The sequence below is a fragment of the Thermoactinomyces sp. CICC 10521 genome, from assembly GCF_016055135.1.
GTDB lineage: Bacteria > Bacillota > Bacilli > Thermoactinomycetales > Thermoactinomycetaceae > Thermoactinomyces_A > Thermoactinomyces_A daqus.
This window is the reverse complement of record NZ_JAECVZ010000021.1, coordinates 1-57671: the sequence shown is the minus strand read 5'-3', so window position 1 is coordinate 57671 and position 57671 is coordinate 1. Positions and strand designations below refer to the sequence as shown.

Here is a 57671-nt window from a genome sequence, read left to right as displayed (position 1 = left end):
TGGCAGTGCGAGTTGTTAAAGATTTGACTTAATGGCGACTTTGGCTTTTAATATAGCTGACAATCGCCTTTTTTAACGGTGGGAAGATTCTTTCCGGTTTTCATTTTCTTGATCTTTTTCTAACGGATGATCATTTTAGGAATGCCGGTTGGAGGCTTTCATGTAGACGGATCTTTTATGATCAGACTGTTTGTTACGTGAATTTGTGAAATAAAATAATATGACCATCCATTATTTGATAGCCATTTACACACTTTGAAGCTTAAAATGGAGGTATGGATTTGAGAACAGATGCACCTGAAATCGAAAAAATGGATCATCAGAAACTGACAACAACCAAATTACTGAAGCGCGGAATTCTAATATTACTTGGCGCAGTGCTTGTAGCGGTTGGTTTGGAAATTTTTTTGGTTCCCAATCAGGTTATTGACGGAGGAATCACTGGGATTTCAATTATATTATCCCACTTTACCGGACTGAGTTTGGGGGTTTTTTTATTCGTTTTAAACATGCCTTTTTTCTTTCTCGGTTATAAACAGATCGGGAAGACTTTTGCGATCTCTACTTTGTTCGGTGTCGTTGTGATGTCAATTGGAACAGCTTTGTTGCATTCGGTTAAACCTTTGACCGATGATCCTTTATTGGCTGCCGTATTTGGCGGAATTATTATTGGAATTGGGATCGGCTTGGTGATCAGATATGGCGGATCATTGGATGGAACCGAAATATTGGCCGTCATGTTTAACAAAAAACTCCCGTTCTCTGTGGGACAAACGGTGATGTTCTTTAATATTTTCATTCTCGGAAGCGCAGGATTTGTGTTTGGCTGGGACCGTGCAATGTACTCGTTGATTGCATACTTCATCGCTTTCAAAATGATTGATACGACGATCGAAGGATTTGACGAAACAAAATCGGTTTGGATCATCAGTGAAAAATGGGAAAAATTGGGGCAATGTATCTTAAACCGTTTGGGCCGCGGAGTCACTTATATGAGTGGGGAAGGGGCATATACAGGGGACGATAAAAAAGTAATCTTTTGTGTGGTTACACGCTTGGAGGAAGCTAAATTGAAAGCGATTGTTGACGACATCGACCCTGAGGCATTTTTGGCTATCGGGAACATTCATGAAGTAAGTGGGGGACGGTTTAAAAAGCGGGATATTCATTAACATTTCTTGGTTGAGAGAAAAAAAGGGGCCAAATCCGGCCCCTGATCTATTGCCTAAATTGAAATCGCTTTATATGATATCTTTGAAGGAGGGGATATTAATGGAGGAAAGAGCAGAGAAGATCAGAAGGCAGGCTGATATCGAGGAATATAAATTGAGAAAGGTGATAGCAACAGACCCGCATCCGGTCTACACGGATATGGATGATTTTTGTGATGTCTGTTGCCTGCGTATGAACCGAATATATATCCGGATTGTTGACGACTTCAAAGACATGGATGACAACGGGATCAGAGCATGTTTAGATTGCATTGAAAAGTATGATCTTAAGGTGCTGAGTAATCAAAAAGCCATTGAATATGAAGCCATGACAGAAGCAAAGATCAGAATCAAAAAAGGAACGCAAATAAAATTCTGAATAGAGCAGGAATTTTAAAAAATGTGTCTAAAAAAGATGTCAAGATAGGAGGTGAAAATGATGAGACGCTTTTTCATCGGAGAACCGCCTGCCGGGATGATCGGTGGCGAGCCGCCGCAATGTTAATCCTTTTTCTTGGTCAAATTCCCAGTCAACCTAGGGGCCTCGATCTCGGGGCCTTTTTTCTTTAAAATTTACGCTGAAACACATCACGGAAGTAAGCGGTTTGGGATGCAGGAAGGGATTGATTCTCTTTTTTGCAGGCGAAGGAGCTGGAAGCAAAGAGGCGCATCAAGACATGACGGATTCCTGTTTCGGGCTTTGTTAACAAACTTCAGGGACATACAGAAACGTATGCCCCTATTCGTTCGTATTCTGTTGTTTCCGAAACAGTGAAATGAGTGAAAGAAGCAAAGCCAGTCCCGCCAACCCGAGTGAAAGGAAGTTGAGTTTGGAAACACTGGCAGAAGCGGCGTTTGTTTTCGGCGTTACAGTTGAAGCGGGATGTTGCGCACTTTCATTGGTTGGCCGGGCCGATGCAGTGATGCTTGTCACTGATGCAGGAGTATCCGAGTCAGGAGCACCTGTCCAGTAAACAACGGAACCATCGGCGTAGCTCTGTTCTGCTCTCCAGGCAATGGCACCGGCTTGTTTGGGATTTTCTGCGACAAAGGAGAACTCGGCGAATTCATTTGGCTTTATTCCACCGTTGGTTGCTTTCCAAGACAAGGCGGTGGTTTTGCCGTCTTTTCCTTTTTCGAATTCATATTCCCAACCCGGAACCGGCATCACTGAATGAACTTCCACTCCTTTCGGAAACTCCACCCGCACTTTGGTGGTATTTACATTTTTTTCAACGGGTACGCGAACCGTGTATTTTTCCCAAGTGCCGGCGGTCGATTGCTTGGGCCAGACCGTAACATGCGCCTCAGCCACAACCACATTCGTGAGAACCGAGAATGCAAATAGAAGGGCTGCGATCCATTTGGCATATTTTCTCATGATCTTTCTCCTCCTTGAACTTCCACTTCATCTTTCCATTCTCCGTAAGTTCCATCCGGATATTCTGCTTCAATATAAATTCTCCATTTGCCGTTAAAGGTAAAAGAGACAGTACCCGAATATTCATTTGAACCTTTTTTCTGCAAAAGGACCGGAGCGAATTTCACTTGCCTGTCCGTGACGGAAACCTGGACGGTTACGCGTTCGGGTTCAGGACTGTTCGGGGGCAGCTTGACCGCAATCGGCTGCCGCCCGGTTTGCAGCCGGGCAATGGTCACCTGTGCTTTTTGCTCCTGGCTGAGCAAAATTTTGTCATACCGCTGGATCGGAGCGGGATAAGCAGAATGGCTCAACCAGACTCCGAGAAAGAGGACGGTGACACCGGCCAGCCACTCCAGCCAAAGCAGTGAGCGCCGATAAGTTCCTTTTTTGCGGCCGTTGATGGTTTGAACGAGGCCGATCAGCAACATCAGGCCGAACAGTGTCAGCTTGCTCCAGAGCAGAGCACTCCACAATCCACCGTGAGGAACCAGCCGCCAATCGCTTTGTACGGTTACCATCCACACACCAGTGATCAAAATGGACAGCGCGGAAGTGGATGCCAAGTGAAAAACCTCGGAATGGAGCACTCTTTCATTCAAAGTGATGTTTTCGGTTCGCTTCAGGCGGTACAAAAGAATCAGATAGGCAAGAATCCCCAACCAGAGAGCGATGGCACCCGTATGAATGATGCGCAGGAATAAAGCCGGCCAAAAATCGGGAACGCTCCAGACATGACCGCCAAAGGCGAAGGAACAAATGAGGAGCAGCCAAACTGCCAGATACCATCCTTCCACCATGTTTGGCAGGGCAAGCAGCAGAAGGAGCAAGAGCTGGCCTGCGATCATCTGTATGTAGTGGGATTTTAGAAGCGTGAGCCAGGCGACTTCGGTTCCGACTCCGGCAGCCAACGTTTGCATGTAAAGAATCCCGTCCGCCAGGATGACCAGGAACAAGAGCAAGAGCCAGCTCTTCTTTTTGCCAAGTCGATTTTTTACGGAGGGAGTATGCAGAGAAAACAGGAAGACGGCCCAATTGAGCCCGCCCAACAGAAGCACGGCGGTTTCAGAAATAAAATGCCAACCGGTGGATAACCAGTTTACTGAAGCAGATTTCTGTGTGGGCAAGGGGGCACTTTGGTCCGGGGAAGGATGTCCAACCGAAAAAGTAAGGGCACCCGCCACAGAATGGCCGTCTCCGGAAACTACGTTCCAACTGACAGTGTAGGTTCCTTTCGGCAAGGAAGGGAGCGGTGTGATGATCCGGGAGGCATCGCGCCGATCCGTCCGCGGTGATAAAGGGATTTGTTTTCCCTGGGCATCTAAGAGGCGGACTTGATACAATCCTTCCTGCAAAGGTTCACTGAAGTGCAACCGGAGAAAGGAAGGGGAACGGGAGAGAATCTGGTGGTCTCCCGGACTGGAATCTAATAACGAGGCATGTGCCAGAACCGTATTTCCCGGCAGAAGGGACAGGGCAAAGAGCAAGATTGCCACAATCCCAAAGGTGATCTTGTGCTGTTGTTGTCTTTTCATGGTTATCATCCGTTATCTGTGAATTTGGTGTATTGGCTGCTCTTCTATGATAGCGAATCGTACGTGGGGAACCTATAGCCCGATCGGGCTATTTGTCATAAGAAGCAGTCAAAATAAAACAACCCGTCCAGTATCTGTGCAGGACGGGTTGTCTCATCAGCTATTGCAAGGCAGCCGCCTTTTCTTTTAATACATGTTTCAGCACTTTGCCCGTACCGCTTTTCGGAAGTGAACGGGCAAACGAGATCTGCGGCACTTTATAGGCGGCCAGCTTTTCCTTGCAGACCCGGGTAAGTGCTTCTTCAGTAAGCGGGCTGTCCGGGCTTTTGACTACAAAGGCACGTGGCACTTCGCCCCAAAATGGATCGGGAATGCCGACAACGGCTGCTTCCAGGACACCGTCAACCGCTTGCAGCACTTTTTCGATTTCCGCAGGATAAATGTTGTCACCGCCGTAAACAATGACATCTTTGTAACGGCCGATCACATACAAAAAGCCGTCTGCATCGAGATAGCCGGCATCGCCCATGTGAAACCAGCCATCCCTTAATACTTCATCGGTCGCCTGTGGATTTTGCCAGTATCCCTTGAACAGATAAGGGCTTTTGACGACGATCTCCCCCACTTCTCCGGTGGGGAGGGGGTTACCGGTTTCCGGATCGACGATCTTCACTTCTACATTGGGATAAAGCTTTCCGACAGATTCAGCTTTATCGAGCCCCATCTCCGGTGACCAACGGCTGACAGTCCATGCTTCCGTGCTGCCGTAGCCTTGACTCATCGGAATTCCAATCTCCATATATTGTTTGATCAGACTGACCGGGACTTTTACACCACCGGCGGAAACGCCTTTGAGGGAATCGATTTTCCGTGGATGCCGTTTCAGTTCCTCCAGCATGTAGGTGTAAAGGGAAGGGAAGCCAAACATATAGTTGATTTTTTCCTGTTCAATCATCTCCCAAATTTTTGCCGGAGTATCGTCAGACAGAAAAACGGTTGCCCCGCCAAAATAGATTGAACGAATGCAGGCAAGAGTACTGCTCATGTGAAATAACGGGTGAACAGCCAGGGAGCGGTATCCTGGTGCACTCTGTGCTTTATCTGCTTTGAGATAGGCATAAAATCCTCCGTGCGAAATCACACATCCTTTTGGTGTGCCGGTGCTGCCGGAGGTAAACAAAATGTAAGCCGGATCATCTTTGCTGATCTCGACAACCGGCTCGTCCACAGGGCGGTTTTCAAAAATCGATTCAAAAAACGGGATTGTTTCCATCCCCGTCCCGACCGGGATGAACTCACCGACGATCCCCGCCTCTTTCGCCAGAGTGAGAGATGGGGCAAATTCTTCATCATAGAACAAAGCTTTGGGTCTGCAGTTTTTAATAATCTCTTCGATTTCATAGGCAGTTAAACGCCAGTTTAAAGGAACCGCGATTCCTCCTGATTTGATGGCGGCCAATGCAATGGTGGGAAAGGGATGATTGTTTTTGCAGAGGATGGCTACGCGATCCCCTTTTTGCAACCCAATTTCCCGCAAGTAATGAGCCAATTGGTTTACCCGCTCGTTAAACTCTCGAAAGGTAAATCGCCTTCCGCCCCCGACCAATGCTTCGAGGTCAGGAGTGTCGGCAGCGCGTTGTTTAAGGAAAAGATCAATCGTACCCACAGTTCATTTCCTCCAATAATCAGAGTCAGCTATTATTTCGTAATACGAAATACTTTAGGTCAAATATTATAGCACGATTTGTCTAAAAAATCATTAATAAATGTTGTCGTTTTAGGTTTCACGGCAGCAGGCGGTTTTAATCGCAGGCGGTATGTGACGAACCCAGGGTTGAAAGATTCTGTTTTAAAATGAATACTAAGAGGTGAGCAAATCAGTTGGAGGAATCGGGATGAACAGCAGATATATAGAAATTTACGAAGAAATTAAAAAGGAGATTTTGGAACAAAAGATTCGTGCGGGTGAGAAATTGCCTTCGGAAAATACATACTGCAAAATTTACGGGGCGAGCCGGGGTACGATCCGCAAAGCGTTGGATCTTTTGGTTGAAGAGGGATTCGTTCATCGCCAACACGGAAAAGGCATGTATGTGTTGGACCATCATCTGATTTCCTTTTCATTCGGCGGGCTCGCCAGCTTTAAAGAAGCAGCCGAAAGCAGCGGACAGTTTTTTACCACCTTGGTTCCTCTGTTTGAAAAAATCCGGATTGATGATTCTTTGCATGAAAAAACCAAACTCCCCGTTGATAAAGAGGCATATAAAATTTATCGGATCCGCAAGCTGGACCAAGAACGAGTCATCCTGGACATCAACTATTTTCTGACAGAGATTGTATCCGGTTTAACCATCAATCAGGCTGAAGGGTCGATTTATGAATATATCGAGGAAAAGTTGGGATTGAAAATCGGGTTTGCGCAGCGGGTGATTCAGGTAGAACCTGTCACGGCAAAGGATCGGCACTTTCTCGATGTCAAATCGCACCCCGTTGTCGCCGTTGTAAAAAATTTTGTCCACTTGCAAGACGGAACGCAATTTGAATACACCGAATCCCGCCATCGGCCGGACCGGTTTGTGTTTACCGACTTTGTACGCCGCCGCTGACGGGAGTGATTCTTTTTTTCACCGTCATTATTCCCCGCCGGTATTCCGCTTCATATCTCCTCTTTTATTCAAAGTGATTTCAAAAAGCACGCAGCGCATTTGGTTGCCACATGAGAGATGCGACGGAGACGGTTGAAAGAAGAAACTTCTTTGTGATCACAAAAGGAGTGGATCGGAAACCGTCTCCGGAAGAGGTACGAAGGGCAGAAAAATGCATGGAAATCGATTGCGCGATATTTGCAGCGGCGCAGGGGCGCGATTCCCTTGTTTTTCGCGTTTTTATAAAAACAATATCGTACTTTTTGTTTGAAATCTTTATATCAGTTTGTCTAGTAAAATACTACTTTTCAAGAATATTGGCATGCCCAACTTGTATAAACAAGCGTTGACTAACTTGTATAAACAAGTTATATTTCTAATGTAAGCGATTACGAGGGGAGATTGCCAGTGAATAAACAATCTGTCGAGCGAATTATTCAAGCAGTCGGCGGAAAAGAAAATATCGCAGCAGCCACGCATTGCGTCACACGGTTGCGCTTGGCGTTGAAAGACGAAAGCAAGGTGGACGAAAAAAATTTGGAGAAAATCGATGTTGTCAAAGGCTTTTTCTCAGTGAACGGTCAATTCCAGATTGTGATCGGGCCAGGCCTGGTTAATAAGGTATATGACCAATTGGTGGAAATGACCGGCATAAAGCGTGCTACCAAGCAGGATATCAAGGATGCGGCGGAAAAGAAACTGAACCCGTTGCAGCGAGCGGTGAAAACCTTGGCGGATATTTTCATCCCCCTGTTGCCGGCGATTGTGACCGCGGGTTTATTGATGGGGATCAACAATGTCCTGACCGGAAAAGGCATTTTCTTTCCCGACCGCGCGTTTGTCGATGTCTATACCAATTGGAAAGATTTTGCCGATGTGATTAATTTGATTGCCAATACCGCTTTTACCTTTCTGCCCGGTCTGATCGGCTGGTCGGCGGTCCGCAGATTTGGCGGCAGCGAGCTGCTGGGGATCGTGCTCGGACTGATGTTGATTCATCCAGCTTTGTTAAATGCATGGGATTATGGTAAGGCGGTCAGCAGCGGCACGGTTCCGTATTGGGATCTGTTCGGTCTTCATATTGCCAAAATCGGTTATCAAGGACAGGTTTTGCCTGTTTTGCTTTCTTCCTATGTATTGGCCAAAATCGAGATTTTCCTGAGCAAACGCATTCCCGATGCTTTTAAACTTTTATTGGTTGCACCCATTACCCTTTTGGTTACCGGTTTCCTGTCTTTTGTCATCATCGGGCCGTTAACGTTTTCAATCGGGAAAGCGATTACAGCCGCCTTTGTGGCGATCTTTGACCATTTTCCGGCGCTGGGAGGGCTCATTTACGGCGGGCTGTACGCGTTGCTTGTGGTTACGGGAATGCACCACACCTTCCTGGCCGTCGACTTGCAGCTGATTGCCAGCACGGGTGCCACCTTCCTGTGGCCGATCCTCGCGTTGTCCAATATTTCCCAGGGATCGGCCGCCTTGGCGATGACTCTCGTTTCCAAGGATGAAAAACTCAAAGGGATGTCCGTTACTTCGGCGATTTCAGCTTACCTGGGAATTACCGAACCGGCGATGTTCGGGGTAAATCTCCGTTTTCGCTATCCCTTTATTTCAGCGATGATTGGTTCGGCAATCGCCGGGGTGTTTATCACCATCAACAAAGTGAAAGCGTCTTCAATCGGAGTCGGGGGCATTCCCGGTTTTCTCTCCATCCTTCCGCAGAATTGGGGGGCATTTTTCATCGGAATGGGGGTTGCGCTCGTCATCCCATTTGTGCTCACTCTAGTATGGGGAAAATTGAAAAGAGCATAGTGAAGGAGAGACTCTGCAATGAAACAACCTTGGTGGAAACAAGCAGTGGTTTACCAGATTTACCCCAAAAGCTTTTATGATTCAAACGGGGATGGAATCGGCGATTTGCAGGGAATTATTGAAAAACTGGATTATTTGCACACGCTGGGGGTTGACGTCATCTGGCTGACCCCCATCTATGAATCGCCGCAGCGGGATAACGGATATGATATCAGCGATTATTTCAAGATCAACCCGGCGTACGGAACCATGGAGACTTTTGAGAGATTGTTGCGTTTGGCCCATGAAAAAGGAATGAAAGTGATTTTGGATATGGTTGTGAATCACACTTCCACGGAGCATCCCTGGTTTAAAGAAGCAGTCCGCTCCAAGGATAATGCCTGCCGTCATTTTTATATCTGGAAAGATGGAAAAGACGGCGGCGCGCCGAACAACTGGAGATCGAAATTCGGGGGAAGCGCTTGGCAATTCTCCGAAGAGACGGGACAGTACTATCTGCATCTGTATGATGTCACCCAAGCTGACTTGAACTGGGAAAATGAAGAGTTGCGCCGAAGGATTTACGAGATGATGCGCTTTTGGGTAAATAAGGGCGTTGACGGGTTTCGGCTCGATGTGATCAATTTGATATCCAAAGACCAGAGTTTCCGGGATGACACCCTGGAGACACCCATGGATGACGGGCGCCGCTTTTATACGGATGGCCCGCGGGTGCATGAATTTCTCAAAGAGATGAACCGGGAAGTGTTTGCTGACAATCCGGAGATGATGACAGTGGGGGAGATGTCTTCCACCACGATCGAAAATTGCGTGCGGTATACCAATCCGCAGGAAAAAGAGCTCAATATGACTTTTAACTTTCATCATCTCAAAGTAGATTATCCGGGCGGGGAGAAATGGGCTCTGGGGGAGTTTGATTTTCTCTGTTTGAAAAAGATTTTCCGCGATTGGCAAATCGGAATGCACAAGGGAGGAGGATGGAATGCGCTTTTTTGGTGTAACCACGATCAGCCCCGGGTGGTTTCCCGCTTTGGAGATGATGGAAAATACCGGAAAGAATCCGCCAAAATGCTGGCAACAGCCATTCATTTGATGCAGGGAACGCCGTATATTTATCAGGGTGAAGAGATTGGCATGACCAATCCCGGTTTTTCCCGGATTGAGGAGTATCGGGACGTCGAATCATTAAATGCTTACAGGGCGCTTCGGGCGCAAGGGAAAACGGATCAAGAGGCGATTGCTGTTCTGAAGCAAAAATCGCGGGATAATTCACGAACGCCGATGCAGTGGAACAGCGGGAAACATGCCGGTTTCAGCACGGGGACTCCTTGGATCGGCGTTGCGCCCAATTATGAGCAGATTAACGTGGAAGAGGCCCTTCAGGATCCCGATTCCGTGTTTTATCACTACCAAAAACTGATTCGTCTGCGCAAGGAAGTCGATCTGATCGTGACGGGCGATTTTACCCTGCTGCTTGAGGATCATCCGCAAATTTTTGCTTATGTACGTCGGGATGGAGACCGGGCCCTGTTGGTCGTAAACAATTTTTCGGCGCAAGAGACGACTTTCTCTCTGCCGGAGGGGGTTCACTTGCCCGGTCAATCTTCCGTTTTAATCGCCAATTATCCTGATCCGCCGCAAGAGGTTTACGCATTTGCTTTGCGTCCCTATGAATCAGTTGCCTTTTATCTGCATTGACTTGCATGTCCGGGCGGAGATGGGGAGAAGCTATCCTTGAACGGATTTCGAGGATAGCTTCTTTTCTGTGAAAAGAGTTTTGCCGGTTGGGGGGCGAGAGATGCGGCTGTTTTCGTATTTAAAATTAATTATTGTGACAAGAAATAACTATCATATTAAAATGAGTAATGATAGAATGTTTTAAAACTAGTATTCTTATTAGATGCCGCAAGTGTTCAGAAGTACATGATGTTTGAATTGTCGGAGGGATTTTCGATGAGCGATGCAGAGAAAGAGAAGACAACAGGAGAAGTCGTTCACCTTCAGGAAGTTCACATGGAAAAGGAACGTCAAAAAATTGAAGAGGGCATGAAATGGCTAAAAATGGCTGCCGAGGCCGGGGATATCTGGTCCATGTCTGAATTGGCCTATCAATTATTGACGGGCAAGAAAGTTCCGGCTGATCTGGCTGAAGGAGAAAAGTGGCTGAGAAGAGCGGCGGAAGCTGGAGACAGCTGGGCCTTGACCGAGCTGGGCTACCGTTTGATCGTGGGAGAGGGGTTGCCCAAAGACCCGGTGGAAGGGGAAAAATGGTTGAGAAAGGCCGCAGAAACCCAGGATCCTGTTGCCATGCGGGTTCTCGGCTATCGTTTGCTGGAAGGGGAAGGACTGTCGCAAGACGTGGAAGAAGGAGAGCTGTGGCTGAGAAAAGCAGCCCAGGCCGGCGAACGAATTGCCATGCGGATTATGGGAATGCAATTGCTGACCGGTCAAAAGCTGCAGCAAAACGTGGAAGAAGGGGAAAAATGGCTGAAGAAAGCAGCGGAAGCCGGAGAAACGATTGCCATGCGAGAATGGGGCAACTACTTGGTTAATGGTTTGAAACGAAATAGTTAGCATGCTGAAAGCCGATAAGCCGCTCATCGTTGGTTATCGGCTTTTTAATTGGGATTAGCGCACCGGCCAGGGAACTTGGCCTTTTTTTATTTTTGATGGAGTGCAAATGCCGTTGCCTTTTGCTGAAAAGAGAGTAATGTGATTGTAATCGAACAGGAAAGTGGGGGTTGAGAACATGAGCAAGCTGAAACGCGGCCGGCGCAAGCGATTGCGCCAGAACGGGGGCAAGGCGGCCAAAAGACGAAAAAAAAGGGAGAACCATTTGCTTATGAAAAATCATTCAGCTGAAGATGACCACGATACCGAAACAGCAGCCAAGCCGAGTGAAGGAAATGGCACAGTAAACATTTTGAATGACTAAAGGAACGAAAAAGCAAGCCCGCTTCGCATATGAGCGGGCTTTACGTATGGGGGATGGGTTGTTTCATTTTCGGGATTTCTTTGAGGGGCTGTCCGTTTTTGTAATATAAGGAAGGGGTCAGCAGGATAAAAAAGATATGGGTGTTTTCATAACCGGCTTCGCTTAAACATTGATAGAGAGAGCGGGCGATGGCATCATGCTTTTCCTTTTCCCTTTCAAACATCATAATTTCCAGCGAAGGCGGGGAGTTTTGGATCGAGTCAATTTGAAGCAGTTCAATTTTAACGATTTCTTCCGGAATTTCGGCGATCCGGGCAAAGTTTTTGACCACGGCAGGGGAAATTTTCTGCACCAATTGTTTATCAAAACCTTTAAAACGCAGAAATGGCATAATCCGATATCCTTTCTATCATCAAAATCATTGAGCGGGCAGTCGAACGAAGTCGGGAAAGCAATTTTAGTTTAACATGATTGGTTAAACTAAAACACGTTGGTAGTTCTCCACTCATCATTATTTGGAGTTACGAAATATTTTCTTGTCTATCCTAACAAAAAGTGGTGGAAAAAGATAGAGTTTGTTAATTTAATCCGGTCTTTTTCCCGAAGACCAGAAATTTTTCACACGCATGGGCAAAGATCTGATAGAATATGCATAATAAGGAGGGTAGTTGGATGGATCAAAGAGAGTTGGCAGCACAATTGGCCGAGGCGGTACGGGAGAGCTTAAAACCGGATCTTTTGGAACTGAAAAGCGAGTTGGCCAATGTTGCAAGCCGGATGGACAGTCTCGAATCCCGGATGGACAATCTCGAATCCCGGATGGATCAATTGGAAGATGAAGTGAAGGAGCTTCGTCAGGACGTGAACCGGTTGACCGACAAAATGGATGAAGTGGCAACAACCAATGCTTTTCTCGTCAAGGATGTCTATATGTTAAAGAACAGGGCGAGATAAACAGCAGAGGCGCAGTTTGTCCGGAACAGACTGCGGAGTATGGCAGTTGATCACAGGTGTGGAGGAGGCAACGAGATGCATGTTCCCAGTCTGGCAGGATGGATTTTTATCCTGGTCATAGCGTTGCTTTTATTCGGGCCCAAAAAATTGCCGGAACTCGGGCAAGCGGTGGGAAAAACACTGCGTGAATTCAAGCGGGGGATGAACGCGGACCAAGTGGAGCGGAAAGAGGAAAAGCAGGAAAAATAAAGGGGAAGCGTGATCAGCAGGTGTGGGGCCTTCGCTGGCAGTGCGTTGGGAAGAGCAGTGGAGAAGAAGGCCACTCCTGCACACCCGGATGGTGCAGGCAGTCATTTATTCGGAACTTTCTCTCTTATCAAAATCGATGTCAGCGAAAAAAGGGGTTGCCGGTTTGGTCAGTCTGGATTATTATTTAATTAAATTAATTAATAAAAGGGGATTTCTTGCATCGTTTAATTGAAAGCGTTTAGAATCGGACAGCAGGAGGTTTTGATATGTCGGAACTTCGTTTTAACCCTTTGCTGAGAGATTGGACGATCGTTGCCTCCAACCGGCAGCATCGTCCGCACCTGCCAAAAGATTACTGTCCGTTTTGTCCGGGTTCAGGAAAAGTGCCGGATCATTACACCGTTTGGAAGTATGATAACGATTTCCCGGCGTTAAGCCCCAATCCGTCTGAACCTGATCCGGTTGAGACATCGCTGTACAAAGCGAAAAAAGCATATGGTAAATGTGAAGTGATCCTGTATTCACCGGATCATTACCAAACCTTGCCCCAGTTGTCCGTTGACCATATCACCGAACTCGTCCGGCTGTGGACGGATCGCTTTCGCGAGTTGGCGGAAGATCCACGGCATGAGTATGTGATGATCTTTGAAAATCGCGGGGAAGAGTGCGGGGTGACGATGCCGCATCCGCACGGGCAAATTTACGCCTACTCTTATTTGCCGTTGAAGATCAAGACGGAATTGGACAGTTGCAAGCTGCATTACAAGGAGACCGGGCACTGTCTCATTTGTGATATGAACGAAGAAGAGAAAGCATTTGCCCGGAGAATTGTGACGGAAAATGAGCATTTTCTCGCTTACATCCCTTATTTTACGGATTATCCTTATGGTGTGTTTATCGTGAGCAAATCCCACAAGACCGCATTGACTGATTTTTCTTCAGAAGAAAAGAGGAGCCTGGCTGCAATTCTCAAAGAAGTGACCGGTGCGATGGATTTTCTGTACGATCGCTTATTCCCTTATATGATGGTGGTTCACCAGCGTCCGGTTAATGGCGAGGATGTGGAGGACTATTATCACTTCCATATCGAGTTTTATCCCCCGCTTCGTGCCCGGGACAAGATCAAGTATTATGCTTCATCGGAAATGGGCGCTTGGGCTGCGGCGAATCCGAGGGCAGTCGAAGAAACGGCGCCGGAGCTGAGAGAGGCCTTAAAACGTTTTTTGGCGAAAGAAGGGAGATCATGAGACAAAACCAGCTGCTGCTGCGATTTCAGGAGGAGTTCGGCTACAGTCAGGGTGTCCGCTTTTTCTTTGCCCCCGGGCGTGTCAACTTGATCGGGGAGCATACCGATTATAACGGCGGTTATGTATTCCCGGCAGCGCTGACCCTCGGCACATGGGCCGCAGCAGCGCCGCGCACGGACGGAAAGATCCGGCTTCGCTCGACTCAATTCACTTTAAAGGTTGATCTGGATCAGAGAGATATTCAGTATCGGAAAGAAGATGATTGGGCCAATTATCCAAAAGGGATGTTATCTGCATTGCTCCAGGCCTTTCCTTCGCTGGCCGGTACATTGAAAGGGGTTGACCTTTTATTTCACGGAAACATTCCCAATGGAGCGGGGCTTTCCTCCTCCGCTTCAATTCTCCTGGTGTCCGCTCTGGCTTTCACAAGACTTGCGCAAACGGAGATCCCGATGCTTGAGTTGGTGAAATTGGCGCAAAAAGCGGAGAATGAATTTTTGGGCGTCAACTGCGGGATCATGGATCAATTTGCGATCGGTATGGGGAAAAGCGGCCATGCGATCAAATTGAAATGCGATACCTTACAATACGAGTATTTTCCCATCCGGATGGATGGATATAGGTTGGTGATCACCAATTCCAACAAGAGGAGAGGGCTGGCCGATTCCAAATATAATGAGCGGCGCCGGGAATGCGAGGAGGGATTGCGCTTCATTCAACGGGTGAAACCCGATGTTCAGACTTTGGGAGATCTGGATTATGACGATTGGAGCCGGCTGCGTTCATCGATCGCTGACCCGGTTATCCGCAATCGTGTTGAACATGTGGTCAGTGAAAACGAACGTGTGATTTTAGCGACAAAGTGCCTGGAGAAAAAAGATTTGCCGGAGTTTGGCGAATGGATGAAAAAATCACATGAATCGCTCAGAGACTTGTACGAAGTGACCGGAAAAGAGCTGGACATCTTGTTTGAAGCGGCATGCCAGGTGCCGGGATGTATAGGCAGCCGCATGACCGGAGCCGGTTTTGGCGGGTGCAGCATCAGTCTGGTTGCCGAAGGGGAAGTGGAGGATTTTAAAGAAACGGTTACCCGTATTTATGCGGAGAAAACCGGTTTGACACCGACTTTCTACGTCTGTGAGATCGGCGACGGGGCACGAGAGGTGAAAGGAGAGGAGATTGCATGGCCATTTTGGTGACGGGAGGAGCCGGCTATATCGGCAGCCATACTGTGGCAGAATTGCTCGCGCATCAGGAAGAAGTGGTCGTCGTTGACAATTTAACGACCGGACATCGAAAATCGGTTCTCGGCGGAACTTTTTATCAGGGAGATATTCGGGATCGGGATTTTTTGGACGATCTTTTCCGTAAGCATCAGATTGAAGCGGTGATCCATTTTGCAGCCAGCTCCCTGGTCGGCGAAAGTGTGCAGATTCCGCTCTCTTATTATGAAAATAATTTGGTGTCTTCCCATGTACTCATTTCGGCGATGCTTGACCATGGAGTGAAAAAAATCGTATTTTCCTCGACGGCAGCAGTTTACGGGGAGCCGGAGCGGGTGCCGATCCGGGAAGAGGACCGGGCAGAACCGGCCAATCCATATGGGGAAACCAAACTGGCCATGGAAAAAATGTTTCGCTGGGCTGACGAAGCTCACGGGCTAAAATCGATTTCCCTGCGTTATTTCAATGCAGCCGGTGCCCATCCGGACGGGCTGATCGGCGAAGATCACCATCCGGAAACCCACTTGATTCCGATTATTTTGCAGGTTGCCCTGGGACAGAGAGAAGAGATACGCATTTTCGGGGATGATTACCCGACGGAGGACGGCACCTGCATCCGAGACTACATTCACGTAATGGACCTGGCGAGCGCCCACTTCCTCGCGTTGGAACATTTGCGCCAACACGGACAAAGCGATGTGTTCAACCTGGGGAATGGAACCGGTTTTTCCGTCAGAGAGGTGATTGAAACAGCCCGTCGCGTGACCGGGCAGCGGATTCCAGAGCGAGTCGTCTCCAAACGCGCCGGCGATCCGGCCGTTTTAATCGCCTCATCAGATAAGGCGAAGCGGATTCTGAACTGGAAGCCGCGCTATCATCAGTTGGAAACAATTATGGAAAGCGCCTGGAATTGGCATAAAAATCACCCCGACGGCTATGGTGACCGCTGATCTGTGAGGAGGGGAAATGATGGGCGATATTTCGGTCAATACAGCGTTGGAGCGGGTCAGAACGTTTATGGATGATAAAAAGCTGGACGGCGTTTTGTTTCGCAGACGCGATTTTTTCTCGTGGCTTACAGGGGGGAAGGATAATCACATTGTCAATACGACCGAGCTCGGTGTAGCCCCTTTGCTCATCCTGCGCGATCGAAAAATATGCCTGGCATCAAAAATGGAAGCGGCCCGCATTCGTGAGGAGGAGCTGTACGGTCAGGGATATGACTGGATCACCCCGGAATGGTATGAAGGAGAGATTGAGACGATTCAGCGGATTTGTGCAGGAAAAAGGATTGGCAGTGACACTCCAATTGACGGGCTTTTGTACGTGGAAGAAGAGTTGAGGGCGCTGCGGTATGTGTTGACGGAAAGTGAAATCGAGGATTACCGTTCCTTGTCGCAACTGGCGGCGCGCGCAGTGGAATCGGCCTGCCGTGAATTGGTTCCGGGGCAGAGCGAGCATGAGATCGCCGCCAACCTCGCTTATAAAGTGTTAAAGGAGGGAATGAATCCGCAGGTCATCCTGGTGGCGACAGATGAGCGAATCTTTCGTTACCGTCATCCCATTCCTACGGATAAAAAGCTGGAACGGTATGCGATGCTCGTCCTCTGCGCGGAAAAGGGAGGACTGGTGAGCAATGTGACACGTTTTGTCCACTTTGGTCCTCTCTCGCCGGAATTGGAGGAAAACAAACGAAAACTGGCGCAAATCGATGCGGCCATGAACGCAGCCACCAGACCGGGCACGCCGATTTGCAAAGTGATCGAGACGGGCATTGAAATGTATGTCCGGATGGGATTCCCCGAAGACTGGAAGCTGTTGCATCAGGGTGGACCAACGGGATATGCGTCCCGGGAGTTTCTCGCCACTCCGGATGCCAAAGGACGGGTTCTCCTCCATCAGGCATTTGCATGGAATCCAGCCATTCGCGGGATAAAATCGGAAGACACAATCCTGGTAAAAGAGCATGAAAATGAATTTTTAACCCATACCGGAGAATGGGTCTATCTTGAAGTGAAACATGATGGAAAAACCTATTTGCGTCCTGATATTCTGGTGCGCAGTTGATAAAAGAAAAATGGTGTGAGCTGGCCATCGGGATCATGTCTGATGCCAATTTTTGAAACGTAAAACAAGTGCAGTTTCAACTTATGCGGCCGGTTGACAGATTGAAGCAAGATTTATGGCCGCAGCCGGTATTTGAAGCGGGGCACGCGAAGAAGATCAGGTGTCGGCGGGATTTAACTGGGCCGGAAAACATTAAAAGGTGTTATCCATCATGGGGGTTTCCAAACGGTGGAGTGCTTTATGTCCGCGATTCTCTTCCTGTTTTGAAGAGACTGCGGACTTTTTGATTCAGTTGAACACAATACTCTTCCTCATTATGAAAGCGTTGACAAAAAGGTTGACTTCATTTAATATTATCTTAACAATTATTAATTATTTTAATTAAGTTATTTTGCTGCTTCACAAATCTTATTCACTCAATGATCAGGGTGGGGTTCATCATGGGACATTCGTTATTACATGCCGGATTGATTGATTATGTGATGATTGCCATTTATTTTGTCGTGGTTCTTGGAATCGGTTTCTTATTGAAAAACAAGATGAAAACCGGAGACGATTTCTTCTTGTCCGGCCGTTCGATTCCCAGCTGGATCACCAGTTTGGCTTTTCTGTCAGCTAATCTGGGAGCGCTCGAAGTGCTGGGCATGGCGGCAAACGGAGCCGAATACGGTTTGTTGACCACCCACTTCTATTGGATTGGTGCCATTCCGGCCATGTTGTTTCTCGGCTTGTACATGATGCCATTTTATTATGCCTCAAAGGTGCGTTCGGTTCCGGAATACCTGAAATTCCGCTTCAATGAAGCGACCCGTGCGGTCAATGCCATCTCATTCGCCGTGATGACCGTATTGGTCTACGGAATCAGTTTGTATTCGATGGCGCTCATTTTTCAGGTTCTGATCGGCTGGTCTTTCAATACCAGTATCCTGATCTCGGCTGTGGTTGTGTTGATCTATGTCGCTTTGGGCGGCTTAACGTCTTCGATCTATACTGAAGTGATCCAATTCTTCCTCATCTGGCTTGGACTTTTCCTCATTCCCGTATTTGGCCTGCATGAGTTGGGTGGATGGCAGGCGATGATGGACCGGTTGCCGGAAGCGTTCGGCCACATGTGGTCCAATCTGGGCCATTCCTCCGATAATGCGATGGGAATCAGCTGGCTTGGGGTTGTGCTGGGACTTGGATTTGTCTTGTCATTTGGCTACTGGACCACCGACTTTTTGGTGGTGCAGCGCGCGTTTGCGGCTCGAGACATGCGTTCGGCGCAAAACACCCCAATCTATGCTTCGTTCTTTAAAATGGTCGTACCGTTCCTGGTCATTATCCCCGGTTTGATCGCGGCCGTTCTTTATCCGAAAATCGGCCATCCCGGAGGCCCCAGTTACAACCTGGCCTTGCCGCTTCTGATTCAGCGTTATTTCCCACCTGGGCTGATGGGGCTCGGTTTGACCGCGATGCTGGCCAGCTTCATGAGCGGAATGGCCGGAAATGTAACCGCTTTTACCACGATTTGGACCTATGACATTTACCAGGCTTATTTCAAAAAGGATGCTCCTGACCGGCACTACGTGAGAGTTGGACGTTGGACCGTTGTCATCGGGATTTTGATCAGTATCGGCACTGCCTATATCGCCGCCGATTTCCCCAGTGTGATGGACTATATGCAAACCTTGTTCTCCTTCTTTAACGCACCGTTGTTTGCCACGTTTTTGCTGGGCATGTTCTGGAAGCGGGCCACCCCTTGGGGCGGATTCTGGGGACTGATCTCCGGGACAGTTGGTGCCTTCCTGCTGTACTATCTGATCCCGGCCGATTATTTTGCCAGCGCACAGGCCGGCAATTTCTGGCGGGCCTGGTGGGCGTGGGTGATCGCTGCTGCTGTGACCGTGCTGGTCAGCTTTGTCACCAAGCCGAAAGATGAAGCGGAGTTGAAAGGGCTGGTATACGGGTTCTTGCAATTGCCGTCTTATCGTGGAGAACGATGGTATAAACGGCCGGGAGTAATGGCAGTTGTTGTTTTGGTTATCCTGATCGGTTTAAATATAGTATTCTTGTAAAAGGAGGACCGATGACCATGGCTAAACTGTGGTTAGACCTGCGTTGGCTGACAGGCTTGATGTTCATCGTTTACGGGGCGATTCTCATCGTCTACGGATTGGCTGTAAACCCCCAGACTCCTTATTTGCACGGCTTGAATATAGATCTGTGGTGGGGGGTTGTCACTCTGGTCATCGGTGTTCTCTTTGCCCAGGGTCCTTTGCGCGGTGTGAAAAAGAATTCTTAGCAGAATCAAGGAACCCTTTTTCTCTCCTCCGTTTGTGAGAAAAAGGGTCTTTCTGTAGGGGACATTGCAGGTCGGAACAGGTGTCCCCCTGACCTGCCGGATTTTCCGATGGCCGGTTAGAGGGGCTTTCCCTTAAGTTCCCATCCCTGGGTTATGCTCAAGAGAGATGATGTTTTATGTAAGAAAGGAGACGGAGGATGGATTATCGCCAAGCGGTTGACCGATGGTTGAAATTTCAGGATTTGGATCGGGATTTAAGGAGGGAATTGGAAGAGATCACGGATGAAAAAGAATTGGAAGACCGCTTTTACACCTCGCTCACCTTTGGTACCGCAGGAATGCGCGGAATCATCGGCGCCGGCACCAATCGAATGAATCGCTATACCGTGCGTAAAGCGACGCAGGGATTGGCCAGGTTTATTCTTAATCAGGGAGAAGAGGCGAAGAAAAAAGGGGTGGTCATCGCTTATGATTGCCGCCATCAGTCGCCGGAGTTTGCCCGGGAAGCAGGGCTGGTGCTGGCGCAAAACGGCATAAAAGCCTATGTCTTCGCTGAATTGCGGCCGACACCGGAGTTATCCTTTGCCGTCCGTCATTTGGGTACTGCAGCCGGCATTATGATTACGGCGAGTCATAATCCCCCGGAATATAACGGATATAAGGTATATGGCTCGGACGGGGCGCAGATCGCCACCGATTTGGCGAACGCTGTGTTGGAGGAGATCGGGCGCGTTCCCGATGAATTGACCGTTCCGATTATGCCGCTGGAAGAGGCCCGGGCTGCGGGACTGTTTGAAGTGATCGGGGAGGAGATTGACGATGCTTATCAAGAGCGGCTGCGGAGTTTGGCGATGCAGCCGGTGCAAAACAACCGCGATCTCAAAATTGTCTACACGCCGCTGCACGGAACGGGAAACAAGCCGGTGCGTCGTATATTGCGGGATTTAGGATTCGGGCAGGTACAGGTGGTTGAACAGCAGGAAAAGCCCGACCCCGATTTCTCCACGGTTCGTTCTCCCAATCCGGAGGAGCATGAAGCGTTTGCGCAGGCGATTGAAATTGCGGAACGGACGGGAGCCGACATCATCATGGGAACCGACCCGGATGCCGATCGTGTCGGGGTTGTTGCCCGGGATGAGACGGGGGAATTTTCCGTTTTGACTGGGAATCAACTGGGAGCGCTTTTGTTGGATTACCTTTTGGCCCGGCGTAAAGAACGGGGGAACCTGCCGGAAAACGGAGTGATGATCAAAACGATTGTCACCTCGGAGCTGGGAGCGAAGATTGCGGCCCGCTACGGAGTGGAAACGATCAACACGCTGACCGGTTTCAAGTTCATAGCGGATCGGATCAAGCAATATGCCGAAAGCGGGGAAAAAACATTCCTGTTTGGCTATGAAGAAAGTTACGGTTACCTGATCGGCGATTTTTGCCGGGATAAGGATGCTGTTCAGGCATGCATGGTTGCCGCGGAAATGGCCGCATATTACAAACGGCAGGGGTTGACGCTCTACCAGGCCTTACGGCGACTGTTTGACCGGTACGGAACCCATCAGGAGGAGTTGGTTTCCCTCACGTTAAAAGGTGTTGACGGAATCAAGCGGATGCGGGCGATCATGGAGCGTCTGCGCAGGTTTCCGCTTCGGGAAGCAGGAGGCATCACCGTGCGGGAGCAAAAAGATTACAGCCGGGGCATTGAAGGGTTGCCGAAAGCAGATGTGTTAAAATATCTGTTTGAGGACGGTTCTTGGTTTGCCATCCGGCCTTCGGGAACCGAGCCGAAGATCAAGTTTTACTTTGCTTCCGTCGGAGAGAATGGTGAAGAAGCGCGAACCCGGCTGGAAAATTTGAAACGCGATGTGATGAAAATCGTCCAATCGGAGGAAATCGCTTAGCAAAAGGGGGCTGACCTGCCCCTTTTCTTCATTGAAGGAGGTGAGACAATGCGCGTACGGAAAGCGGTGATTCCGGCAGCGGGGATGGGACGGAGATTTTTGCCCATTACCAGGGCGATTCCCAAGCCGATGCTGCCGATCGTCGATCGTCCGGCATTGCACTATCTCGTCGATGAGGCCAAACGGTCGGGAATCGAACAAATTGCGATCATTGTGGGATATGGCCGCCAAGTGATTCAAACGTACTTCGCCGGAGATCCCCAGGTGACGCTGATTGACCAGCCTGAACCAAAAGGATCCGGGCATGCGGTCTTCATGGCCCGTTCCTTTGTGGGGGATGAGCCTTTCGCCGTCTTGTTGGGCGACATCGTGATTGACAGTGACCCGCCTTGCACCGGACAATTGATCGATGCTTTTCAGCGGCATAAATCTCCCGTGCTGGCGGTTGAAACGCTGAAATATGAATTATTGTCCCAACATAATGCCATCGAGTATCAACCGATCGATGAGAACGAGGTGCTCATACGTCATATTGTGGAAAAACCGCAAGAGAATGTCCCCTCAGCTGTGACCGCAATTGGAAGATATATTTTTCCGCCCGGAATTTTCCCTGTTCTTTCGAAGACACGGCCGGGTTTCGACGGGGAGATTCAATTGACGGATGCGATCAATACCCTGTTGCAAAGGGAGCGGGGAATTGGCCTGTTTTACAAGGGAAAGCGCTTTGATATAGGGGACAAACGGGATTATGTCATGGCCAATTTGGAATTTGCCCTGAAAAGGGAGCAATACAGTGAAGATTTGTGGTCAGCGCTGGAAAAGCTGGCGAATCCCGTTGGGGAATAAGTTTCATTCCTTGATTTATGAAAAGAATTAGTGTATTTTTGACACGAAAATGAATGTAGAAAGTGTGAGTGAAATTAAGGTTGGATCACGCGAAGTGAATTTGGACAAGATTGAAGAGCGCAGCAAAAATCCAATGGTCAAAAAATATGGAATTACCTGGACGCTCTACAAATGTGAGACATGCAAATTTCTCGTGCAAACGGAAAAGAGTTTTCGTTGTCAACATCACAACGGGCGTCATTATCCGTCATGGGATGCATGCGGGCTGTATCGCCCTGCGGATCAGGGGGAAAGTTAACCCTTCCGCCATGCCACACAGCAAAACGGTCTGTCTTTTTCTCTGGACAGACCGTTTTGCATTGAATGGGACTAATGAAGATGATCAGCTATAATTTCGGCTCCGTGAAAGGAGGAGTACGGCTTGCCGATGGAGGATGCTTGTTTGCGCATCAAAGCCAGCTGCTGAGGTTGTTGCAGCAGCCCGGAAAGATCTTCGGGCAGCCGTTTTGGCTTATCCTGACGAATGGCGGCCCCGCGGTTCAACAGAAAATCGCTGTTGTTCTCTTCCTGGCCGGGAATCGGTTTGCAGATCACCATTGGCAAACCGGTCGCCATTGCTTCGGAGCAAGTCATTCCGCCCGGTTTCGTAATGATGAAGTCGGAAGCGCACATGAAATCAACCATGTTATGGACGAAAGGGAATGTGTAAATATGCGGATCCGTACGGGTTTCCATATGCAGGGATTCGTACAGGGCCTGATTGTTTCCTGTGATGATCAAAAGCTGGAAAGGCTGATGGCAAAAGGATTTTCGAAAGGAATCAAGACTTTTCTTGATTGGTCCCATTCCTCCTCCTCCACCCATGAGCAAAATGGTGAAGCGGTCCAGATCAATTCCGAGTTGCTGGCGGGCCCTGCGCGCATCTTTTTGATTCAGGGAAAAAGACGGATCGATCGGGATGCCGGTCGGATAAAGACGAGGGAGCGGGGTTTTCATTCTTATTTTGTTTCCTATTTCTTCATGGGCGATGATGTAAAAATCGACATCAGGGTGAATCCAAAAACTGTGCGCGTCAAAATCGGTAACCACTGCCCCGAGTCGAAAGCTTCCTGCTTTTTTTTGCTTTAAGTGGGTGCAAGCGCTCAAACAAAATGCATGCGTGCAGACAATCAGCTTTGGAGAGAGGCTGTCAATGATTTCTTTCAATTTACCGGAAACAAGTTTGCCGAGCGGCTCGCGAAAGAAACGATCCCATTCGCGGTCCTGGGAATAGGCCGCTCCCCAGAGAGAGGGAGCGAAGCGCAGCGTCTGAGTATAAAATTTGCCGATCAGAGTCTCCAATGGTTTGCTGATTAACGGGAGCATGCAGACGATATGAACCTCAAGCGAGGGATAACGCATGCGGATTGCCTTTTTTAACGAGTTTGCCGCGCTGTAATGTCCGTAACCGGCAACCGTCTCCGTTAAGATCAAGATTTTGTCCATTTTCAACTCCCCGATCCGTAAAATTGATTTAATCGTTTCTTCGAGATAAATACCCGCTTCGGAATAAGATCATTTTTTCTGCCGGACATTTCCCGGAGGCCGTTGGGATGGCACAGGAGAAAAATACACTTTGCGGTAAGTGATTTGATCCATCGCGTTTTTGGATTGGAAATGTCGGACACCTCAAAACCGAGCCGGTTGGCATTGCGATACAGAAGAGTTGTGCCGAGGATCACCTGAATCTCATTATGTTGAGGGTGATGGTTGATAAACCGGATCAATGCCGGCAACGAGGAGGAGATTAAGCGGCGCAACATAATGGCCCATCCGAATTCGCGCGCTGACGATTGAAGCAGCAACCGGGCGAGAAGCACATTATGTAAATGCAATTGTACATACCAATCGCCGCGTTCGAGGATGGCCCCGTCTGCCGTTTGAATGAGTTCCCCCCGGTATTTCTTGACTGACACGCGAAAAATGTTCTTCCCCTTATCGACATAGTTCAGGCGAGTAAATAAAAAATAGATGATATCCCACAATTGCCACAGGTTGATTATCGTCTGACGGAACATCGGTGCCTCCTCTTTCCGTTTTTTGTATTGTTGCCTGCGGAGAGGCGGATTATTTTGTTCCAAACGGATGAATGATTGGTAATGGTTGGTGGTGAAACGCTGAACATTTTTTGCCGATCCTATTTTTCTTTTCTTTTGATGCCGCTATAATAAAGTCTTGATGTAATTCAGACGGAAAGTGAGCGTTGAGAATGTCCTGGGAATGGTTGAATTTTGTCGGAATCGTCGCTTTTGCGGTCAGCGGGGCGCTGGTGGCGATTGAAGAAAGATATGATATATTCGGTCTCTATGTATTGGGGCTGGTTACCGCTTTCGGCGGAGGAATCATTCGCAATGCCTGTATCGGATTGCCGGTTGGGGATTTGTGGAAACAGGAGATGTTGATTTATGCAGCGCTGATCGCGATTACCTTCGTTTCGATGAGTCCGTCCCTCTGGCTTAAGTTTTGCCGCAAATGGCTGAACTTTTTCGACGCGATCGGTCTGTCGGCTTTCTCCATTCAGGGAGCTCTCTTTGCGACGGGCAAACACCTTCCTTTGGTGGCCGTCATTTTCGCGGCCGTCATGACGGGGATCGGCGGCGGTATTATTCGCGATGTGCTGGCTGGAAGAAAGCCATTGGTTTTTCAAAGGGAAGTTTACGCTTTTTGGGCGATTGTCAGCGGGGTTGCGGTAGGCCTGAAGTGGGTCGATACCCCCTGGGAATTTTATTTCCTCTGTGCGGTCATTGTCACTTTGCGGATGATGTCCACAGCGTTGAAATGGCATTTGCCCGGCCGCCTGGTCATTTTAAAAAACAAAGCTAGCCGTTAACGACATCCGGCTAGCTTTGTTTTTTTAGAACAATACCAGTTGGTTGCTTTCCGGCAGCCCGTCAAGGCAGCCCATGCTTTTCAGCAACTCCACGACGGTACTCGACACGCGTGAACGGGTCTGGAAATCCTCGATCGAAAGGAATTCCCCGTCTTTCCTGGCTTCCATGATATTTTTGGCGGCATTTTCCCCGACGCCCGGGATGGAGGCAAAGGGGAGAATCAACTGGTCATCTCCGTCGATAACAAATTGGGTGGCGTGTGATCGATATAAATCAACGTTTTTAAATTTGAAGCCGCGTGCAAAAAATTCCAGAACGGACTCCAAAGCAGTAAACAGCCCTTTTTCTTTGGGAGATGCCGCGTTGCCTTTTTCGGCAATTTCTTTCATCCGACGTTTGACAAATTCAGGCCCTTTCAAAACGACTTCACAATCGAAATCATCTAATAGCCGGAAGAAATAAGTCGCATAATACTGAATGGGGTAATGCACTTTGAACCAGGCGATGCGGACGGCCATCATAACATAGGCGGCCGCGTGGGCCCGGGGAAACATATATTTGATCTTCCGGCAGGAGTTGATATACCAATCGGGCACGCCATGTTCACGCATCAGTTCTGCTTCTTCATCGGTCAGCCCTTTTCCCTTCCGCACTTTTTCCATGATCTTAAATGATGCCTTCGGCGGACATCCTTTTAAGATCAGATAGAGCATGATATCGTCACGGCAACAGATCGTTTCCGACAGCGTTGCCGTACCGCTGCGGATCAATTCCTGAGCGTTGCCGAGCCAAACGTCTGTTCCGTGCGACAGACCGGAGATGCGCACCAGTTCCGAGAAGCTGGTCGGTTTGGTGTCTTCGAGCATTTGCCGTACAAACTGGGTGCCAAATTCGGGAATCCCCAATGTGCCCGTTTTGACCCCGCCGATTTCTTCCGGGGTGACACCGAGGGATTCCGTCCCGCTGAACAGTTTTAAAACTTCCGGGTCGTCCATGGGAATTTCCCGCGGGTTTACGCCGGTCAGATCCTGCAGCATCCGAATGGTAGTCGGATCCTGGTGTCCCAGAATATCCAGCTTCAACAATTTTCCGCTGATGGAGCGGTAATCGAAATGGGTCGTCCGCGTGCCGGATTTGACATCGTCGGCCGGATGCTGAATCGGGGTGAAGTCGAAAACATCCTTGTACTGCGGAATAACCATGAGCCCGCCCGGATGTTGCCCTGTCGTTCTCTTCACACCGGTGCACCCGGCGACAAGTCGGTCAATTTCCGCCTGTCTGAGTTGCAGATTATGATGTTCCTGGTATTTTTTCACATACCCATATGCCGTTTTCTCCTGAACCTTGGCGATCGTGCCCGCGCGGTAGATATAATCCTTTCCGAATAATTCCTCTGTATAGGCGTGGGCCCGTGGCTGATAATCTGAACCGAAGTTCAGATCGATATCCGGTGTTTTATCCGCTTCAAAGCCCAGGAAGGTTTCAAACGGGATGTCGTGCCCGTCTTTTTTCATCACCTGATGGCAGTTGGGACATTCTTTGTCGGGCAGGTCAAAGCCCGATTCGTAGGAACCATCGAGAATAAATTCGCTGTGTTTGCATTTCGGGCAGCGCCAGTGTGGCGGAAGTGGATTGACCTCTGTAATCTCACTCATTGTGGCTACAAAGGATGATCCGACCGAACCGCGGGAACCGACCAGATAACCATCTGCCAGCGATTTGGTCACCAGGCGCTGGGAAATCAGATAAATCACGGCAAATCCGTGTTTGATAATACTGGTTAACTCGCGCTCGAGCCGTTTTTGCACAACCTCGGGCAACGGATCGCCATACCACTCGTGCGCTCTTTTGTAGCACATCTCTTCCAGCTCTTTTTCCGCACCTTCGATCACAGGGGTCGCGGTTCCTTCCGGCAACAGTTGAATCTCTTCGATTTGTTCAGCGATTTTCCGTGGATTGGAAATGACCACTTCCCGCGCTTTTTCGCTTCCCAGATAGCTGAATTCACTCAGCATTTCATCCGTAGTGCGGAAATGCGCTTTTGGCAACGGAACATTGACGCGAAATCCGTTTTGGTTGGAAACGAGGATATCGCGGAAAATCGCATCCGTTTCATCCAGATAATGCACATTGCTCGTCGCGACGACCGGTTTCCCCAGCTTTTCACCGATTTCCACCAGTAGGCGGTTGGCTTCCCGCAGTCGTTCCGGGCTTTCGACAATCCCTTTTTCAACCAGATGCAGATTGATGTCAACCGGCTGGATTTCCAGGTAATCGTAAAAGCGCGCGATTTCTTCAACCTGTGCCGGCGCTTTGGTCAATGCGGCTTCAAACAATTCACCTCTCTCGCAACCCGAACCGATGATGAGCCCTTCGCGGTGTTTGAGCAACTCACTGCGCGGGATCCGCGGAACGCGGAAAAAATAGTTCAGATGAGACATGGAAATCAGTTTGTATAAATTTTTGAGACCGGTTTGATTGCGCACGAGCAAGATCGCATGGAAAGGACGCAAACGGGTAAGGTCGCGGTCTCCGGTTTTTTCATTGAGTTGGCTGAGGTTTTTAACCTCTTTTTCGGCCGCATCGAGAATCATCTTCCACAGGATGTGTCCGGTGGCTTCTGCGTCATAAATTGCCCGGTGATGTTGTTCCAATTTTACATTCAATTTATCGGCCAGAGTATTTAGCCGGTAGTTTTTCATCCCCGGATACAGAAAGCGTCCGAGTTCCAGGGTATCGATCACCGGATTTCGCACCGGCTCTTTTCCCAGCCGTTTGACCGCTTCCTGCAAAAAGCCCATGTCAAAGCGGGCATTATGGGCGACGAGGACACAGCCGTCAATAAAGTCGAGGAAACGGGTGATCACGTCATCGATTTCCGGTGCATCTTTCAGCATGTCATCGGTAATGTGCGTCAATTCAATGATCTGCTGGGTCAGCGGTCTGTGCGGATTGGCAAACTCGGAAAAGCGGTCGATGATTTCGCCGTTTTTGACCTTGACTGCCGCCAACTCGATAATTACATCATGAACGGCTGACAGTCCGGTGGTTTCAACGTCAAATACGACATAAGTATCCTCCAGCAGCGGGCGGTCTGACGGATTGAGGACGATCGGAACACCATCATCGACAATGTTGGCTTCCATGCCGAAAAGGACTTTGATTCCGTGTTTTTTTCCGGCTTCATAGGCTTCGGGAAAAGCCTGCGCCACTCCGTGATCGGTAATGGCCACAGCCGGATGTCCCCATTTTGCTGCCCGTTTGATCACTTCTCCGGCATCGCAGATTCCGTCCATGGCTGACATCGATGTATGGAGATGGAGTTCAACGCGCTTTTCTTCGGCTGTATCCTGGCGTTCTTCGGTAGCCGTCTCGGTCAAATCATTTACCATCAGAACCAAATCGCGGGAGAAGGTGTCAAATTGAACGGAACCCCGGACTTTCAGCCAGTCGCCATCCTTGATGACGGCGAGGATTTCCGCTTGCTCTTTGTCTCTGGCAAACAGTTTGCAAGCGATCGAACTGGTAAAATCGGTCAGGTTAAAGGTCAACAGTTTGCGACCGCTTTTTAGTTCACGCAGTTCGCTTTTGAACACTTTTCCCTGTACGACGATGCTTTTTTCCTCTTCGGTGATTTCCTTGATCGGCACCGGATCGCTCGTGATCTGGTAACCGATTTTCTTCTCGACCGGTTTTTCCGCTTTTTCCGATTCGCGTTCTGCTGCCTCTTTTGCCTGTTGGGCAAGCAGTTCCTGCATCAGCGTCTGTTCTTCCTGGGCGCGACGGTCATGAAATTCTTTCAGGTGGTCTCGTTCTTCTTCGGACGATGCGCATTCCAGGAAAACAGAAACCTCCCGGCCGAGAATGCGCCGGCAATATTTGGCCAAAATTTGCTCAAGATTTCGTTGTTTGGCCATTTGCCGGGCGGCGGGATTTTTAAAGACAATGGTGATTTTATCTGCCTCCGCCTGCCAGTCGGCCCCGGCAAACCAGGTAGCCGCCGCCGGGGTGATCTGTTCCTGAAGCTGCCGCTCGATCAGTTGTCTGTAATTTTGCAGAAACGTTTCCATTTCCACGTGGTCATAATGAAACTGGATCGATACGTGAATTTGTGGATAGAAATGTTTTTTCACTCGTTGTTGGAAGGTGTGCCAAACGTCTGCAGGGAGTATTTCCGGCAGTCGAAGGTGAATGTTCCAGGCACGCCGATCCGGGTAAACATTGACTTGTTGAATGATGGCCTGGTTGAAGAATTCTTCCAGCCATTTCGGAGGAAGCTTTACCTCATCAAAGAGATGCTTGACGTTTGCTTTTGGATAAACCAAGCCAAATTCCCTCCTGTTTTTTAGAGAAACTTGCGCTCCGTGGATTGCAAGGAAAATAGAACTTCCGGATCAGACCCGGGTTCTGTGTGTCTCTTATCCTATCACAGCGTCAGATAAAGGACAATGTACTTCTCTTGGAAGCCGGTTCCGGCAAACCCGGTATACACAATTACCGACAGGAAAATAATTTTGCAATTTGATTTTTTAAAAAAAGGAGTTTTTTCATTTTCGTTTAATATCATTTCTTTGAATAGAAATGATCTCTGCACACTGCGAAGAGCGTTCTACTATTGTAGGCGTAGCAGGCGAGCGTAAAAGGAGGATTCGAGTTGAACATAAGAGTGACGACGCGGAGAACGAAGATTTCTTCGGAACAATACGAACAGATGTTGAATAGAAAAAAAGGCAAAACGTTTTTGATTTGGAAGCTTTCCGGTGCTGCTTCGGTGCTCCTCCTCCTTTTGGGAACGGCTGCCTACGCTTGGTTTGAAAATGAAGCGCTTAAATCGGTTGGTAATGATGGAAGCAAGAGCAGGTTTGTCGGGAATGGAGCGCCGGATTCGGAAGATGATTTTGGAGCCTTTGTCCTGAAAAAAATAGAAGATTGGACGGGTGACCAGGCCCATGCGGAGGCAAAAGAGCCGGAGATCGCCAGAAGAATTTCCCCGCCGCCGTTTCAGGAGGTAAAGGTAAGCAGGGAAAAGACTGAGCAGCCCAAGTATCTGCATGAAAGGAAAACAGGAAAAACAGAGAAACGGGAGCGAACGCATCCCGCCGGACGTTCCGAAGAAAAGGTGGACAGACCCCAATCGCCCCCTCCTCCGGTGTCAAAACCACCGGCCCGGCCAAAACCTGGAAATGAGAAACCGACTGATCCGACAAACCCGACAAATCCAACAAACCCAACTAACCCGACAAACCCGACAAATCCGCCGGAAGATGACGGATCGCAAAATCCGCCTCCTGACCAACCGTCACCTCCACCACCGGATGGCGGCAGGAATCACAACAAGGGACTTCTCCATGAAGTTGGCGATCTTTTGAAAAAGTTGCTGGGGTTGAAATCCAAAGCAACGCAATAAAAAAGAACTCCCCGTCGCCCGGGAGTTCTTTTTTGTTCAATTTAATCAAATAAGAAACTTTTGATTTTGTTTAACGTTGAGCCGATTTTTGACTGTGCCTCGCCCAGATTGAGCGCTTTCCAGGCGGTCGGCATTGCGTTTGGAACATTCAGCTTGATGATTTGCTTATCGGTCCCGTTTGCATTCATTTCATAAAATGTGCTATTGTCATCACTGGATTCATTATTTCCTTTTATGCCGGAATGATTGAGGGAATAAAGGATTTTGGAGCCGTCATCCGACCAGATTGCACTGCCGACTGCTTTGGTGGTGTCAGCGGTCAGGTTTTTCATGTGGCTGCCATCAGCATCCATCACATAGATATCGGCATTGCCGTTTTTCGACCTGCCGAACAAAATTTTGGACCCGTCCGGTGAGAAATGGGCGTCGTATTCGGACGATTCCCCTGTTTTCCCTGTCAGTTTCTTCAGATTGCTGCCATCCGCATTCATCTCATAAATGTGGCTGAACCCGGTTGCATCGGATGCGTGGCAGATGATTTTGGACCCGTCCGGTGAGAAGTCCGGTTGGGAATAATAGACGCCTTTCTCCGCGTGGGTGATTTGTCGAACTTCCTTGCTTTTGACATCGATCACGTAGAGGTTCCCGTTTCCGCGGGAGAAAACAATTTTGTTGCCATCAGGTGACCAGCGAGGAGAGGCATCGAAATCGGGGAAATGACTGTTGGTTAAGCGAACTTGATTTTTTCCGTCAAGATCTGATATGTAAAGGCTGTCGTTTTTGATGAAAGCTAGTTTTTCCCCGTTTGGTGAAACATCGACAGAATTGCCGGATGTGATTTTGGAAACTTCGAGTGTGTCAGGATTAAATTTGTAAATTGCTTGATTGTACAAAGGACCGCCGTTGAAAAGAACCGGTTTCACATCGTCTTTTGCATAGGCCGGTATGGTCAGTGATATAGACAGTACAAGTGCGCCGACTGCGGCTGTGGTCTTTTTCATTTCTTCTCTCCTCTCTGTTGAAGATGCACCTTTATTATAGCGGATTTCCGTGCTGATGGGGGCCGTTGTTGCAAAATTTACAAACATTTTATTTCTGGAATAGATTGGAAAGATCGTTCTTATATTCCCATTCTCTTTCATTGATTTCCCATGCGGCTATTGCTAGACTGTGGGAAGTAGATGGAAGTGGAAAAGGAGGAACATGCCGGTTTCGGCATCAGTGAGATCATGACGCGATTTGCAATTAAAGGGATTGATCCGGTCTTATTTCGGGATGTGGAATTGATCGCCCGTCTTTTTTTTGAAGAGGTTCAGCTGACGGAAACGGATGACCGGGCTGATTTTCAGCTTGAATTTACTCTTGACGAATCCGAAGCGATTGAAGTTCGGGTGACGCTGACCGCAGACAAAGTGCAGTGGTCGGCGGAACATGTGCGTTCCATCGAAGGATGCACAGGCGAAAAAGAGATTCGGAAACGGATGAAGCAGGCGATCAGCTATGTGCTTGTCCAGGTTTTGGAAAGAGCAACAGGGATTGAGCAGCCTTGGGGGATTTTGACCGGAGTCCGCCCGACGAAGCTGTTTCACACGCTGCTGCAAAAGGGAAATTCCCTGCAAGAGGCAAAACGCTTGCTGGAGCAGGAGTATCTGCTTCATCCGGAGAAGACGCAGATTCTGGAAGAAATCATCCGGCGGCAGCTTACCGTGCTTCCCGATTTTTATGAGCTGGACAAGGAAGTAAGCCTCTATATCGGGATTCCGTTTTGCCCGACCAAATGCGCCTACTGCACGTTTCCCGCGTATGCGATCGGGGGGCGTACGGGGTCGGTGGAAGGCTTTTTGGATGGACTTCATGAAGAGATTGCCGCTGTTGGTGCATGGCTGAGAACGCGGGGGTTGCCGGTCACGACCATCTATTTTGGCGGTGGCACCCCGACCTCGATTTCGGCTGAGCAGATGGAGTCGTTGTTTCAGCAATTAAAGAGCCATATTCCCGATTTCGGCCAAGTCCGGGAATGGACGGTTGAAGCAGGGCGCCCCGATACACTGGATGAGGAAAAATTGGCGCTGATGAAGCGCTGGAATGTGGACCGGATCAGTATTAATCCGCAGAGCTTTAAGGAAGAAACGCTCAAAGTGATCGGCCGGCACCACACAGTGGAAGAAACGTTGAGAAAATATCAATTGGCGCGGCAGATGGGCTTAAACAATATCAATATGGACCTGATTATCGGCCTTCCGGGCGAAGGGCTCGAGACGTTTGCCGAAACGCTGGATGTCATGCGCGAGCTGCGTCCCGAATCGCTCACGGTACACACCCTGTCCTTTAAAAGCGGTTCCGTGATGACGCAAAATAAAGAGAAATACCGCGTCGCCGGCCGGGAAGAGACGCGGGAGATGGTGCGGATGGCGCGGGAGTGGGCCCGGGATCAGGGGTATGTACCCTACTATCTCTACCGGCAGAAAAATATTTTGGGCAACCAGGAAAATGTCGGTTATGCTTTTCCCGGAGAAGAGAGCCTGTACAACATCATCATCATGGAAGAACGACAGACGATCATCGGTTTGGGCTGCGGTGCCGTCAGCAAGATCATCTCCCCGGTCAGCGGCCGCCTGTCCCGCCTCCCCAATCCCAAGGAGCCAAAAGCCTACATCGATACGTACCGGCGTCATATCAAAGAAAAATTGGCTAAATTGGATGAAGCATACGGGATCACGCCTGTCGGTCATTGATGAAGCGAAGCTTTGCCTTTAAGTTCGGGGCAAAGCTTTTTGTTTTGCTGTATCGCCCGATCCAAAACAGGGAGGATGACATAAATATGAAAAAAAGGGGCACGATGGCCCCGCAGAGGATTACAACAGGTTGGATACAGAGTTACCGGAGCTGTGGTTGATTGCAGTGGCATCACCCAGGTTAATGGGTACTTGGACGTTCAGGTTGATCAAACCTGCGCTTTGAGCACCTGTTCTGGCGGTATTGTTAACCGTTGCGTGAGCTCCGTCTTCGCAACGGTGCCGATCGTGATGGTGCCGATCGTGATGGTGCCGATCGTGACGGTGCCTTCTCCGGCGAGGGCAGCAAATTCTGAAACAGTGTCTATGCTTTCTTCTTCTTTTCGAGCAGCAATGCATCAGCTTCACCCCCTTTCAAGAGAATGGGTCCAGATTATTTGGTCAGTTTGTTTTGCCCTGTTGGAACGGTTTTTTGAATCAGGTTGGCAAGCGCCGGAGAAAGTTCATTGTTTGTCTCGTTCAAGACCGATCCTCCGACTATACCCAGTAAGCTGTTGAGAACATTGATTAACCCGCCGGCAAGTATATTAAGAGAACCAACAGCGCCTGAAATCACACTGTTTAAAATCAAGGGAACGGTTCCTGACACACTTGAAATCAATGAGGGTAAGCCTGAAATCAGTTGTTGTTGTTCTTGTTCCTGGATTTCAACGGATTCGTTTTCACTGACTTTTTTTTGAATGATCTCTTCAAGTTGAGAGCGCAACTCATTAAGTTGTTCTTGCGTAAACGAAAAGTTCATTCATCTCACCTCCTTTCGAATGTGCGAACCCGGGAAAGATCTGCAAATCTTTCATTTGTTATACTATATTCTGCTTGATCTGCTTGCGTGTGGGCGGAGAAAGAAATGGTTGTCTTCCTAAAAAGAAGGCTTTTACGTGTTGCGCTTTATGTAAAGAGCGGGCGTGGAGGAGGAAAAGGGAGGGCCGAAACGGCCCCTCTCATTAAAGTGTATTTGAGATTGAGTTGTTGCAGCTGCGGTTGATTGCAGTGGCATCACCCAAGTTAATGGGCACTTGAATGTTGATGTTTGCTAAGCCAGCGCTTTGCGGGCCTGTGTTAGCCTTGTTATTTACCGTTGCGCGGGCCCCATCATGGTCGCAACGGTGCCGATTGTGACGGTGCCGATCGTGATGGTGTCTGTCGTGACAGTGCTTTTTCCGACGGGGACAGCAAAATTTGAAACAGTGTTTTTTCCTTCTCTTTTTCTTTTTTGAGCAGCATTGCATCAGCTTCACCTCCTTTCACGGAATCGCGAGGATTTACTCAGTTTGGGATGGTGGTTGGGCTGCTTTTTTCATTTGCTCGATCGGCACCTCTTTGTAGATCACGTTCACTAATCCGGGAAAAAGTTGATTGACCGCATCAGGGCCGAGAATTTCGACCAAATTGGAGAAAAGTTTGGCTAAATGATTCAGAAATGAGTTGAACCCGTTGGTTATGACGCCAAGAATACCGGATGAAGATCCAGGTCCAGGTATGTTGTTGGTTAGCTCGGCAAGCACTGAATTGACCCGGGAAGGCATCTGAACCTGAACGGATACGGGATTATTTTTGGGGGGAAGCAATTCATCGATCAAAGCACGGATCTGTTTTTCCTGTTCGGGAGTCAGAAAATGGTTCAATGATGTTTCGCCTCCTTTTTTTGAAAAAATGCTTGACCGCTTTCTAAAGGGCATTGGAAAGCGCGTTTTGGTGACTGTTGTGCAAGGAGGTTGCATCACCTGTATTGACCGGGACTTGAACGATGATATTGATCAAGCCGCTGACCGGGCCGTCCACCCTTGCCTCATTGTTGACATGGGCACCCGGCAGTGCTGGGAAGGGATGCCGGTGTGGATGATCACGGCATCTGCGGTGCCGGCGTCGTCGAAGGAGAAATCGACGGCAGCGTTTACACAGAAATCGCCTTCGAAAACGCCATCTTTTTCGCTTGCGACAGCGCATGTCCGATTACCCCTTTCTTTTTTTCTTCCGTTTTTTGTTTTTAACGGGTTCCTGATTTTTCTCTTCTTCCATCAACCCTTTTTCGATGTTTTGCTTAATTAATTCTTTTGTTCCGGGGCTCAAAAGTTCCGTATAATCAAATAATTTTTTTACTTTTGATTCCGTTTCCTCCGAATTCAATACTTGAAGACAAAGGTCGTAAATCTTCAGTTTGATTGCCCTTTGCAATTGTTTCGATAATTCATCAAACTGATTTTTCTGTTGTTGTTCTTGCTTTCCCTGGTTCAAGAGGTCTGCACCTCCCTTATGCATAACTACGAAAAGAAACGGTTACTATAAGATATTCCTTGATAACCATTTGGTGAATATTCTTGGATAAAATAGATTTATAACCTGTGAGCCGGGGGTTTCAGAAGACGGATGGCTAAAACCCTCTTAAATAGATGGATACTTTTTTCATATTCATTTAGGTAAAGAGTGATAGCGGCGTTCCAACCAGGGAGTTCATATATTTTTAAAGGCAAGGCGGCTAGAAGGGATTTTTGTGGGGCAGGTGGTTGAAAGAGTTGGAGAAAGATTCGGATGCAGACGGGAGCAGAGCCTGAAAAGGGGGGACGGGCAATGATGACAGTTGCCCGTTTTTGCGGATCCATCGTCAGGTTTCGTCGGGGAAAAATTCCGGAAATTCATTGATAAAAGCACGAGTGACGGCTTCATATTCTTCCTCGTCCAACTCGGCAATCCCGTCTCCTGACCATTCGAAAAAGTAAATTTCCCGGTCTGGATGCTCCGGATGATAATACATGACCATTTTTCGCTCGTCATAGGTAAATGTCGCCCCGAGAACGGCGAGAAACGGCCCTGCATCCGTTTCCAGCCGCTGAAAAAGGATGGGCTCGATCTGATCAAGAACCGTTTCGGTGTAGGAATCGCCGGGAAAGAGGAGGAGCATCTCATCTGCCTCCTCCTCAACAATATATAACTGCCGCTTGTGTTCCTTTTCCCACAACAGCAGCAAATGTTTGACGTTATTATGGATGAAAACATATTGGTAGGGGGTTTGAAAGCGGATTGACACTCCGTTTCCCTCCATTTTGATTTATTGTATGATTGCATCTTATCACAGCCCGGCCAGCGGAGGAATAAAAAAGACTCATCTCGCATGAAGTGAGATTTGGAGGAATCACTGAGGGATCATTTGGCTTGCGGGGAGGGGCGGGGGACAGACATATTTGCAACAAACTTGTGCAAAAAATAAGCCGGCTTTTCGGCAAACCGGCTTCCACAGATTTCTTTGCACGGAAAAGATCAAGGATGGACGACCGTCACATATCCGATCATGGGGCCTTCATGGGTTTCGGTTATATGATCGTGACAGATGAGTTCAAAAGTCCCCGTTCGGTCAGCAGTAAATTCAAGTGTGGCGATTTTTCCTTTTTCAACCGAGCCGGCCACTTTTAATTCCGGAATGGAAAAATGATGGACTTTTCCGTTTAGACCGTGGATATGCAAGCGGATTTTTTCCCCTTTCATCACAATGACGGTGCCGGGATCAAAGCGGTATACTTCTTTTTCTTTCCCGGACAGGAGCGTTTTGTATTCGACAGTGAACAGATGGATATCGCGCGTTTTGGCGTTGACCGGCGATGGGTCGGCTTTGGTGTTGGCTGATTTTGCTTCCGGCCAGGCGGACTTGAGCCAATCCAGAGAGGGGTGGATCAAGCCGATTACCGCGATGATTACCACGACGGCAACAAATGCATAGGCCCAAGGGCGGGGGATATTCATTCGGTTAACCTCCTCTCGGTCTAATAATGGTAATTTTTACATAAATCCTCGTTTTCCTCCAATCCATCCCCGGAAGATTTAATCATGTTATTGTGTGCAAATTTTGCTCCCGAAACGGGTAAACTGAGGATGGATGGGTAAGATCAATAAAACGACTGAATTATTCCGGTATCTTGAATTTTTGCCAATCGATTCGTTTTATGTTTGTTCAAAGCGTGCTATACTTTTCATATTAGGAAATAAGGCATGAGGAGGAGAGTGGCATGTCGGCACAAGAGCATACGCCGCAAAACCAGGAAAACGATTTCATCGATTTTGTGAAAGCGGCCGGAGTGTCTTCCGGGATTTTCTTTCTCATCTTCATTATTGCCATTGTTATCGATTTTGTGAAGTGATTTGGGATGGCGAGAGGATAGCGGCAAAAATCCTCTCGTTTTTTCGTGTTATGAATGGAATGTTCTTACCACGGGTGGTTGGCAAAAAAGTGTGCCTGAGCTATACTTCATATGAGCCAAACTTGAATGGTTTTCTGTCCTTGCCAGGCCAAGCGCCTTTTTTTGAAAGGGGATTCAGGCAGGAAATGGCAGATACATAGAAAAAAAGCAGCAGTTTGGCCTAGTCTGACGGGGAATACTCTGATCGAAAGCGCCAAGGCGGCAAGCAAAGTCATCGGATTGTACTTGTGATTGGAGGATCGCGAATGAACGTTCATGAGTATCAAGGGAAGCAAATCCTGAAGAAATATGGTGTTGTTGTACCCAACGGGCATGTTGCGTTTTCACCGGATGAAGCAGTGAAAGCGGCAGAGAGCCTGGGCGGTGATCTCTGGGTGGTGAAAGCGCAAATTCATGCCGGCGGCCGCGGTAAAGCAGGTGGCGTGAAGCTGGCCAAAAGCCTGGATGAAGTGCGACAGCATGCGCAAGAACTCTTGGGGAAAGTGCTGGTAACCCATCAAACGGGACCGGAAGGGAAAGAGGTAAAACGGCTGTTGATTGAAGAGGGACTGCCGATCGAGAAAGAATATTATGTCGGCATGGTGATCGATCGCTCGACCAGCCGCGTCGTCATGATGGCGTCAGAAGAAGGCGGAACCGAGATTGAGGAAGTGGCGGCAAAAACGCCGGAAAAAATCTTCAAAGAAGTAATCGATCCGGCGACAGGCATGTTGCCGTTCCAAGCCCGCCGTCTGGCTTATCGCATCGGCATCCCGCAAGATAAAATCAATCTTGCTGCGAAATTCATGCTCGGCCTGTATCAGGCTTTTGTCGAAAATGACTGCTCCCTGGCGGAAATCAACCCGCTTATCACCACCAAAGACGGTCGGGTGATGGCACTCGATGCGAAATTGAATTTTGATTCAAATGCCTTGTTCCGCCATAAAGATATTTTGGAAATGCGCGACTTGGATGAAGAAGATCCAAAAGAAGTGGAAGCTTCCAAATTTGATCTCAATTATATCGCTCTCGATGGAAATATCGGCTGTATGGTGAACGGTGCGGGTTTGGCCATGGCAACGATGGACATTATCAAGCATTTTGACGGTGAACCTGCCAACTTCCTCGATGTGGGCGGCGGCGCAACCACGGACAAAGTGCGTGAAGCTTTCAAAATCATTTTGTCCGACCCCAATGTAAAAGGAATTTTTGTCAATATTTTCGGTGGAATCATGAAATGCGATGTCATTGCCAACGGTGTAGTCGAAGCGGCCAAACAAATTGGCCTTGATCGTCCGCTGGTGGTTCGTCTTGAGGGAACCAACGTGGAGCTCGGCAAGAAGATTTTGAATGAATCCGGCCTCGCAATTGTTGCTGCTGATTCGATGGAAGACGGAGCGAAGAAAATCGTCGAACTCGTAAAGTAATGAACGGATAGAGAGTACGCCTGAGAAAGGTGGGTAATTAACGGTGAGTATTTTCGTAAATAAGGATACTAAAGTAATCACACAGGGAATTACTGGTGCAACCGGATTATTTCATACAAAACAAGCGCTGGAATACGGTACAAAAGTGGTTGGGGGAGTCACCCCGGGCAAAGGAGGAACCGAAATTGAAGGGGTTCCCGTTTTTAACACACTGGCGGATGCCGTTGATGCGACCGGTGCGAACGCTTCCGTGATTTATGTTCCGCCGGCCTTTGCCGCTGATGCGATTATGGAAGCTGTCGATGCGGAGCTCGATTTGGTGGTTTGTATCACGGAAGGGATTCCGGTGCTGGACATGGTGAAAGTGAAACGCTACATGGAAGGCAAGAAAACGCGACTGATCGGTCCGAACTGCCCCGGCGTCATCACTCCGGGCGAGTGTAAAATCGGTATTATGCCGGGCTATATTCATACCCCGGGACATGTGGGAATTGTCTCCCGCAGCGGGACGCTGACCTATGAAGCTGTTCATCAGTTGACCACCCGCGGCATCGGGCAATCCACCGCAGTCGGAATTGGAGGCGACCCGGTCAACGGAACCAACTTTATCGACTGCTTGAAAGCGTTTGAAGAAGATCCGGATACAAAAGCGGTGATCATGATCGGGGAAATCGGCGGTACCGCGGAAGAAGAGGCTGCCGAATGGATCAAGGCCAATATGACGAAACCGGTTGTCGGCTTTATCGGTGGTCAAACTGCACCTCCGGGAAAACGGATGGGACATGCGGGAGCGATTATCTCCGGCGGAAAAGGGACGGCTGCGGAAAAAATCGCGACGTTGACCGCCGCAGGGGTTACTGTTGCACCCACACCGGCCGTGATCGGGGAAACATTGGTGAAGGTCTTGGAAGAAAGGGGTTTGCTGGGCGAGTGCATCACTAAGTCGTAAACATCCTGCAGAAAACAAGCGGGAACCTCTGAGCGAGGTTTCCGCTTTTTACTTTTCAACTGAAAGGAGATGTTGTTTTTGGACTTACGGGACGGATTGGCGGCGATCCATCATATACCGGGGGTTGGTTGGAACACCATGGCTCGGCTTCTGAAAGCGGGCTTTCTGCCTGATCAGGATTTAACCCCGTCCGTCATCGATGCTTTGCGGCATAATGGGATTTCGCCGAAAATGGTGAAGTTGCTCAAACAAAAGTGGAATCCGGCGTGGATCAAGCAGGTGAAGGAGGGGTTGAAAAATAAGAAAATTGAGGTAATTACCTATTTTTGTGATGAATATCCGTTATTATTAAAAGAAATTGCCATGCCGCCCTGGGTTTTGTACATAAAGGGAAATGCCGGGCTGCTCAGGGAAACGAGCCTTGCCGTAGTGGGAACGAGGCGCCCCACTCCTTACGGGCTGAAGGTGACGAAACAGCTCGTCCGGGAAATGGTGGAGGCCGGATTTGTGATTGCCAGCGGAATGGCCAATGGCATAGATGGAGCAGCTCACCGAACGGCTTTGGAACATCGGGGAAAAACGGTTGCCGTCTTGGGATGCGGAGCGGACGTGGTATATCCGAAAAATCATCGCGCGCTCTACGATGAAATCGTACGGACCGGAGCCGTGGTATCGGAATCGATTCCGGGAACCACTCCCCATCCGGGACTGTTTCCGGCGCGCAATCGAATCATAAGCGGCCTTTCCCGGGGAACATTAGTGATTGAAGCAGCTGAGCGGTCCGGTTCGCTGATTACCGCCGATTTCAGCCTGGAACAGGGGCGTGAGGTATTTGCCGTTCCCGGCCCGATTACCTCCGTGCAGAGTCGGGGGACCCTGCAATTGATCCGGCAGGGAGCCAAATGCGTTGTTTGCGGCAATGATATTTTGGAGGAATTTTACGACTGGACCCCGGGCAAACAGAAACAGGCGGAAGCGCATGACCGTCAGAAGCAGGATTTTGACGAAAAGGAAGAAAAAATCTTGTCTTATTTTGATACCGATGAGCCGGTTCCGCTTCCTCTCTTATTGGAAAAAGGAGGACGGGAGTTTCCGCCCGGGGAGATTCAGCGGATTTTGTTGCAACTTGAATTGAAAAAAGCGGTTTTGCAGCTGCCCGGTGCCCGTTTTGTCCGGAATTCATTTGACAGAAGTTGAACTTTCCCGTTTAAATTTGATATTGTATCCATTACGATTGACTTCGGGGATGTTGTTTCAAACTGGAAAATGGTCAATTCGTTTGAAAATAAAAGTTCTACCAATGTTGAGGGGAGGGCCATCTTATGGCCGATTCGCTAGTGATCGTCGAATCGCCCGCAAAAGCGAAAACCATAAAAAAATATCTGGGGAGCAAATATATTGTCAAGGCTTCGATGGGGCATGTGCGCGATTTGCCGAAAAGCCAGATGGGCGTTGATGTGGAAAATCAATTTGAACCCAAATATATTACGGTGCGGGGCAAAGGGGATATTCTCAAGGAGCTGCGCGATGCCGGAAAAAAAGTGAAGCGCGTGTACCTGGCAGCGGACCCTGACCGGGAAGGGGAAGCGATTGCCTGGCATCTGGCGCAAATTTTAAAGCTTCCCTTGAATGAGGAATGCCGGGTGGTTTTTAACGAAATCACCAAGACGGCCGTAAAAGATGCCTTTAAGCACCCGCGCAGGATCAACATGGATTTGGTCAATGCCCAGCAGGCCCGGCGGATTCTCGACCGTTTAGTCGGTTACGGAATCAGCCCGATTCTCTGGAAAAAAGTAAAAAAAGGATTAAGCGCTGGCCGGGTTCAATCGGTTGCCGTCAAATTGATTATCGACCGCGAAAACGAAATTCGCCGCTTTGTCCCGGAAGAGTATTGGACGGTTACCGCCGTGCTGTTGAGCGGGGATGAGGAGCTGGAGGCGAAATTTTTTGGGTATGGACGGCAAAAAACGGAGTTAAAATCGGAAGCCGATGTTGAGCAACTGTTGGATAAAATCAAAGGAAAACGATTTGTCGTCGAAGAGATCAAAACGAGCGAGCGGCGCCGAAATCCCGCGCCTCCGTTTATCACCAGCACCATGCAGCAGGAAGCGGCCCGCAAGTTGAATTTCCGGGCGCAAAAGACGATGGCAATCGCCCAGCAACTCTATGAGGGGGCGGATCTGGGCAAGGAGGGGACGGTCGGCCTTATTACCTATATGCGAACTGATTCCACCCGTGTCTCGGAGACGGCCACGGCAGAAGCCCGCAATTATATTAAGGAAACGTTCGGTAGCGAGTACTTAACCAACGCGCCGCGCACGCACAAGAAAAAAGCCGGAGCACAGGATGCTCACGAAGCGATCCGTCCAACCTCCGTGCACCGTACTCCTGACAAGATGAAAGAATACTTGTCCCGGGATCAATTTCGCCTTTATAAACTGATTTGGGAGCGTTTCGTCGCTTCACAAATGGCGTCGGCCGTTTTCGATGCCGTTACCGCCGATATCCGGGTCGGGGAGGCTTTATTTCGGGCGACCGGATCCAAAATGAAATTTCCCGGTTTTATGAAGGTATACGTCGAGGGAAAGGACGATAATAAAAATGAAGAAAACAAATGGCTGCCGCCGCTTGAAAAAGGACAGCCTTTAAAGAGAAAATCGATTACGCCGAAACAACATTTTACCCAGCCTCCGCCGCGCTACACCGAAGCCACTTTGGTAAAAGAGCTGGAGGAGAAAGGGATTGGCCGTCCCAGCACTTATGCCCCGACGTTGGAAACGATTAAAAAACGGGGCTATGTGCTGATGGAAGACAAACGCTTTGTGCCTTCCGAGCTCGGTGAAATTGTCATCGGGCTGATTGGCGAGTTTTTCCCCGAAGTGTTAAATGTGGAGTTTACCGCGCATATGGAGAATGATCTGGATCAGGTGGAAGCCGGGAAGGCGAACTGGATTGAGATCCTGGATCAGTTTTATCGTCCGTTCCGCGAACGCCTGGTCACAGCGGAAAAAGAGATGGCGGAAGTGGAGTTGCAGGATGAAGTCTCCGACGAAGTATGTGAGAAATGCGGAAGCCCGATGGTTTACAAGTTCGGGCGTTACGGGAAGTTCCTGGCCTGTTCTGCATTTCCCGAATGCCGTAACACCAAAGCGATTTTAAAGTCGACGGGAGTCACCTGCCCCAAATGCAAAAAAGGGGAGATCGTGGAGCGGAAAAGCAAAAAACAGCGCACCTTCTATGGCTGTGAACGTTACCCAGATTGCGATTTTGTTTCCTGGGACCGCCCGGTACCGCGTCCTTGTCCGAAGTGCGGAAATTACATGATTGAGAAAAAGACAAAAAAAGAGAAAGTGATTCGTTGCAGTGTTTGCGATTATGAAGAACCGAATTCCTGAAAAAAGGGAGAGAGAAGGAAAATGACAGACAGATATGTTACCGTCGTAGGGGCCGGACTGGCCGGAAGCGAAGCCGCTTGGCAGATTGCGGAGAGCGGTGTTCGGGTCAAGCTGTATGAGATGCGCCCGGTCAAGATGACGCCTGCCCATCGAGGCGGCCAGTTTGCGGAGTTGGTATGCAGCAATTCGCTGCGGGCCGCCTCCCTGACCAATGCGGTCGGCATTTTGAAAGAGGAAATGCGCCGTTTAAATTCGCTGATCATGAAATGCGCGGACCAACATGCGGTTCCGGCCGGCGGCGCTTTGGCGGTCGACCGTGAGGCGTTTTCGGGGGAAATTACCCGGATCTTATCCCAGCATCCCAATATTGAAGTGTGCAAGGAGGAAGTGACGGATATCCCGGACGGACCGACTGTGATTGCCACAGGCCCGCTCACGTCTGCTTCCTTGTCGGACAAGCTGAAGCGTCTGACTGGTGAGGATTATCTCTATTTTTATGATGCGGCGGCTCCGATCGTGGAAAAGGACAGTATTGACATGGACAAGGTTTTTGTCGCTTCGCGCTATGACAAGGGGGAAGCAGCCTATCTCAATTGCCCGATGACCGAAGAGGAGTTCGACCGGTTTTATGATGCGTTGATCCATGCAGATGTGGCGCCTTTAAAGGACTTTGAAAAAGAAATTTACTTTGAAGGCTGCATGCCGATTGAAGTGCTGGCCAAACGCGGGAAGAAAACGCTGCTCTTCGGCCCGATGAAACCGGTGGGGCTTGTTGACCCCCGTACGGGAAAACGGCCGCATGCAGTGGTTCAATTGCGCCAGGACAACAGCGCGGGGACCTTGTATAACATAGTCGGCTTTCAAACGCACTTGAAATGGGGGCCGCAAAAAGAAGTGATCCAGCTCATTCCCGGTCTGGAGAATGCGGAAATTGTCCGTTACGGGGTGATGCACCGCAACACCTTTATCAACTCTCCGAAGTTGTTGCGCCCCACCTACCAGATCCGCATGCGCGACGATCTCTTTTTTGCCGGGCAGATGACAGGGGTTGAAGGCTATGTCGAATCCGCAGCAGCCGGGCTTCTCGCCGGGATTAATGCCGCCCGTCTGGTGCAGGGACGCAAGTTGGTCGTACCGCCCAGAACAACGGCGATCGGAAGCATGGCCCACTATATCACCAGCGCAGACCCTGCTCATTTTCAGCCGATGAATGCCAATTTCGGCCTGTTTGAAGAGTTGCCCGAACGGATCAAGAGCAAGAAGGAGCGGGCGGAAAAATATGCGGAGCGGGCCCTGGCAGATATTGAAGCGTTTCGCCGGGAACTTTTCTGATCCCCTTGCACAGGGATTTTTATAAGCAGTAGAGTATAGTAAGGAAGCTTTAAAAATATAAATGAAGAAACGGGTTCATGGCAAAGAGCCGTTTCTTCATACATAGGATATTTTGAATGAAGGGGGAAACAGAGTTTGGGAGATTTTCATGCCACGACCATTTTTGCTGTTCGCCATAAAGGTTCTGCCGCAATGGCGGGCGATGGCCAAGTCACTTTTGGCAACCAACTGATTATGAAACACGGGGCCAAAAAAGTCCGCCGTCTGTATAAAGGTCAGGTTGTTGCCGGTTTTGCCGGTTCCGTTGCCGATGCAGTGACGCTCTTTGAAAAATTTGAGGGGAAGCTGGAAGAGTATCACGGCAATCTGCCTCGCGCCGCAGTTGAACTGGCGAAAGAGTGGCGTTCCGATAAAGTGTTGCGTCGTCTTGAAGCGATGTTGATCGTAATGAACAACGATCATCTCTTTTTGATCTCCGGAACCGGCGAAGTGATCGAGCCGGATGATGAGGTTCTGGCCATCGGGTCGGGCGGCAGTTTCGCGCTGTCTGCCGGCAGGGCGTTAAAACGGTATGCACCGCATCTGTCAGCCAGTGAGATCGCCGAGGCGGCCCTGAAAATCGCCAGTGAGGTTTGTGTCTTTACCAATGACCACATCATTGTGGAGGAGGTATAACATGCCCGAGTTAAGTCCGCAAGCAAAATGGACACCCAGACAGATTGTCGCCGAATTGGATAAATACATCGTCGGCCAGACGCAAGCGAAAAGAGCGGTGGCGATCGCCCTTCGCAACCGCTACCGCCGGATGCTGCTGCCGGAAGAACTGAGGGACGAAGTCGTTCCCAAAAATATTTTGATGATCGGTCCCACCGGGGTGGGGAAAACGGAAATCGCCCGGCGTCTGGCAAAATTGGTCGGTGCCCCTTTCGTCAAACTGGAAGCGACCAAATTTACCGAAGTGGGCTATGTCGGGCGTGATGTGGAATCGATGGTGCGCGATCTGGTGGAAACGGGGATTCGCATGGTCAAGGCAGAAAAACTGGAAAGTGTGAAAGACGAGGCCCGGGCCATGGCCAACGATCGGATCGTCAGCATCCTGGTTCCTGATCAGAAGGAGTCTCCCGCTTTTAAAAACCCCTTCGAATTCCTGTTCCAGCAAAAGAGCGAGGGAACCCCGGGACCTCAGGAACAGCAGGAGAAAAGGCGGATCAGGGAAGAACGGGCGTTGGTAAAAGAAAAATTGTTGCGCGGCGAATTGGAGGAGCAGATGATCGAGATTGAGGTGGAAGAGCAGATGCCCTCCATGTTTGACATGTTCGCCGGAACCGGCGTCGAGCAGATGGGAATGAACATGCAGGAAATGCTGGGGCAGCTGATGCCGAAAAGAACCAAGCGGCGCAGACTAACCGTCAAGGAAGCGAGAGAAGTCCTGACTCAGCAGGAAGGGCAAAAGCTGATCGACATGGATCACGTGATCGGGGAGGCGCTTTCCCGTGTGGAGCAGTCGGGCATTATTTTCCTTGATGAGATTGATAAAATCGCCGGCAAGGACCAGCGCGGCCCCGATGTTTCCCGTGAGGGTGTGCAGCGCGACATTTTGCCGATCGTGGAAGGTTCCACTGTCATCACCAAATACGGGCCGGTGAAAACGGATCACATTTTGTTTATCGCCGCCGGTGCGTTCCACGTTTCCAAACCGTCCGACCTGATCCCGGAACTGCAGGGGCGTTTCCCCATACGCGTCGAACTGGACGATTTGAGCGCCGATGATTTCGTGCGGATTTTAACCGAGCCGAAAGGCGCTTTAATCAAACAATACATCGCCCTCTTGGAAACGGAAGGCATCAAGATTACCTTTACCAAAGAAGCAGTGGAAGAAATCGCCCGGCTGGCGCAGGAAGTGAACAGCTCCACCGAGAATATCGGAGCCCGTCGCCTGCATACGATTCTCGAGCGGTTGCTGGAGGAGCTCTCTTTTGAAGCTCCGGAGATCGGGATGGGGGAAATCACGATTACACCGCAATATGTGCAGGAGCGTTTGGCTGATGTCGTAACGGACCGGGATTTGAGCCAGTATATTTTGTAGGAAGCTTTTCGCGCAAAGTTTTCCCTTGCGATCAGATATGGGGTATGGTATATTCAACAATGGTGTAAACACACACGCCGAAGAAGCGGGCAGCGGTGCCGCGGATTGCGGTTTCTGCCTTCGATGATTTCGGCGGAGGACCAACCAACAAGGAGGATTTTAAAATGGCTGTTGTATCCATGAAACAACTGCTGGAAGCAGGGGTTCACTTCGGTCACCAAACTCGCCGTTGGAACCCGAAAATGGGAAAATACATTTTTACAGAGCGTAATGGAATTTACATCATCGATTTGCAAAAAACCGTCAAAATGATGGAGCAAGCGTACAACTTCGTACGTGAACTGGCTGCAAACGGCGGCAACATCCTTTTTGTCGGAACCAAAAAACAAGCGCAGGAAGCAGTTAAGGAAGAAGCTGAGCGCTGTGACATGTTCTATGTGAACCATCGTTGGCTCGGCGGCACGCTGACCAACCTCCAAACGATCCGCAAACGCATCGAGCGCCTTCATGAACTGGAGCGCATGGAAGAAGACGGCACATTTGACGTACTGCCGAAAAAAGAAGTGATCCTTCTTAAAAAAGAACAAGCCAAATTGGAGAAATTCCTGGGCGGTATTAAACACATGAAAAAACTGCCTGATGCGATTTTCGTCATCGATCCACGCAAAGAGCGCATTGCGGTTGCAGAAGCACGCAAGCTGAACATTCCGATCGTGGCCATCGTGGATACCAACTGTGATCCGGACGAAGTCGATTATGTAATCCCGGGTAACGATGATGCCATCCGTGCTGTTCGTCTCTTCACCGGAAAAATTGCCGATGCGATTTTGGAAGGACGCCAGGGCGAACAACAAAGCACCACAGCTTCCTGATGAGAAAGTAAAAGAGGGTGGCATGGAGTTATTCATGCCCACCCCTTTTTATACGAAAAAGTGAACTGGAATCAGATGAAGGAGGACCATTCATGGCAATTACAGCTGCAATGGTAAAAGAGCTGCGCGAAAAAACGGGCGCAGGCATGATGGATTGCAAAAAAGCGCTTACCGAAACCAATGGTGACATGGAAAAAGCGATAGAATACCTGCGTGAAAAAGGGATTGCAAAAGCGGCCAAAAAAGCTGGACGCATCGCTGCCGAAGGTGTGGTTGAATCCTACATACATGCCGGCGGACGGATCGGCGTTCTCGTAGAGGTGAACTGCGAAACCGATTTCGTGGCCAAAACCGATGACTTCAAAAGCTTCGTAAAAGATGTGGCTATGCAAATCGCCGCAATGAACCCGAAATATGTCCGCAGTGAAGAAATTCCGGAAGAAGAAGTGCAAAAAGAACGGGAAATCCTGAGACAACAAGCACTGCAAGAAGGAAAACCGGAAAACATCGTTGACAAAATGGTGGAAGGCCGCCTGAAAAAACATTTCCAAGAAATTTGCCTGCTCAACCAGGCTTACGTGAAAGACCCGGACAAAACGATCGATCAACTGTTGAAAGAAACGATCGCCAAACTGGGTGAAAACATCAACATTCGCCGTTTTGTACGCTATGAAATGGGCGAAGGCCTTGAGAAGAAAGAAGACAACTTCGTAGAGGAAGTTATGTCCCAAGTTAAACAAGGCTAAGAAGATATATAGGGAACACGGCCATTGTGTTCCTTTTTTTTTAAGAACTGCGGTTGATTGGAGGAAGCGAATGAGTACTCCCAAGTATAAACGCATTGTTTTGAAATTGAGCGGTGAAGCGTTGGCCGGGGATCAAGGATACGGCATCGAGTCGCGAGTGATCCGCTCTTTGGCCCGTCAGATCCAGGAAGTTGTCGAGCTCGGCGTCGAAGTTGCCGTAGTCGTGGGAGGAGGAAATATTTGGCGGGGGATCAGCGGTTCCGCTCACGGAATTGACCGTGCCACCGCTGATTATATGGGAATGTTGGCCACTGTGATGAACTCCTTGGCATTGCAGGATGCGCTCGAAAGTATGGAGGTTCCCACCCGCGTCCAGACTTCGATTGAAATGAGGCAAGTGGCCGAGCCCTATATTCGCCGGCGGGCAATCCGCCATTTGGAGAAAGGACGGGTGGTCATTTTTGCCGCCGGCAACGGAAATCCTTTCTTTTCCACCGACACAACCGCCGCTCTGCGTGCTGCCGAGATTGAAGCAGATGTGATCCTCATGGCCAAAAATGGGGTGGATGGCGTGTACACGGCGGATCCCCTCAAAGATCCGGCTGCCCAAAAATATGATTCGCTCACCTATCTGGAGATTTTGAACAAAGGCCTGAAAGTGATGGATTCCACTGCCTCCTCGCTTTGCATGGACAATAACATTCCTTTGATCGTATTTAACATCTCCGAAGAAGGCAATATTCGCCGTGTCATTTTGGGTGAACATATTGGTACACTGGTAAAAGGGAGCGTGTGATTTCGTGAACCAGGTAAAATCGCAAGCAGAATCGAAAATGGAAAAAGCCATCCAAGTGCTTAAAAAAGATTTGCTCACGATTCGGGCCGGTCGGGCCAATCCGGCTCTTTTGGACAAAGTGACCGTCGAATACTACGGTACCGAAATGCCGATCAACCAAATGGCCAATATCTCCACGCCGGATCCGCGCACACTTGCCATTCAGCCTTGGGACAAGTCCGCTTTGGGCGAAATTGAACGGGCCATTTTGAAATCGGATTTGGGGTTGACTCCGACCAACGATGGAAGTGTGATCCGCATCACGATTCCTCCGTTGACCGAGGAACGGCGCAATGAATTGGTGAAAGTGGCACGTAAAATGGGAGAAGAGGCCAAAGTGGCAATTCGCAACGTGCGCCGCGATGCAAATGATGAAATCAAGAAATTAGAGAAAAATGGGGAAATTCCCGAAGATACGGCACGTCGGGGTCAAGAAGAGATCCAAAAATTGACCGACCGTTTCATCAAGGAAGTGGATCAAGTGGTTGCAGCGAAAGAAAAAGAAATGATGGAGATTTAAAAACATAAAATGATTGGGTGAAAACCCCTTCTTTCCAGAGGGGGTTTTCTGTCTACCCCAGGGATGAGAAACGGGATGAGTTAACCTTTGCGGAGGAATGTTTCATGATTGAATCCATTAAACGCCTGGTTGGCAATGAGAAGAGGGAACAAGGAAAGAAAGAGTTGTTGGAACAGATCAAAAAGGCTCCCCTGCCGGAACACGTGGCCATTATCACGGATGGAAACGGTCGTTGGGCCAAAAAACGGGGTCTTCCCCGTACGGCGGGTCATGCGGCCGGAATGAAACGGGTGCGTGAAGTGATCCGGGAAGCCGACAACTTAGGTATTAAAGTCCTCACTTTTTATTCATTTTCGACCGAAAATTGGAAACGTCCGCAAGAGGAAGTCGAATATCTGATGAAACTTCCGATCGAGTTTTTAAAAACCGATCTCAAGGAATTGGTTGAACGCAACGTGAAAGTGCAAATGCTGGGGGAGAAGAGCAAAACTCCGACGCAGACGCAGCAGGCCCTGATCAAATTTGAAGAAGAGACCAAACACAATACCGGATTGATTCTCAACTTTGCGATCAATTACGGCTCGAGGGATGAAATCCTGCGCGCGGTAAAAAACATTATAGACGATGTGCAAAATGGTCATATTGATAAGGAAGAGATCGATGAACAAACCATGAACCGGTATTTGCTCACCAAAGGATTGCCTGATCCTGACCTTGTCATTCGTACGAGCGGAGAAATTCGCGTCAGCAATTTCTTGTTGTGGCAACTGGCATACAGCGAGTTGCTGTTTACCGATACGATGTGGCCTGATTTTACCATCGAGCATTTCCATCAGGCGATTGCAGAATTCCAGCGTCGTTCGCGGCGATTTGGAGCGGTGTAAAGACAGGGGAAATAAACGATGAAGCAGAGAATCATTACAGGGGTATTGGGCGCTCTCGGCTTTTTGCTGCTGCTGTCCTTGGGAGGCTGGTGGTATACCGCCTTGATGTTTGTACTGGCGGTCATCGCCTTTTTGGAATTTGCGCAGATGAGAGAGCAGCATTGGAAAACGCCGCAAATGTTTTTTGGCCTTATTGTAATCGCACTGATTTTTCTTTCCGGATTAATGGAGCTGCCGGTCTTGAAGTCGTCTTCTTCTTTCCTCAAAGAACCAAATCCACTGTTGCTGGGACTGGCGCTCTACTCTGTTTTGATCGTCTTGAGCCGCAATCGCTTTGATCTCTTTCAAATGGCTTATTTATTGGCAGGAGCCATATACATAGGATACGGCTTTTTATATATGATGGTGGCCATCTGGAAGCCTGACGGACTTGCCTTATCCCTTCTTGTCATCATTGTGACTTGGGCAAACGATTCCGGTGCTTATTTTATCGGAAAAAAGTGGGGGAAACACAAATTGTGGCCCCAGATCAGCCCCAACAAGACGATTCAAGGTTCGCTGGGCGGCATCATGTTTGGGATTGTGACCAGTCTGGTCATCTGGCTGATCCATCCCCAATTGGGGAGCTCCCTGTGGGCGTTGGGAATGGGATTGTTTATCACCATCGTCGGCCAATTGGGAGATTTGGTTGAATCCGCCTGGAAAAGAAGCGCTGGTGTAAAAGATTCCGGCGGGATTCTGCCGGGGCATGGCGGCGTATTGGATCGCTTTGACAGTTTGTTGTTTGTTTTTCTCATTTTGCATTTAATTCAGGCAGTGTGAAAGGAGAGCGGGGAATGCCGGAAAAAATCGCCATTTTGGGTTCCACCGGTTCAATCGGACGCAGTACCTTGAACGTGATCGCCCAGCATCCCGATGAGTTTGAAGTGGTTGCGCTGGCGGCAGGGGGAAACGTCCGCGAAATGGTGGAACAAGCGCGGACGTTTAAACCCAAATTGATCTCGATGGCTACGAAAGAAGCAGCTGAACAGGTGCAGCGGGAGGTGGGGCAGGAAGTAAGGGTTATCTATGGCGAGGATGCCCCCGTCGAAGTGGCCTCCCATCCGGAAGCATCCTTTGTTGTTTCGGCCATTGTGGGAAGCAAAGGATTGGTGCCGACCCTGGCAGCCATCCGCGCAGGGAAAAAGGTCGGTCTGGCCAACAAGGAAACGCTTGTCAGCGCCGGTCATATCGTGGCGGCGGAAGCAAAAAAGAGACAGGTTCCCCTGCTTCCGATTGATAGTGAACATTCCGCCATCTTTCAATGCTTGAATGGAGAACGCATTTCCGAAGTTCGCCGCTTGATTGTCACTGCATCCGGAGGAGCTTTCCGTGATTGGACAAGGGAACAAATAGAGAACGCAACGGTGGAACAAGCGTTGAAACACCCCAATTGGTCGATGGGGGCAAAAGTGACGATCGATTCGGCAACGTTGATGAACAAGGGATTGGAAGTGATTGAGGCTCACTGGCTATTTGATCTGCCTTATGAGAAAATAGATGTGATCATTCATCCGCAAAGCATCATCCATTCGATGGTGGAGTTTCAGGACGGCGCGGTGATGGCCCAGTTGGGGACGCCTGACATGCGGGTTCCCATTCAATATGCATTGTCCTATCCCAACCGTTTGCCTTTGCAGACGGAGCGGTTGGACTTTGTGGCTTTGTCCCGCCTGGACTTCCGTCCACCGGACCTTGAACGCTTTCCCTGTTTGAAAATGGCTTATGAAGCCGGAAAAACCGGGGGAACGATGCCGACGGTTTTAAATGCGGCCAATGAAGTGGCGGTACAATCATTTTTGGCCGGCGAATGCCCGTTTCCAGTGATTGAAGAATTGGTGGAAAGAGCGTTATCCGCCCATGAGGTGGTGCACAATCCAACGCTGGAAGAAATCATGGAAGCGGATCGCTGGGCGCGAGCCTTCGCCAGAGAGAGTCTCATCCGCATAACCTGAGCTGCGGGGCTGTTCTCTGATTAACCGGGGTGGTGATAACAAGCATGCAAACAGTGATCATCTTTATTCTCGTTCTCAGCCTCTTGGTATTTGTTCATGAATTGGGACATTTTCTTTTTGCCAAGCGGGCAGGTATTCTGGTTCGGGAATTTGCCATTGGTTTTGGCCCGAAAATTTTTTCCAAGCTCTATGGAGAAACACTCTATTCCATTCGTGCGCTTCCACTCGGCGGGTATGTGAGAATGGCTGGGGAAGATGCGGAAGTGGTCGAGATCAAGACGGGATCCCTCGTATATGCCGTACAATCCGGTGAGGGAAAGCTGAATCATCTCTACTTGTATGAGCCAACCGATTTGCCGGAACAGTTGATTGTGGGCAGGTTGGTGGAAGCGGACCTGGAGAAACAGCTGTATGTGGTCCTTGAGGATCAAAATGAAGTGGAAATGAGGTATGCCCTCGATCCGCAAACCATTATTCATTATGATCAAAAAACCCATGTGCAAATCGCTCCGGTCGATCGTCAGTTTGGCTCCAAAAGCGTTGGGCAAAAGGCGATGGCGATCTTTGCCGGACCCCTGTTCAACATTATATTAACTGTGATCCTCTTCGCCACTTACGCTTTGATGGCCGGCATTGAAGACCAGTTGCCCGTGGACAGCACCATGCCGGGAAAACCGGCGCAAAAAGCGGGCATCAAAGCAGGTGATGTCATCGTTGCCGTCGATGGGCATGAAGTTCATACCATGGATTCGTTGCGGTATTACCTGATCGATTCCAAAGGAAAAACAGTGACAATCACCATCGAGCGCAACGGGAAAAAGCTGAATCTCCCTGTTACGCCCGAAAAAAACGGGGATGTCTACCAGATCGGCGCCTATTTCAACCAGGAGAAAATGAAAAGAAAAGCGACGATCGGAGAGGCATTGACTGACGGAGTACGGGAAACATATGAGTGGTCCGGCTTTATTCTGGACGGATTCGGTAAATTGGTTACAGGGCAATTGTCCATCAAAAGTTTGGGCGGTCCTGTGCAAATGGGAAGCATTACGGGTAAGGCGGCCGAAAGCGGACTGGCTTCGCTGATTCGCTGGATGGCTCTCTTGAGCCTGAACCTGGGGATTTTCAACCTGTTGCCGATTCCCGCCCTTGACGGCAGCCGCCTCGTCTTCATTGCAATCGAAGCAATTCGTGGCCGCCCGGTGAGTCCCAACAAGGAAAGCCTGGTTCACTTTGTCGGATTTGCTCTGCTGATGGTGCTGATGCTGGTGGTCACGTTTAATGATATTAAAACGATTTTTTTCACTTGAGCTGAGGGAACAATGGGTTCCTGCCCGGAACCTTGATTGGCCTGATGTGAACGTTAACCCGGTTTTCCGCCCGGTGAGGAAAACTGGGTTTGTTTTTTGCTTTTTTCTTGGGCTGGTTTTGTGTATGATTATGTTTGATGCAGTTTAAGTAAAGAGAGGGATTTTTATGCGGCAAAAAAATGCGCTGATTCCGACGTTACGCAATGTCGGAGAAGCGGAGATGGTAAGTCACCGCCTTTTATTGCGCGGCGGTTTTATAAGGCAGTTGGCAGCTGGGGTTTATACCTTCTTGCCGCTCGGATTTCGCGTATTACATAAAGTGGAGAAAATCGTCCGTGAGGAAATGGATCGCATTGGGGCGCAGGAATTGCTCTTGCCCGTCCTGCATCCTGCCGAACTCTGGCATGAATCCGGACGCTGGGAAAACTACGGGCCGGAGCTTTTCAAGATCAACGACCGGCATGACCGCAGTTTTGCGATGGGGCCAACCCATGAAGAAGTGATCACCGATCTCTTGCGGGGCGAGATCAATTCATATAAAAAGCTGCCGATGGCGCTTTACCAAATCCAAACGAAATTCCGCGATGAGAAAAGACCGCGCTCCGGTTTGCTGCGCGGCCGGGAATTTGTGATGAAAGACGCCTATTCCTTCCATGCCGATCGCGAATCGCTTGATCAAACCTATGAGGATATGTTTGGGGCGTATATGAATATTTTCACCCGGGTCGGACTTGATTTCCGCGCGGTGGAAGCGGATGCGGGAGCGATCGGAGGAAAGGGAACCCATGAATTTATGGCACTCTCCGACGCAGGTGAAGATACCATCGCCATCTGTGAAGCATGCGATTACGCAGCTAATATCGAGATGGCTGAAGTGGTCGGAAATGAGGAGGTTTCGGACAAAACACCGGTTTCGGAGCGTGAGAAGATCGCCACCCCGGGGAAACGCACCATTGAAGAGGTGGCCGAGTACCTCGATGTGGAACCGCACCAGCTGGTAAAAAGTTTGCTCTTTACTGTCGATGGTGAACCCGTGCTCGTCCTTGTCCGCGGGGATCATGAAGTCAATGATGTGAAAGTGAAAAACTTGCTTGAGGGAGCCGTATGCGAATTGGCGGATGAAGAAACCGTTCGACGGATCGCAGGGGCTTCAAGCGGTTTTGTCGGACCGGTCGGATTGAAGGAACCGGTTAAAATCCTGGCGGATCATGCTGTCATGCGAATGAATGAGATGATCACCGGAGCGAATGAAGCTGACGCTCATCTGATGCATGTACAGATCGGCCGCGATTTCCAAGTCGATCTCGCCGGCGATCTCCGGAATATCCAGGAAGGTGATGCATGTCCGCGCTGCGGGGGAACGATTCAGTTCAAACGCGGAATTGAAGTGGGCCATGTCTTCAAGCTGGGAACCCGGTACAGTGAGGCGATGAATGCCCGTTTCCTCGATGAAAACGGCAAAGAACAACCTTTTATCATGGGTTGTTACGGCATCGGAGTTTCCCGGACTGTTGCCGCAGCGATTGAGCAACATCATGATGAAAACGGGATTATCTGGCCGGTGGCGATTGCGCCGTATACGGTTCACCTGATTGCGGTCAATATGAAAAACGAAGACCAAGCCCGTCTTGCCGAAGCGTTGTACGAGGAACTGAATAAAGAAGGAATCGAAGTTTTATTTGATGATCGCAAAGAGCGGGCCGGCGTCAAATTTAAAGATGCTGATCTGTTGGGGATTCCGGTTCGGATCACAGTCGGAGCAAAAGCTGGAGAGGGACTGGTCGAGATCAAATTGCGCCGCAGCGGGGAAAGCAAGGAATTGTCAGTTGAAGAAGTATTGAAAGAGCTGCCGGAGTGGATTAAACGCGCAGATCAGAAATAGAAGAGAGGACCCATTTTCTCCCCGTGCAAGGGAGGGAATGGGTCTTTTTTTTGAGTACATTGACTCCGGGTAAGCCGGTCCAAATAAAAGTAAGTAATTGGAAGAAATTTGAATATCGCGCATTCCATGCTTCTGTATTTGTCGATTATGTTGTTTTTTTTGTCTTCGTTTTTGCTGTGGATATTCGGATCGGTTGGATTTTTGTCAGGAAAAACAGAACGCTGAGGGAAGCTATTAGCATCGTTGATCCGCCAAATGTAAGTGCAGCCGTAAAACCGTAGTATTGTGCGATAAAGCCGGTGATTGCCGGAGAGACAATGGAAGCGAATGCACCGGCTGTATTCATGATCCCGCCGAGGGTGCCGGCGGCTCCTTCCGGAGCGAGCTCTTGGGGAAGCGTCCATAGAATCGCTGTTGATGCCGATTCGGCGGCCATGGCAATGATTAGGAGCCAGGCGGCAGTTTCTGCATCTTTGGCATAAGCAGCTCCAATGACGGATAATGCGATCACTTGAGTGGTGATTAAAAGGGTTTTTTTCACAATGGTAAGGTTGTAACCTTTTTTAATTAAATAATCGGCCAAAACTCCGATCAGAGGTTGTGCCAGCATCCCGGCCACCCAGGGAAGGGTTGCGTAAAAAGTGACGGCGTCCAGATCCAGTTTTCGTGCTTCGATCAAAAAGCCCGGCAACCAGGTCAGATAGAGATAATAAAGGTAATCCTGAAAGAATTTGATGATGATGATCGCCCAGGTGTTTCGGTGCTTTAATAATTGGAATGAAGTGATTTTGTTTGAAGGGGTGACTTCGTTGCCGGCGGGAATCGTTTTTTTCTCGCGAAAGGTGGCGAACCAGAGGATTACCCACAGAAGACTGCCCAGCCCGGTAATATAAAAAGCCATGCGCCAGTCCGGTTGCTCCTTAGTGCCAAAGTACACCATCAGGCCGATCATAATGCCTGGCGTTAAAGCGTATCCCAGTCGCAATCCAGAAAGATAAATGCCCGTTGCCGTGCTGCGGTCCGAAGGTTTGAAGTTTTCCGCAACGATTTTTGTCGCTGCCGGGAAATTCGCGGCCTCACCCAAACCGACCAAGATGCGGCTGGCGAACAGCAACGGGGCTCCGCGAGCGAGTCCGGTGACCGCGGATGCGATTGACCAGATTGCCGCTGTGATTCCGTAGACTTTCTTGGCTCCAAACCGGTCGGCGAACCAACCGGCAGGAATATTGAAGAAGAGATAAGCCCAACCGAAAGCGGAGAGGATTAAGCCCATGGTTCCCATGCTCAGATGTAATTCCTTGGCGATAAAGGTGTTGGCTGTCGCCAAACTTGAACGATCGATGGCGTTGATCAGGGTTCCGCTAAAAATCAGAAATAACGTCCATATCTGCCTTCTGTTCAATTTCATCTTGAAATCACTCCTTTCAAAAGCAGATCCAATCGTTAATGAAAAATGATTTTCGCGACAGGAAATATATTATAATTCAATTATTTCAGAAAATAATAAAAAAGCAATAATCATTTTTAACTCCGGCAGCAGAAGAATATAAATGGATTAAAAGGATTAAGATTTTCTTAATTTCAAAAGGAGACGAGATAATCGTTTGGGAGGTTAGTTTTTCCATTTATTTCTTGTAAAAAATGCTTGCTTATGTTGGATGATCATGCTATATTATTTCTTGTCGCCGCAATGACCGGCGCAATGGAGAGAACGCACCTTGAAAATAAGATATGGAATAAGGCAAATGACGAAATGGTCATTCGTCAAGTTGCATCACCGGGAGAGAAACCGTAGCAGGTTAAGCTACTAAGGGCACACGGTGGATGCCTTGGCGCCAGGAGCCGATGAAGGACGGGGCGAACACCGATATGCCTCGG

General features: G+C 49.2%; 51 protein-coding genes and 1 rRNA gene. 39 read left to right on the top strand and 13 right to left on the bottom strand.

Translation table 11 applies throughout. The annotated features are described in order from the left end of the window. Window positions 1–311 precede the first annotated feature (311 nt). Together I8U17_RS13535 and I8U17_RS13530 are read left to right on the top strand one after the other, a co-directional pair. Window positions 312–1172 (top strand): YitT family protein, encoded by an 861-nt coding sequence (locus I8U17_RS13535; RefSeq protein ID WP_232331100.1) that lies wholly within the window; start codon window positions 312–314, stop codon window positions 1170–1172. Window positions 1173–1272: 100 nt separating this feature from the next. Next, window positions 1273–1590: a hypothetical protein gene (locus tag I8U17_RS13530; RefSeq protein ID WP_033102064.1), complete on the top strand. Its 318-nt coding sequence runs from the start codon at window positions 1273–1275 to the stop codon at window positions 1588–1590. A gap of 360 nt (window positions 1591–1950) precedes the next feature. On the opposite strand, the gene I8U17_RS13525 is transcribed toward I8U17_RS13530, so the two are convergent. From I8U17_RS13525 to I8U17_RS13515, 3 genes are all read right to left on the bottom strand, one after another. Then, complete coding sequence (locus tag I8U17_RS13525) at window positions 1951–2592, bottom strand: YcnI family copper-binding membrane protein (RefSeq protein WP_033102065.1); 642 nt, start codon at window positions 2590–2592, stop codon at window positions 1951–1953. After that, window positions 2589–4166, bottom strand: coding sequence for a copper resistance CopC/CopD family protein (locus I8U17_RS13520; protein WP_198059543.1), 1578 nt, complete (start codon window positions 4164–4166; stop codon window positions 2589–2591). Before I8U17_RS13520 ends, I8U17_RS13525 begins: the two co-directional genes overlap by 4 nt. A 160-nt stretch (window positions 4167–4326) precedes the next feature. Further along, on the bottom strand, window positions 4327–5832 hold the full coding sequence (locus tag I8U17_RS13515) for a class I adenylate-forming enzyme family protein (RefSeq protein WP_033102067.1): 1506 nt from the start codon (window positions 5830–5832) through the stop codon (window positions 4327–4329). A gap of 229 nt (window positions 5833–6061) precedes the next feature. Between I8U17_RS13515 and treR the strand changes: the two genes are divergently transcribed. The 5 genes from treR to I8U17_RS13490 all read left to right on the top strand — a co-directional run bounded on the left by treR (window position 6062) and on the right by I8U17_RS13490 (window position 11558). Further along, window positions 6062–6772, top strand: a complete 711-nt coding sequence (gene treR / locus I8U17_RS13510; protein WP_033102068.1) for a trehalose operon repressor — start codon at window positions 6062–6064, stop codon at window positions 6770–6772. 441 nt (window positions 6773–7213) lie between these two features. Then, complete coding sequence (gene treP, locus I8U17_RS13505; RefSeq protein WP_198059542.1) at window positions 7214–8623, top strand: PTS system trehalose-specific EIIBC component; 1410 nt, start codon at window positions 7214–7216, stop codon at window positions 8621–8623. Window positions 8624–8641: 18 nt separating this feature from the next. Beyond that, window positions 8642–10321, top strand: a complete 1680-nt coding sequence (gene treC / locus I8U17_RS13500) for an alpha,alpha-phosphotrehalase (protein ID WP_033102070.1) — start codon at window positions 8642–8644, stop codon at window positions 10319–10321. A gap of 255 nt (window positions 10322–10576) precedes the next feature. Continuing rightward, window positions 10577–11197 (top strand): tetratricopeptide repeat protein, encoded by a 621-nt coding sequence (locus I8U17_RS13495; RefSeq protein WP_052154399.1) that lies wholly within the window; start codon window positions 10577–10579, stop codon window positions 11195–11197. 175 nt (window positions 11198–11372) lie between these two features. Further along, window positions 11373–11558, top strand: coding sequence for a hypothetical protein (locus tag I8U17_RS13490; protein ID WP_033102071.1), 186 nt, complete (start codon window positions 11373–11375; stop codon window positions 11556–11558). A gap of 40 nt (window positions 11559–11598) precedes the next feature. On the opposite strand, the gene I8U17_RS13485 is transcribed toward I8U17_RS13490, so the two are convergent. After that, entirely contained in the window at window positions 11599–11949 is a 351-nt protein-coding gene (locus I8U17_RS13485; RefSeq protein WP_033102072.1) for a DUF1904 family protein, read from the bottom strand. A gap of 281 nt (window positions 11950–12230) precedes the next feature. On the opposite strand from I8U17_RS13485, the gene I8U17_RS13480 reads away from it, so the two are divergent. The 10 genes from I8U17_RS13480 (at window position 12231) to I8U17_RS13435 (ending at window position 22323) form a co-directional block, all read left to right on the top strand. Beyond that, the gene (locus I8U17_RS13480; protein ID WP_198059541.1) at window positions 12231–12512 is read left to right on the top strand and encodes a coiled-coil domain-containing protein; all 282 of its coding nucleotides are present in this window, start codon (window positions 12231–12233) and stop codon (window positions 12510–12512) included. Window positions 12513–12587: 75 nt separating this feature from the next. Further along, window positions 12588–12761 (top strand): twin-arginine translocase TatA/TatE family subunit, encoded by a 174-nt coding sequence (locus tag I8U17_RS13475; RefSeq protein ID WP_081943984.1) that lies wholly within the window; start codon window positions 12588–12590, stop codon window positions 12759–12761. 266 nt (window positions 12762–13027) lie between these two features. Further along, the gene (gene galT, locus I8U17_RS13470) at window positions 13028–14008 is read left to right on the top strand and encodes a galactose-1-phosphate uridylyltransferase (protein ID WP_033102075.1); all 981 of its coding nucleotides are present in this window, start codon (window positions 13028–13030) and stop codon (window positions 14006–14008) included. Further along, the gene (locus tag I8U17_RS13465) at window positions 14005–15207 is read left to right on the top strand and encodes a galactokinase (RefSeq protein ID WP_198055710.1); all 1203 of its coding nucleotides are present in this window, start codon (window positions 14005–14007) and stop codon (window positions 15205–15207) included. Before galT ends, I8U17_RS13465 begins: the two co-directional genes overlap by 4 nt. Further along, the gene (galE, locus tag I8U17_RS13460) at window positions 15192–16181 is read left to right on the top strand and encodes a UDP-glucose 4-epimerase GalE (RefSeq protein ID WP_198059540.1); all 990 of its coding nucleotides are present in this window, start codon (window positions 15192–15194) and stop codon (window positions 16179–16181) included. The genes I8U17_RS13465 and galE overlap by 16 nt, the downstream gene beginning before the upstream one ends. A 19-nt stretch (window positions 16182–16200) precedes the next feature. Further along, window positions 16201–17298: a M24 family metallopeptidase gene (locus I8U17_RS13455; protein WP_033102078.1), complete on the top strand. Its 1098-nt coding sequence runs from the start codon at window positions 16201–16203 to the stop codon at window positions 17296–17298. Between the two features lie 440 nt (window positions 17299–17738). Beyond that, entirely contained in the window at window positions 17739–19355 is a 1617-nt protein-coding gene (locus I8U17_RS13450) for a sodium:solute symporter family protein (protein WP_198059539.1), read from the top strand. Between the two features lie 17 nt (window positions 19356–19372). Next, window positions 19373–19582, top strand: a complete 210-nt coding sequence (locus tag I8U17_RS13445) for a hypothetical protein (protein ID WP_033102080.1) — start codon at window positions 19373–19375, stop codon at window positions 19580–19582. 197 nt (window positions 19583–19779) lie between these two features. After that, the gene (locus I8U17_RS13440) at window positions 19780–21477 is read left to right on the top strand and encodes a phospho-sugar mutase (RefSeq protein WP_033102081.1); all 1698 of its coding nucleotides are present in this window, start codon (window positions 19780–19782) and stop codon (window positions 21475–21477) included. Between the two features lie 48 nt (window positions 21478–21525). Continuing rightward, window positions 21526–22323: a UTP--glucose-1-phosphate uridylyltransferase gene (locus tag I8U17_RS13435; protein WP_033102326.1), complete on the top strand. Its 798-nt coding sequence runs from the start codon at window positions 21526–21528 to the stop codon at window positions 22321–22323. 369 nt (window positions 22324–22692) lie between these two features. On the opposite strand, the gene I8U17_RS13430 is transcribed toward I8U17_RS13435, so the two are convergent. After that, the gene (locus I8U17_RS13430) at window positions 22693–23808 is read right to left on the bottom strand and encodes an MGDG synthase family glycosyltransferase (RefSeq protein ID WP_198059538.1); all 1116 of its coding nucleotides are present in this window, start codon (window positions 23806–23808) and stop codon (window positions 22693–22695) included. Window positions 23809–23810: 2 nt separating this feature from the next. Beyond that, window positions 23811–24380: a YkoP family protein gene (locus tag I8U17_RS13425; protein ID WP_033102329.1), complete on the bottom strand. Its 570-nt coding sequence runs from the start codon at window positions 24378–24380 to the stop codon at window positions 23811–23813. 191 nt (window positions 24381–24571) lie between these two features. On the opposite strand from I8U17_RS13425, the gene I8U17_RS13420 reads away from it, so the two are divergent. Then, entirely contained in the window at window positions 24572–25192 is a 621-nt protein-coding gene (locus I8U17_RS13420) for a trimeric intracellular cation channel family protein (protein WP_033102330.1), read from the top strand. 24 nt (window positions 25193–25216) lie between these two features. Here I8U17_RS13420 and I8U17_RS13415 read toward each other — a convergent pair whose 3' ends face one another. Next, complete coding sequence (locus I8U17_RS13415; RefSeq protein ID WP_198059537.1) at window positions 25217–29518, bottom strand: PolC-type DNA polymerase III; 4302 nt, start codon at window positions 29516–29518, stop codon at window positions 25217–25219. A 329-nt stretch (window positions 29519–29847) separates the two neighbouring features. On the opposite strand from I8U17_RS13415, the gene I8U17_RS13410 reads away from it, so the two are divergent. Next, the gene (locus tag I8U17_RS13410) at window positions 29848–30600 is read left to right on the top strand and encodes a hypothetical protein (RefSeq protein WP_033102332.1); all 753 of its coding nucleotides are present in this window, start codon (window positions 29848–29850) and stop codon (window positions 30598–30600) included. 41 nt (window positions 30601–30641) lie between these two features. Here the strand turns inward: I8U17_RS13410 and I8U17_RS13405 are convergent, their stop codons facing one another. Next, window positions 30642–31601 carry a TolB family protein gene (locus tag I8U17_RS13405; protein WP_198055715.1) on the bottom strand — a complete coding sequence of 320 codons (960 nt, stop codon included), beginning with the start codon at window positions 31599–31601 and terminating at the stop codon, window positions 30642–30644. Window positions 31602–31829: 228 nt separating this feature from the next. On the opposite strand from I8U17_RS13405, the gene I8U17_RS13400 reads away from it, so the two are divergent. Then, on the top strand, window positions 31830–33335 hold the full coding sequence (locus tag I8U17_RS13400; protein ID WP_198059545.1) for a coproporphyrinogen III oxidase: 1506 nt from the start codon (window positions 31830–31832) through the stop codon (window positions 33333–33335). 433 nt (window positions 33336–33768) lie between these two features. Here I8U17_RS13400 and I8U17_RS13395 read toward each other — a convergent pair whose 3' ends face one another. After that, the gene (locus tag I8U17_RS13395) at window positions 33769–34137 is read right to left on the bottom strand and encodes a hypothetical protein (RefSeq protein ID WP_033102334.1); all 369 of its coding nucleotides are present in this window, start codon (window positions 34135–34137) and stop codon (window positions 33769–33771) included. 520 nt (window positions 34138–34657) lie between these two features. After that, on the bottom strand, window positions 34658–35020 hold the full coding sequence (locus tag I8U17_RS13390; protein WP_033102335.1) for a hypothetical protein: 363 nt from the start codon (window positions 35018–35020) through the stop codon (window positions 34658–34660). 189 nt (window positions 35021–35209) lie between these two features. Between I8U17_RS13390 and I8U17_RS13385 the strand changes: the two genes are divergently transcribed. Next, window positions 35210–35386 (top strand): hypothetical protein, encoded by a 177-nt coding sequence (locus tag I8U17_RS13385; protein WP_160173935.1) that lies wholly within the window; start codon window positions 35210–35212, stop codon window positions 35384–35386. A gap of 611 nt (window positions 35387–35997) precedes the next feature. On the opposite strand, the gene I8U17_RS13380 is transcribed toward I8U17_RS13385, so the two are convergent. Next, on the bottom strand, window positions 35998–36420 hold the full coding sequence (locus I8U17_RS13380; protein WP_033102337.1) for a hypothetical protein: 423 nt from the start codon (window positions 36418–36420) through the stop codon (window positions 35998–36000). A gap of 230 nt (window positions 36421–36650) precedes the next feature. After that, the gene (locus tag I8U17_RS13375; RefSeq protein WP_052154452.1) at window positions 36651–37130 is read right to left on the bottom strand and encodes a cupredoxin domain-containing protein; all 480 of its coding nucleotides are present in this window, start codon (window positions 37128–37130) and stop codon (window positions 36651–36653) included. Between the two features lie 263 nt (window positions 37131–37393). On the opposite strand from I8U17_RS13375, the gene I8U17_RS13370 reads away from it, so the two are divergent. From I8U17_RS13370 to I8U17_RS13290, 17 genes are all read left to right on the top strand, one after another. After that, the gene (locus I8U17_RS13370; protein ID WP_160173936.1) at window positions 37394–37525 is read left to right on the top strand and encodes a YqzM family protein; all 132 of its coding nucleotides are present in this window, start codon (window positions 37394–37396) and stop codon (window positions 37523–37525) included. Window positions 37526–37830: 305 nt separating this feature from the next. After that, window positions 37831–38991 (top strand): ADP-forming succinate--CoA ligase subunit beta, encoded by a 1161-nt coding sequence (gene sucC / locus I8U17_RS13365; RefSeq protein WP_033102338.1) that lies wholly within the window; start codon window positions 37831–37833, stop codon window positions 38989–38991. A gap of 43 nt (window positions 38992–39034) precedes the next feature. Continuing rightward, a complete protein-coding gene (sucD, locus tag I8U17_RS13360; RefSeq protein ID WP_033102339.1) occupies window positions 39035–39940 on the top strand; it encodes a succinate--CoA ligase subunit alpha in 906 nt (301 codons plus the stop codon). Between the two features lie 78 nt (window positions 39941–40018). Next, window positions 40019–41137, top strand: coding sequence for a DNA-processing protein DprA (dprA, locus tag I8U17_RS13355; protein ID WP_198055719.1), 1119 nt, complete (start codon window positions 40019–40021; stop codon window positions 41135–41137). 125 nt (window positions 41138–41262) lie between these two features. Then, window positions 41263–43335 (top strand): type I DNA topoisomerase, encoded by a 2073-nt coding sequence (gene topA / locus I8U17_RS13350; RefSeq protein ID WP_198059536.1) that lies wholly within the window; start codon window positions 41263–41265, stop codon window positions 43333–43335. 21 nt (window positions 43336–43356) lie between these two features. Next, on the top strand, window positions 43357–44667 hold the full coding sequence (gene trmFO, locus I8U17_RS13345) for an FADH(2)-oxidizing methylenetetrahydrofolate--tRNA-(uracil(54)-C(5))-methyltransferase TrmFO (protein WP_033102342.1): 1311 nt from the start codon (window positions 43357–43359) through the stop codon (window positions 44665–44667). 135 nt (window positions 44668–44802) lie between these two features. After that, window positions 44803–45342 (top strand): ATP-dependent protease subunit HslV, encoded by a 540-nt coding sequence (gene hslV, locus I8U17_RS13340; protein ID WP_033102343.1) that lies wholly within the window; start codon window positions 44803–44805, stop codon window positions 45340–45342. 1 nt (window position 45343) lies between these two features. Then, on the top strand, window positions 45344–46753 hold the full coding sequence (hslU, locus tag I8U17_RS13335) for an ATP-dependent protease ATPase subunit HslU (protein WP_033102344.1): 1410 nt from the start codon (window positions 45344–45346) through the stop codon (window positions 46751–46753). 164 nt (window positions 46754–46917) lie between these two features. Then, window positions 46918–47625: a 30S ribosomal protein S2 gene (gene rpsB, locus I8U17_RS13330; protein ID WP_198059535.1), complete on the top strand. Its 708-nt coding sequence runs from the start codon at window positions 46918–46920 to the stop codon at window positions 47623–47625. A 92-nt stretch (window positions 47626–47717) separates the two neighbouring features. Next, on the top strand, window positions 47718–48371 hold the full coding sequence (tsf, locus tag I8U17_RS13325) for a translation elongation factor Ts (RefSeq protein WP_033102346.1): 654 nt from the start codon (window positions 47718–47720) through the stop codon (window positions 48369–48371). 70 nt (window positions 48372–48441) lie between these two features. After that, window positions 48442–49167: a UMP kinase gene (gene pyrH, locus I8U17_RS13320; protein WP_033102347.1), complete on the top strand. Its 726-nt coding sequence runs from the start codon at window positions 48442–48444 to the stop codon at window positions 49165–49167. Between the two features lie 37 nt (window positions 49168–49204). Then, window positions 49205–49726 carry a ribosome recycling factor gene (gene frr / locus I8U17_RS13315; protein ID WP_052154455.1) on the top strand — a complete coding sequence of 174 codons (522 nt, stop codon included), beginning with the start codon at window positions 49205–49207 and terminating at the stop codon, window positions 49724–49726. Window positions 49727–49830: 104 nt separating this feature from the next. After that, complete coding sequence (locus I8U17_RS13310; protein WP_198055722.1) at window positions 49831–50610, top strand: undecaprenyl pyrophosphate synthase; 780 nt, start codon at window positions 49831–49833, stop codon at window positions 50608–50610. Between the two features lie 18 nt (window positions 50611–50628). Then, complete coding sequence (locus I8U17_RS13305; protein ID WP_198055723.1) at window positions 50629–51432, top strand: phosphatidate cytidylyltransferase; 804 nt, start codon at window positions 50629–50631, stop codon at window positions 51430–51432. Window positions 51433–51446: 14 nt separating this feature from the next. Continuing rightward, complete coding sequence (locus I8U17_RS13300) at window positions 51447–52604, top strand: 1-deoxy-D-xylulose-5-phosphate reductoisomerase (protein ID WP_033102351.1); 1158 nt, start codon at window positions 51447–51449, stop codon at window positions 52602–52604. A 44-nt stretch (window positions 52605–52648) separates the two neighbouring features. After that, a complete protein-coding gene (gene rseP, locus I8U17_RS13295) occupies window positions 52649–53911 on the top strand; it encodes an RIP metalloprotease RseP (RefSeq protein ID WP_033102352.1) in 1263 nt (420 codons plus the stop codon). A gap of 166 nt (window positions 53912–54077) precedes the next feature. Continuing rightward, a complete protein-coding gene (locus I8U17_RS13290; RefSeq protein WP_033102353.1) occupies window positions 54078–55793 on the top strand; it encodes a proline--tRNA ligase in 1716 nt (571 codons plus the stop codon). A 145-nt stretch (window positions 55794–55938) separates the two neighbouring features. Here I8U17_RS13290 and I8U17_RS13285 read toward each other — a convergent pair whose 3' ends face one another. Then, the gene (locus tag I8U17_RS13285) at window positions 55939–57201 is read right to left on the bottom strand and encodes an MFS transporter (RefSeq protein ID WP_198059534.1); all 1263 of its coding nucleotides are present in this window, start codon (window positions 57199–57201) and stop codon (window positions 55939–55941) included. 389 nt (window positions 57202–57590) lie between these two features. Between I8U17_RS13285 and I8U17_RS13280 the strand changes: the two genes are divergently transcribed. Then, window positions 57591–57671, top strand: a 23S ribosomal RNA gene (locus tag I8U17_RS13280); the annotation flags it as partial.

Excerpts from the sequence above, each read along its gene's own strand:
- I8U17_RS13535 (WP_232331100.1), top strand. The coding sequence starts at position 312 with ATGGATCATCAGAAACTGACAACAACCAAATTACTGAAGCGCGGAATT.
- I8U17_RS13530 (WP_033102064.1), top strand. The coding sequence starts at position 1,273 with ATGGAGGAAAGAGCAGAGAAGATCAGAAGGCAGGCTGATATCGAGGAA.
- I8U17_RS13525 (WP_033102065.1), bottom strand. The coding sequence starts at position 2,592 with ATGAGAAAATATGCCAAATGGATCGCAGCCCTTCTATTTGCATTCTCG.
- I8U17_RS13520 (WP_198059543.1), bottom strand. The coding sequence starts at position 4,166 with ATGAAAAGACAACAACAGCACAAGATCACCTTTGGGATTGTGGCAATC.
- treR (WP_033102068.1), top strand. The coding sequence starts at position 6,062 with ATGAACAGCAGATATATAGAAATTTACGAAGAAATTAAAAAGGAGATT.
- treC (WP_033102070.1), top strand. The coding sequence starts at position 8,642 with ATGAAACAACCTTGGTGGAAACAAGCAGTGGTTTACCAGATTTACCCC.
- I8U17_RS13495 (WP_052154399.1), top strand. The coding sequence starts at position 10,577 with ATGAGCGATGCAGAGAAAGAGAAGACAACAGGAGAAGTCGTTCACCTT.
- I8U17_RS13490 (WP_033102071.1), top strand. The coding sequence starts at position 11,373 with ATGAGCAAGCTGAAACGCGGCCGGCGCAAGCGATTGCGCCAGAACGGG.
- I8U17_RS13485 (WP_033102072.1), bottom strand. The coding sequence starts at position 11,949 with ATGCCATTTCTGCGTTTTAAAGGTTTTGATAAACAATTGGTGCAGAAA.
- I8U17_RS13480 (WP_198059541.1), top strand. The coding sequence starts at position 12,231 with ATGGATCAAAGAGAGTTGGCAGCACAATTGGCCGAGGCGGTACGGGAG.
- I8U17_RS13475 (WP_081943984.1), top strand. The coding sequence starts at position 12,588 with ATGCATGTTCCCAGTCTGGCAGGATGGATTTTTATCCTGGTCATAGCG.
- galT (WP_033102075.1), top strand. The coding sequence starts at position 13,028 with ATGTCGGAACTTCGTTTTAACCCTTTGCTGAGAGATTGGACGATCGTT.
- I8U17_RS13465 (WP_198055710.1), top strand. The coding sequence starts at position 14,005 with ATGAGACAAAACCAGCTGCTGCTGCGATTTCAGGAGGAGTTCGGCTAC.
- galE (WP_198059540.1), top strand. The coding sequence starts at position 15,192 with ATGGCCATTTTGGTGACGGGAGGAGCCGGCTATATCGGCAGCCATACT.
- I8U17_RS13455 (WP_033102078.1), top strand. The coding sequence starts at position 16,201 with ATGGGCGATATTTCGGTCAATACAGCGTTGGAGCGGGTCAGAACGTTT.
- I8U17_RS13450 (WP_198059539.1), top strand. The coding sequence starts at position 17,739 with ATGGGACATTCGTTATTACATGCCGGATTGATTGATTATGTGATGATT.
- I8U17_RS13445 (WP_033102080.1), top strand. The coding sequence starts at position 19,373 with ATGGCTAAACTGTGGTTAGACCTGCGTTGGCTGACAGGCTTGATGTTC.
- I8U17_RS13440 (WP_033102081.1), top strand. The coding sequence starts at position 19,780 with ATGGATTATCGCCAAGCGGTTGACCGATGGTTGAAATTTCAGGATTTG.
- I8U17_RS13435 (WP_033102326.1), top strand. The coding sequence starts at position 21,526 with ATGCGCGTACGGAAAGCGGTGATTCCGGCAGCGGGGATGGGACGGAGA.
- I8U17_RS13430 (WP_198059538.1), bottom strand. The coding sequence starts at position 23,808 with ATGGACAAAATCTTGATCTTAACGGAGACGGTTGCCGGTTACGGACAT.
- I8U17_RS13425 (WP_033102329.1), bottom strand. The coding sequence starts at position 24,380 with ATGTTCCGTCAGACGATAATCAACCTGTGGCAATTGTGGGATATCATC.
- I8U17_RS13420 (WP_033102330.1), top strand. The coding sequence starts at position 24,572 with ATGTCCTGGGAATGGTTGAATTTTGTCGGAATCGTCGCTTTTGCGGTC.
- I8U17_RS13405 (WP_198055715.1), bottom strand. The coding sequence starts at position 31,601 with ATGAAAAAGACCACAGCCGCAGTCGGCGCACTTGTACTGTCTATATCA.
- I8U17_RS13400 (WP_198059545.1), top strand. The coding sequence starts at position 31,830 with ATGACGCGATTTGCAATTAAAGGGATTGATCCGGTCTTATTTCGGGAT.
- I8U17_RS13395 (WP_033102334.1), bottom strand. The coding sequence starts at position 34,137 with ATGAACTTTTCGTTTACGCAAGAACAACTTAATGAGTTGCGCTCTCAA.
- I8U17_RS13375 (WP_052154452.1), bottom strand. The coding sequence starts at position 37,130 with ATGAATATCCCCCGCCCTTGGGCCTATGCATTTGTTGCCGTCGTGGTA.
- I8U17_RS13370 (WP_160173936.1), top strand. The coding sequence starts at position 37,394 with ATGTCGGCACAAGAGCATACGCCGCAAAACCAGGAAAACGATTTCATC.
- sucC (WP_033102338.1), top strand. The coding sequence starts at position 37,831 with ATGAACGTTCATGAGTATCAAGGGAAGCAAATCCTGAAGAAATATGGT.
- topA (WP_198059536.1), top strand. The coding sequence starts at position 41,263 with ATGGCCGATTCGCTAGTGATCGTCGAATCGCCCGCAAAAGCGAAAACC.
- trmFO (WP_033102342.1), top strand. The coding sequence starts at position 43,357 with ATGACAGACAGATATGTTACCGTCGTAGGGGCCGGACTGGCCGGAAGC.
- hslU (WP_033102344.1), top strand. The coding sequence starts at position 45,344 with ATGCCCGAGTTAAGTCCGCAAGCAAAATGGACACCCAGACAGATTGTC.
- rpsB (WP_198059535.1), top strand. The coding sequence starts at position 46,918 with ATGGCTGTTGTATCCATGAAACAACTGCTGGAAGCAGGGGTTCACTTC.
- tsf (WP_033102346.1), top strand. The coding sequence starts at position 47,718 with ATGGCAATTACAGCTGCAATGGTAAAAGAGCTGCGCGAAAAAACGGGC.
- pyrH (WP_033102347.1), top strand. The coding sequence starts at position 48,442 with ATGAGTACTCCCAAGTATAAACGCATTGTTTTGAAATTGAGCGGTGAA.
- frr (WP_052154455.1), top strand. The coding sequence starts at position 49,205 with ATGGAAAAAGCCATCCAAGTGCTTAAAAAAGATTTGCTCACGATTCGG.
- I8U17_RS13310 (WP_198055722.1), top strand. The coding sequence starts at position 49,831 with ATGATTGAATCCATTAAACGCCTGGTTGGCAATGAGAAGAGGGAACAA.
- I8U17_RS13305 (WP_198055723.1), top strand. The coding sequence starts at position 50,629 with ATGAAGCAGAGAATCATTACAGGGGTATTGGGCGCTCTCGGCTTTTTG.
- I8U17_RS13300 (WP_033102351.1), top strand. The coding sequence starts at position 51,447 with ATGCCGGAAAAAATCGCCATTTTGGGTTCCACCGGTTCAATCGGACGC.
- rseP (WP_033102352.1), top strand. The coding sequence starts at position 52,649 with ATGCAAACAGTGATCATCTTTATTCTCGTTCTCAGCCTCTTGGTATTT.
- I8U17_RS13290 (WP_033102353.1), top strand. The coding sequence starts at position 54,078 with ATGCGGCAAAAAAATGCGCTGATTCCGACGTTACGCAATGTCGGAGAA.
- I8U17_RS13285 (WP_198059534.1), bottom strand. The coding sequence starts at position 57,201 with ATGAAATTGAACAGAAGGCAGATATGGACGTTATTTCTGATTTTTAGC.